The sequence below is a fragment of the Methylotuvimicrobium sp. KM2 genome (assembly GCF_038051925.1).
GTDB lineage: Bacteria > Pseudomonadota > Gammaproteobacteria > Methylococcales > Methylomonadaceae > Methylotuvimicrobium.
Genome location: NZ_CP150634.1, coordinates 115,343 through 173,013 on the forward strand (window position 1 = coordinate 115,343; position 57,671 = coordinate 173,013).

Annotated in this window: 48 protein-coding genes, 2 tRNA genes and 3 rRNA genes (2 of these 53 running past the window's edge); 35 read left to right on the plus strand and 18 right to left on the minus strand. The window is 47.4% G+C overall.

Going from position 1 to position 57,671, the window contains the following annotated elements; genetic code table 11:
- Positions 1–826, plus strand: partial view of a glutamine-hydrolyzing GMP synthase gene (gene guaA / locus WJM45_RS00515; RefSeq protein WP_341327059.1) — the 3' portion only. Its footprint begins 764 nt before the window's first position; 826 of the gene's 1,590 nt are visible here — the last part of the coding sequence; the start codon falls outside the window, past its left edge; its stop codon occupies positions 824–826.
- On the plus strand, positions 817–1,281 hold the full coding sequence (tadA, locus tag WJM45_RS00520; RefSeq protein ID WP_341327060.1) for a tRNA adenosine(34) deaminase TadA: 465 nt from the start codon (positions 817–819) through the stop codon (positions 1,279–1,281). The genes guaA and tadA overlap by 10 nt, the downstream gene beginning before the upstream one ends.
- An 11-nt stretch (positions 1,282–1,292) precedes the next feature.
- On the opposite strand, the gene pgi is transcribed toward tadA, so the two are convergent.
- Complete coding sequence (gene pgi, locus WJM45_RS00525) at positions 1,293–2,936, minus strand: glucose-6-phosphate isomerase (RefSeq protein WP_341327061.1); 1,644 nt, start codon at positions 2,934–2,936, stop codon at positions 1,293–1,295.
- Positions 2,937–3,466: 530 nt separating this feature from the next.
- Here pgi and WJM45_RS00530 point away from each other — a divergent pair.
- The 16 genes from WJM45_RS00530 to WJM45_RS00605 all read left to right on the plus strand — a co-directional run bounded on the left by WJM45_RS00530 (position 3,467) and on the right by WJM45_RS00605 (position 21,367).
- Entirely contained in the window at positions 3,467–4,060 is a 594-nt protein-coding gene (locus WJM45_RS00530) for a hypothetical protein (RefSeq protein ID WP_341327062.1), read from the plus strand.
- Positions 4,061–4,826: 766 nt separating this feature from the next.
- Positions 4,827–5,708 carry a copper oxidase gene (locus tag WJM45_RS00535; protein ID WP_341327063.1) on the plus strand — a complete coding sequence of 294 codons (882 nt, stop codon included), beginning with the start codon at positions 4,827–4,829 and terminating at the stop codon, positions 5,706–5,708.
- A 65-nt stretch (positions 5,709–5,773) separates the two neighbouring features.
- Entirely contained in the window at positions 5,774–6,205 is a 432-nt protein-coding gene (locus WJM45_RS00540; RefSeq protein WP_341327064.1) for a YqaA family protein, read from the plus strand.
- 47 nt (positions 6,206–6,252) lie between these two features.
- On the plus strand, positions 6,253–7,035 hold the full coding sequence (locus WJM45_RS00545) for a hypothetical protein (RefSeq protein WP_341327065.1): 783 nt from the start codon (positions 6,253–6,255) through the stop codon (positions 7,033–7,035).
- A 436-nt stretch (positions 7,036–7,471) separates the two neighbouring features.
- Entirely contained in the window at positions 7,472–8,044 is a 573-nt protein-coding gene (locus tag WJM45_RS00550; RefSeq protein WP_341327066.1) for a YceI family protein, read from the plus strand.
- 853 nt (positions 8,045–8,897) lie between these two features.
- Entirely contained in the window at positions 8,898–10,673 is a 1,776-nt protein-coding gene (gene msbA / locus WJM45_RS00555) for a lipid A export permease/ATP-binding protein MsbA (protein WP_341327067.1), read from the plus strand.
- 347 nt (positions 10,674–11,020) lie between these two features.
- Positions 11,021–12,555: ribosomal RNA gene (locus WJM45_RS00560) — 16S ribosomal RNA — on the plus strand.
- A 66-nt stretch (positions 12,556–12,621) separates the two neighbouring features.
- Positions 12,622–12,698, plus strand: a tRNA-Ile gene (locus tag WJM45_RS00565).
- Positions 12,699–12,772: 74 nt separating this feature from the next.
- Positions 12,773–12,848 (plus strand) — tRNA-Ala (locus tag WJM45_RS00570).
- 316 nt (positions 12,849–13,164) lie between these two features.
- Positions 13,165–16,344, plus strand: a 23S ribosomal RNA gene (locus tag WJM45_RS00575).
- Between the two features lie 292 nt (positions 16,345–16,636).
- Positions 16,637–16,752: ribosomal RNA gene (rrf, locus tag WJM45_RS00580) — 5S ribosomal RNA — on the plus strand.
- The 16S, 23S and 5S rRNA genes sit together here with 2 tRNA genes alongside, the layout of an rRNA operon.
- 222 nt (positions 16,753–16,974) lie before the next feature.
- A complete protein-coding gene (locus WJM45_RS00585; RefSeq protein WP_341327068.1) occupies positions 16,975–18,111 on the plus strand; it encodes an ABC transporter permease in 1,137 nt (378 codons plus the stop codon).
- On the plus strand, positions 18,108–18,890 hold the full coding sequence (locus WJM45_RS00590; RefSeq protein WP_341327069.1) for an ATP-binding cassette domain-containing protein: 783 nt from the start codon (positions 18,108–18,110) through the stop codon (positions 18,888–18,890). Before WJM45_RS00585 ends, WJM45_RS00590 begins: the two co-directional genes overlap by 4 nt.
- A 64-nt stretch (positions 18,891–18,954) precedes the next feature.
- The gene (locus tag WJM45_RS00595; protein ID WP_341327070.1) at positions 18,955–19,797 is read left to right on the plus strand and encodes an MlaD family protein; all 843 of its coding nucleotides are present in this window, start codon (positions 18,955–18,957) and stop codon (positions 19,795–19,797) included.
- A complete protein-coding gene (locus tag WJM45_RS00600; protein WP_341327071.1) occupies positions 19,794–20,342 on the plus strand; it encodes a hypothetical protein in 549 nt (182 codons plus the stop codon). Before WJM45_RS00595 ends, WJM45_RS00600 begins: the two co-directional genes overlap by 4 nt.
- 428 nt (positions 20,343–20,770) lie before the next feature.
- Positions 20,771–21,367 (plus strand): hypothetical protein, encoded by a 597-nt coding sequence (locus WJM45_RS00605; protein ID WP_341327072.1) that lies wholly within the window; start codon positions 20,771–20,773, stop codon positions 21,365–21,367.
- Between the two features lie 18 nt (positions 21,368–21,385).
- On the opposite strand, the gene WJM45_RS00610 is transcribed toward WJM45_RS00605, so the two are convergent.
- The 4 genes from WJM45_RS00610 to WJM45_RS00625 form a co-directional block, all read right to left on the minus strand.
- Positions 21,386–23,269 (minus strand): cytochrome c peroxidase, encoded by a 1,884-nt coding sequence (locus WJM45_RS00610; protein WP_341327073.1) that lies wholly within the window; start codon positions 23,267–23,269, stop codon positions 21,386–21,388.
- Between the two features lie 56 nt (positions 23,270–23,325).
- A complete protein-coding gene (locus WJM45_RS00615) occupies positions 23,326–24,717 on the minus strand; it encodes a selenium-binding protein SBP56-related protein (protein WP_341327074.1) in 1,392 nt (463 codons plus the stop codon).
- 99 nt (positions 24,718–24,816) lie between these two features.
- Complete coding sequence (locus WJM45_RS00620; RefSeq protein WP_341327075.1) at positions 24,817–25,092, minus strand: DUF4242 domain-containing protein; 276 nt, start codon at positions 25,090–25,092, stop codon at positions 24,817–24,819.
- 51 nt (positions 25,093–25,143) lie between these two features.
- Positions 25,144–25,740, minus strand: coding sequence for a TetR family transcriptional regulator C-terminal domain-containing protein (locus WJM45_RS00625; RefSeq protein ID WP_341327076.1), 597 nt, complete (start codon positions 25,738–25,740; stop codon positions 25,144–25,146).
- A 292-nt stretch (positions 25,741–26,032) separates the two neighbouring features.
- Here WJM45_RS00625 and WJM45_RS00630 point away from each other — a divergent pair, with 292 nt between their 5' ends.
- Positions 26,033–26,239: a hypothetical protein gene (locus WJM45_RS00630; protein WP_341327077.1), complete on the plus strand. Its 207-nt coding sequence runs from the start codon at positions 26,033–26,035 to the stop codon at positions 26,237–26,239.
- 18 nt (positions 26,240–26,257) lie between these two features.
- Here the strand turns inward: WJM45_RS00630 and WJM45_RS00635 are convergent, their stop codons facing one another.
- Positions 26,258–26,941: a YggS family pyridoxal phosphate-dependent enzyme gene (locus WJM45_RS00635; protein ID WP_341327078.1), complete on the minus strand. Its 684-nt coding sequence runs from the start codon at positions 26,939–26,941 to the stop codon at positions 26,258–26,260.
- Positions 26,942–27,054: 113 nt separating this feature from the next.
- Here WJM45_RS00635 and WJM45_RS00640 point away from each other — a divergent pair, with 113 nt between their 5' ends.
- Complete coding sequence (locus tag WJM45_RS00640; RefSeq protein WP_341327079.1) at positions 27,055–28,092, plus strand: type IV pilus twitching motility protein PilT; 1,038 nt, start codon at positions 27,055–27,057, stop codon at positions 28,090–28,092.
- A gap of 12 nt (positions 28,093–28,104) precedes the next feature.
- Positions 28,105–29,238, plus strand: a complete 1,134-nt coding sequence (locus WJM45_RS00645; protein WP_341327080.1) for a PilT/PilU family type 4a pilus ATPase — start codon at positions 28,105–28,107, stop codon at positions 29,236–29,238.
- Between the two features lie 5 nt (positions 29,239–29,243).
- Here the strand turns inward: WJM45_RS00645 and djlA are convergent, their stop codons facing one another.
- Positions 29,244–30,053 (minus strand): co-chaperone DjlA, encoded by an 810-nt coding sequence (djlA, locus tag WJM45_RS00650; RefSeq protein ID WP_341327081.1) that lies wholly within the window; start codon positions 30,051–30,053, stop codon positions 29,244–29,246.
- A 74-nt stretch (positions 30,054–30,127) separates the two neighbouring features.
- On the opposite strand from djlA, the gene WJM45_RS00655 reads away from it, so the two are divergent.
- Positions 30,128–31,027, plus strand: a complete 900-nt coding sequence (locus WJM45_RS00655) for a phosphoribosylaminoimidazolesuccinocarboxamide synthase (RefSeq protein ID WP_341327082.1) — start codon at positions 30,128–30,130, stop codon at positions 31,025–31,027.
- Positions 31,028–31,286: 259 nt separating this feature from the next.
- On the opposite strand, the gene radC is transcribed toward WJM45_RS00655, so the two are convergent.
- Together radC and WJM45_RS00665 are read right to left on the minus strand one after the other, a co-directional pair.
- Positions 31,287–31,961 carry a DNA repair protein RadC gene (gene radC, locus WJM45_RS00660; protein ID WP_341327083.1) on the minus strand — a complete coding sequence of 225 codons (675 nt, stop codon included), beginning with the start codon at positions 31,959–31,961 and terminating at the stop codon, positions 31,287–31,289.
- A 133-nt stretch (positions 31,962–32,094) separates the two neighbouring features.
- Complete coding sequence (locus WJM45_RS00665; protein WP_341327084.1) at positions 32,095–32,289, minus strand: hypothetical protein; 195 nt, start codon at positions 32,287–32,289, stop codon at positions 32,095–32,097.
- Here WJM45_RS00665 and WJM45_RS00670 point away from each other — a divergent pair.
- From WJM45_RS00670 to argB, 5 genes are read left to right on the plus strand one after another with little or no spacing between them, the layout of a single operon-like run.
- Positions 32,288–32,413 (plus strand): hypothetical protein, encoded by a 126-nt coding sequence (locus WJM45_RS00670; RefSeq protein ID WP_341327085.1) that lies wholly within the window; start codon positions 32,288–32,290, stop codon positions 32,411–32,413. The genes WJM45_RS00665 and WJM45_RS00670 overlap by 2 nt on opposite strands.
- Positions 32,400–33,617 (plus strand): bifunctional phosphopantothenoylcysteine decarboxylase/phosphopantothenate--cysteine ligase CoaBC, encoded by a 1,218-nt coding sequence (gene coaBC / locus WJM45_RS00675; protein ID WP_341327086.1) that lies wholly within the window; start codon positions 32,400–32,402, stop codon positions 33,615–33,617. Before WJM45_RS00670 ends, coaBC begins: the two co-directional genes overlap by 14 nt.
- Complete coding sequence (gene dut, locus WJM45_RS00680; RefSeq protein ID WP_341327087.1) at positions 33,586–34,041, plus strand: dUTP diphosphatase; 456 nt, start codon at positions 33,586–33,588, stop codon at positions 34,039–34,041. Before coaBC ends, dut begins: the two co-directional genes overlap by 32 nt.
- 18 nt (positions 34,042–34,059) lie before the next feature.
- Positions 34,060–36,600, plus strand: coding sequence for a phosphomannomutase/phosphoglucomutase (locus WJM45_RS00685; protein WP_341327088.1), 2,541 nt, complete (start codon positions 34,060–34,062; stop codon positions 36,598–36,600).
- 18 nt (positions 36,601–36,618) lie between these two features.
- Positions 36,619–37,515 (plus strand): acetylglutamate kinase, encoded by an 897-nt coding sequence (argB, locus tag WJM45_RS00690; RefSeq protein WP_341327089.1) that lies wholly within the window; start codon positions 36,619–36,621, stop codon positions 37,513–37,515.
- Here the strand turns inward: argB and WJM45_RS00695 are convergent.
- From WJM45_RS00695 to proC, 3 genes are all read right to left on the minus strand, one after another.
- A complete protein-coding gene (locus WJM45_RS00695; RefSeq protein ID WP_341327090.1) occupies positions 37,495–38,502 on the minus strand; it encodes a DUF4124 domain-containing protein in 1,008 nt (335 codons plus the stop codon). The genes argB and WJM45_RS00695 overlap by 21 nt on opposite strands.
- An 805-nt stretch (positions 38,503–39,307) precedes the next feature.
- A complete protein-coding gene (locus WJM45_RS00700) occupies positions 39,308–39,883 on the minus strand; it encodes a YggT family protein (RefSeq protein ID WP_341328897.1) in 576 nt (191 codons plus the stop codon).
- Complete coding sequence (gene proC / locus WJM45_RS00705) at positions 39,883–40,710, minus strand: pyrroline-5-carboxylate reductase (RefSeq protein WP_341327091.1); 828 nt, start codon at positions 40,708–40,710, stop codon at positions 39,883–39,885. Before proC ends, WJM45_RS00700 begins: the two co-directional genes overlap by 1 nt.
- Before the next feature lie 177 nt (positions 40,711–40,887).
- Here proC and WJM45_RS00710 point away from each other — a divergent pair, with 177 nt between their 5' ends.
- The 7 genes from WJM45_RS00710 to WJM45_RS00740 all read left to right on the plus strand — a co-directional run bounded on the left by WJM45_RS00710 (position 40,888) and on the right by WJM45_RS00740 (position 49,782).
- A complete protein-coding gene (locus tag WJM45_RS00710; RefSeq protein WP_341327092.1) occupies positions 40,888–41,880 on the plus strand; it encodes a spore photoproduct lyase family protein in 993 nt (330 codons plus the stop codon).
- Positions 41,868–42,584: an SDR family oxidoreductase gene (locus tag WJM45_RS00715; protein ID WP_341327093.1), complete on the plus strand. Its 717-nt coding sequence runs from the start codon at positions 41,868–41,870 to the stop codon at positions 42,582–42,584. Before WJM45_RS00710 ends, WJM45_RS00715 begins: the two co-directional genes overlap by 13 nt.
- 385 nt (positions 42,585–42,969) lie before the next feature.
- The gene (locus tag WJM45_RS00720) at positions 42,970–43,506 is read left to right on the plus strand and encodes a disulfide bond formation protein B (protein WP_341327094.1); all 537 of its coding nucleotides are present in this window, start codon (positions 42,970–42,972) and stop codon (positions 43,504–43,506) included.
- 277 nt (positions 43,507–43,783) lie between these two features.
- Positions 43,784–44,581 (plus strand): methyltransferase, encoded by a 798-nt coding sequence (locus WJM45_RS00725; protein WP_341327095.1) that lies wholly within the window; start codon positions 43,784–43,786, stop codon positions 44,579–44,581.
- A 352-nt stretch (positions 44,582–44,933) separates the two neighbouring features.
- The gene (locus WJM45_RS00730) at positions 44,934–47,138 is read left to right on the plus strand and encodes a primosomal protein N' (protein ID WP_341327096.1); all 2,205 of its coding nucleotides are present in this window, start codon (positions 44,934–44,936) and stop codon (positions 47,136–47,138) included.
- 291 nt (positions 47,139–47,429) lie between these two features.
- On the plus strand, positions 47,430–49,190 hold the full coding sequence (gene argS, locus WJM45_RS00735; protein WP_341327097.1) for an arginine--tRNA ligase: 1,761 nt from the start codon (positions 47,430–47,432) through the stop codon (positions 49,188–49,190).
- A 1-nt stretch (position 49,191) separates the two neighbouring features.
- Entirely contained in the window at positions 49,192–49,782 is a 591-nt protein-coding gene (locus tag WJM45_RS00740) for an SPOR domain-containing protein (RefSeq protein ID WP_341327098.1), read from the plus strand.
- A 536-nt stretch (positions 49,783–50,318) separates the two neighbouring features.
- On the opposite strand, the gene trpC is transcribed toward WJM45_RS00740, so the two are convergent.
- The 4 genes from trpC to trpE form a co-directional block, all read right to left on the minus strand.
- Positions 50,319–51,122, minus strand: coding sequence for an indole-3-glycerol phosphate synthase TrpC (gene trpC / locus WJM45_RS00745; protein ID WP_341327099.1), 804 nt, complete (start codon positions 51,120–51,122; stop codon positions 50,319–50,321).
- Positions 51,119–52,153 carry an anthranilate phosphoribosyltransferase gene (trpD, locus tag WJM45_RS00750; RefSeq protein WP_341327100.1) on the minus strand — a complete coding sequence of 345 codons (1,035 nt, stop codon included), beginning with the start codon at positions 52,151–52,153 and terminating at the stop codon, positions 51,119–51,121. The genes trpC and trpD overlap by 4 nt, the downstream gene beginning before the upstream one ends.
- 87 nt (positions 52,154–52,240) lie before the next feature.
- Positions 52,241–52,831, minus strand: a complete 591-nt coding sequence (locus WJM45_RS00755) for an aminodeoxychorismate/anthranilate synthase component II (protein WP_341327101.1) — start codon at positions 52,829–52,831, stop codon at positions 52,241–52,243.
- A complete protein-coding gene (gene trpE, locus WJM45_RS00760) occupies positions 52,828–54,315 on the minus strand; it encodes an anthranilate synthase component I (RefSeq protein WP_341327102.1) in 1,488 nt (495 codons plus the stop codon). The genes WJM45_RS00755 and trpE overlap by 4 nt, the downstream gene beginning before the upstream one ends.
- 426 nt (positions 54,316–54,741) lie before the next feature.
- On the opposite strand from trpE, the gene WJM45_RS00765 reads away from it, so the two are divergent.
- Positions 54,742–55,614 carry a fumarylacetoacetate hydrolase family protein gene (locus WJM45_RS00765; protein ID WP_341327103.1) on the plus strand — a complete coding sequence of 291 codons (873 nt, stop codon included), beginning with the start codon at positions 54,742–54,744 and terminating at the stop codon, positions 55,612–55,614.
- A 174-nt stretch (positions 55,615–55,788) separates the two neighbouring features.
- Here the strand turns inward: WJM45_RS00765 and WJM45_RS00770 are convergent, their stop codons facing one another.
- Together WJM45_RS00770 and WJM45_RS00775 are read right to left on the minus strand one after the other, a co-directional pair.
- On the minus strand, positions 55,789–57,243 hold the full coding sequence (locus tag WJM45_RS00770; RefSeq protein WP_341327104.1) for an ATP-binding protein: 1,455 nt from the start codon (positions 57,241–57,243) through the stop codon (positions 55,789–55,791).
- Positions 57,243–57,671 carry the 3' portion of a response regulator gene (locus WJM45_RS00775; RefSeq protein WP_341327105.1) on the minus strand. 231 nt of this gene lie beyond the right edge of the window, so only the last 429 of its 660 coding nucleotides appear in the window; its start codon lies beyond the right edge, outside the window; its stop codon occupies positions 57,243–57,245. Before WJM45_RS00775 ends, WJM45_RS00770 begins: the two co-directional genes overlap by 1 nt.

The following is a 57,671-nucleotide window of genomic DNA, read 5'->3' on the forward strand; positions in this document are numbered from 1 at the left end:
CGGCGATCAATTGACTTGTGTGTTCGTCGATACCGGTTTGTTGCGCTTGCACGAAGGCGATCAGGTCATGGCTACATTTGCCGAACACATGGGCGTCCGGGTAATCAGGGTCGATGCCGAGCAACGTTACCTTGAGGCTTTGCAAGGAGTGGCGGACCCGGAGCGGAAGCGAAAAATTATCGGTAACTTGTTCGTCGAGATCTTCGATGAGGAAGCAGCTAAACTGGCCGATGCGAAATGGTTGGCGCAAGGCACGATTTATCCGGATGTGATCGAGTCGGCCGGCGCGAAAAGTGGTAAGGCTCATTTAATCAAGTCTCACCATAACGTCGGTGGGTTGCCGGAAAATATGACGCTTAAGTTGCTGGAGCCCTTGCGTGAATTGTTCAAGGATGAGGTTAGAAAGCTTGGTTTGGAGCTTGGCTTGCCTTACGAAATGGTATTTCGTCATCCCTTTCCAGGGCCTGGCTTGGGTGTGCGGATTTTAGGTGAAGTCAAAAAAGACTATGCCGATTTGTTACGACAAGCCGATGCGATATTTATCGAAGAATTATATCGTCATCAATTATATGAGAAGGTCAGTCAGGCATTTGCGGTGTTCTTGCCGGTCAAATCGGTCGGCGTGATGGGCGACGGGCGGCGTTACGATTATGTGATTGCCTTGCGCGCGGTTGAAACCATCGATTTCATGACGGCGCGTTGGGCGCATTTACCTTATGATTTTTTGGATTTGGTTTCGCGTCGGATTATTAACGAAGTCTCGGGTATTTCTCGGGTGACTTACGATATTTCCGGCAAGCCGCCGGCTACGATTGAGTGGGAATAGCCGATAATCATAACGACGAAGCGTGGATGCGGCATGCCTTTAGATTGGCGCAACGTGCCGAGGGCATGGGTGAGGTGCCGGTTGGCGCGGTTATCGTCAAAGATGGCGTATGCATTGCCGAAGGGTGGAATCGACCAATTGCGAGTCACGACCCTTCTGCGCACGCGGAAATGCTTGCGATTCGTGAGGCCGGCAATATATTGAAAAACTATCGACTGACAGGTACGACGCTCTACGTTACGCTTGAGCCTTGTGTGATGTGTATGGGGGCGATCGTTCACGCCAGAATCGAACGCCTGGTGTTTGCTGCCGAAGATCCTAAGCGTGGCGCAGTATGCAGTGCAATCAATCTGTCCGAATCGCCAATTTTAAATCATCGAGTCGCATGGCGATGCGGTGTTTTAAAAGATGAGTGTTCCGAAATGCTTAAAGACTTCTTTCGGGCGCGTCGTTAGTTTGGTACTGATCAATTGTCTGTTTTACGTAATTTTTTATACGCATTAATTAGGCCATTCGTGGAGCAGTCATGACTGCTGATGGTTTCGTCATTTAGCAGTTCGGGTAAAATGACTTTAGCCAGTACTTTGCCCAGTTCAACGCCCATTTGGTCGAAAGAGTTGATATTCCAAATAGCGCCTTGCACGAAGATTTTATGCTCGTAGAACGCGATTAAAGAGCCTAATGTTTTAGGTGTAAGCTTATCGAAAAGAAAAGAATTAGACGGCTTGTTACCCACAAAGACTTTAGATGCGACTAATATGTCGTTATTTCTATCTTGTTCGGGTAGTTCAGCAATGACTTCTTCGGCACTTCTGCCATGCATCAAAGCTTCCGGTTGGGCAAGAAAGTTTGAAATTAAAATATCATGATGTTTCGGTAGGTGATAATGTGAGTTAGCCGGAGCCAGGAAATCACAGGGTATGAGTTTAGTGCCTTGATGGATCAATTGGTAAAACGCATGCTGTCCATTCGTTCCCGGCTGGCCCCAGATGATCGGTCCGGTACTATAGTCGACCGATTGGCCCTCTCTGTCGATGCTCTTACCGTTACTTTCCATGTCGCTTTGTTGTAGGAATTCGCAAAAATAGCGCAGTGATTGGTCGTAGGGCAATATCGCATGGGATTCTGCGCCATAAAAATTATTATACCAAATGCCTAGTAAACCCATGATGACTGGAATATTGCGTTCGAATGGCGTATGTCGAAAATGTAAATCGGCTTCGTGTGCGCCTTGCAGCAATTGTTCGAAATTATCCATACCTACCTGTAAAGCAATGGATAAGCCAATTGCTGACCATAATGAATAGCGTCCGCCAACCCAGTCCCAAAATTCGAACATATTTTCCGGATTAATGCCAAATTCGATGACATTTTCAGGGTGTGTGGAAATCGCGACAAAATGCTTTTCAATGGCTTTTTCGTCATTAATTTGCCCGAGCAACCAGTTTCTTGCGGAGTGCGCATTAGTCATGGTTTCCTGAGTATTGAACATTTTTGATGCAACGATAAACAGAGTCGTTTCGGCGTTGAGCGATTTGAGTTTTTCAACTAGATCTGTTTGATCGACGTTTGAAACAAAATGAACATTTAATTTATCGGAAGCATAAGGGGTTAGCGCAGTAGCAACCATCTTTGGGCCAAGGTTCGAGCCGCCTATGCCGATATTGACAATGTCCTTAACGGGTTTTCCAGTGTGTCCTAGCCATTGTTCTCTTCTTACCTTATCCGTAAAGACGCGCATTTTGGCCAAAACCTGATTGATGCTTGGCATTACATCGACGCCGTCAACCATGACCGGGTGGTTGCTTCTGTTGCGTAATGCGGTATGCAAAACAGCTCTTTGTTCGGTATGGTTGATTTTTTCGCCGGTAAACATGGCTTCGATTTTTGAACTAAGTGCCGAATCAGTTGCCAAATCGACCAACAATGAACGTGTGTCTTCTGTGATTAAGTTTTTCGAGTAGTCGAATAGAATGTCGTTGAAATGAAGTGAGAATTGTTCAAAACGACGAGGGTTTAGATCAAACGCTTCTCTAAGGTCGAAGTTTTGAAGGGCGGCGCAATGACTAACTAAGGATTTCCAGGTGGGGGTCCGGGTCAAAGATGGCATGTGATTAGTTTCCTGTATGAGTCGGTCAGGTTTGCAAAAGTCAACGAAAACACGGCTAATTGCTGATACAAATTAAAATAAGCATTATATTACTATGTGCCTTTTGGGGGCAATTTACCCCGCGTCTAAATCCAAAGGGTATTGTTTTGTGATGGATTGGGTGGTGTAGTAGCAAAGAAATCTTGTTGTAGCATTACAATATCTGAACGAAATAAAGACTAATAAGCAAAAAGCTGTGCTGTATATTCGGAGAGATGTCGACAGATGGTTAAAGCCGCCAAGCCATAGTGGATGGGTTTATAGCGCTTCTCGACGGACATGCTTCAACTTGAATCGGTTATTGACTTAGAGGGGAGTGGCTTTATTTGTATTGGGTGATATGTTAGAGTTCATAAGTGCATCAGTGATAATAAAAAATTAATGCAGTTTTTTGCTTATTCGAAACTTTGGTTTATCGCTGGTTTTAATCTTTTAAAAGAGCAACAAGCAATTATAAAAATTATAATTAACCGACAAAACTGGAAGGTATTATGAACAGAAAGAACATCGTAAGAAATAGTCTCCTAGCGCTTATGGGCTTGGTTTTTTCCGCTTCAGTTTGGGCTCATGGCGGTGCGGCTGGTACCGATACCGATCAATGTAAGTTTGAATTGGAGCCTGGGCACTGGGTTCATTATACGGCTTATCAACCATCAGCTTTCCCAGCCGAAGAGTTTTGTGCAAATATTCCTAACACTAACACTTTGACTCAATTGGTTTTCGATTATCAAGATCCACGATACAGAAAGATGTCTGTTGAGTTTGAAGTGACAAAAGAACCTGAAGGCACTCGTGTTTTTCATATGCCTGCGCAAAAACATAAATCCGGGACAGTCACTTTAACTTTGGATAAAGGGGTTCCCGAAGTTGGAAATTATCTGATTCATATCACACTGGTTCCGGACGAAGGCGAAAGGCTGGATGTACACATGGGTTTTGTCGCGGGTAAAGGACAAGAGACTAGTACAGGTTTGATGGCGCTATATGCCTTTTTTGTATTCGCGGGTCTTTATATCCTCTACCTATCGCATGCCGGATTTAAGAAAAAAGTCGACGAGTTGTTAGGAAAAATCAAAGAAGTCTGAGATTTATAGTATGGCGGCAGATACGATCGAAAGTCGCCAATTATATCTTCTCGCATACCAGGCTTAGTACATATGTGTAAATGGGCTATGCCTGGATATGCCAGAGGTGCAGTATTTCATAAGTTTTGTTTTCAAAAATTATTTCAATTAGCTATTTGCCCGGTTACGGAAATGATAGGAGCGTTTTACCGATCTAAAAAATGCTTGTGACTGCTGTATAGGCAGAGCAACGGTTCGGAAAAGGGCAGAAGAAAACCGCAGTTTTTGAATGAGTGGAATAACTCAAACGAATGACCTAAAGACTTGGTCGTAAATATATCCGTCGTAGATGAAAATTCGGCATAGGGGTGCTCAAGGACATCGTAAACCCAGCCCCAATATTATCCAAGACAATTAACCATGGCCAATGGGCTATGGAATTTAGGTGCTGGGTGAATCGTCCATGAAGGCTGTAGCCAGCCCCATGCTGGTCCCTCGTCTAGCGTTACGTGAGGAACCGAGCACACCCGGCGCATCCTTAGGCAATGCCGAAATTTGAAGTGCGAAAGGTAGTCTACTCTATTTTTAAAATAGGGTAGGTTGGTTCGGTTGTTTGATTGACGGGTGTCGGCGGCAGGTGCATTATCTTGTCAAGACAGTAACAGAGGCCGCTACAAAGCTCATGGTTCTAGGATGTTATTTGTCACTAAATCCTAAACGCTCAGCTCAATTAAGAATGTCGACGAAAGTTGTTAAAGAAGACGAATTTTAAAGTTAAGGTGAAAATATGAGGTTTGGATTTTTCTCAATTGTTGCTACAAGTTTTATGTTGGCATCAACGGTGCTTCAGGCAAAGGAGTATGAAGAGCACAACAATATGATGGATCACGGTGGCGGCCATCTGATGGACATGGGCGGCGGAATGGTAATGGGGCAAAATACGGATACCTTGCCTGGTGGTTGCGATAAGATTGCTGCAACTAAAGAAATTACAGTTCGCGCAGGGCATCAATATGCCGAAAAATTTCCGGGGCGAATGTTTGCATTCGATACCCAGGAGTTTCAGTTCGAACCCTGTACCAAATTGACGGTTAATTTCATTAACGATGACAATGTTCGACATCAATGGATGATGCATGGTCTACCTAAATATTTGTATCCGAAAGGCATGTTTCATTTGGAGGTAACCGGTCCAGGAAAAATATCGGGTACATTAATTTTACCGCCTGGAGATAAGACCTATTTAGTACACTGCGATATTGCCCAGCACATGGAGAAAGGGATGAAGGCGCAATTGAAGGTAGGTAAGGGCGCCGGCGATTTGCCGAGTATCCCGGGCGTGACCCCCTATGTGATTCAGGATAGTTACGAAGTTTCTCCAATTCTTGATAATCCGATTCAGTCCCAAGACGCTTCAGGGGCAACATCGAGCAACACCGCTTCGCAAGAGAGTAGCTCATGGTTTTCCGGGGTTATGGTAATCGGTTTGGCGATTGGTTTGTTGATCTCGCCTTTATTAGCAAAAAAATTCAAAGGGATGAGTTTTTCCGAAGGTGTCTCTTATGTATTTGAATTAATCGGAAATATATTAGGTTTTATATACAGACTTTTTTCCAAAGTGCTACAGTCCGTTTTTTCAGGAAAAAATAAAGTATTGCCTGAGAAATAAATGTAAAAAATGGGTCAAGCCCCTGTAACCTTTGGGTTTCAGGGGCTTTTTTGTGGGTTAAGTAAATGCCGGAAGATTTTCTAGGTTTGGCGGGTTTATTTTTTAGTGCCTTTATATCGTCGACGATTGCTCCAGGCGGTTCTGAAGCCGTGCTGGCTCTGATGGTGTCGGAACATCAGGACCAAGTGATACTATTAGTCGGAATTGCGACTATCGGCAATACTTTAGGTGCTTTGACTACTTGGTTTTTAGGATATATAGCGGCAAAGAAATATCCTCTCGATTCATTGTTAGACACTAAAAAACAAAAAGCGATAATGTGGGTTAGAAAATGGGGGCGATGGGCGCTTTTATTTTCCTGGTTACCGGTTATCGGAGATGGTTTTTGTTTTGCCGGAGGGTGGTTAAAATTATCTTTGTATTCATCTATAGTATTCATTTTTACTGGAAAATTAGTTCGATATGCGGCGATTTCCTGGGTATTCGCGGGGAATTAACGCGGATTGCTGCTTTTGTTTAAATATGTGTTCAAAGAGGAAGTTTGATGTTAAGACATTTTCCGGAGCCGGGTATTGCTTACGAGCATAGACCGCGCGACTATTTTATTGCAGGATTTACATTTTTTTGTGTGGCTGTTTGTTTGGTCGTAGATGCTAACGCTACCATAGAAAAACAAAATGCATTGGGCGTTTGCGGATGGGTTTTTCTCATAGGTTTGTTATTGGGCGAGTCTAGTGAAGTAAGGATGCAAGTTATTATTGCCGTAGCTTTTGCGACAGTCGGCGAGCATTTTGCGTCCCCTTATATGGGAGGATATACCTATCGTTTTGAAAATGTGCCTGCTTATGTTCCTCCGGGTCATGGTATGGTTTACTTGACCGCCGTTGCATTGGCGCGTTCCGGATTCTTTATGCGGTATGCACGAATGATTGCGCTATTCGTCGTCGTGGTTTGTGGGCTTTGGTCGGTTTGGGGTATCAGTGGTCTGGCTGTGCAGGGTGACTCGGTAGGTGCACTGTTATTTTGCGTATTTTTAGGTTATTTATTTAAAGGACGTTCACCGCTGGTGTATCTGGCGGCATTTTTTATTACAACCTGGTTGGAGTTAATTGGGACGGCTGCCGGAACTTGGACGTGGGCTTCCATTGATCCAGTATTGGGGCTTCCACAAGGAAATCCACCGAGCGGAGTGGCTGCTTGGTATTGTTTGGTCGATGCAGTTGCAATGGGTGGGGCTGCGCCGGTTATGAAAGGGTTAACAAATATATCCAGTTGGTTGCCTATAGGGCGAAGCCGAGTCGCCGCTTATCAAACGGTAGATGAATAGATAGAGTTTAGGTGAGCAAAAATTTTTATCGTGAATGTTGCTATACCTTTGATCAAACTTAAGCGCCAAAATTTGGTTGATAATGAGTAAACAAAAAGTGAGTATTCAGTCCCGCGGCCATTCCCGTTCCCATGCCCGGCGTGGGAATGCCTGAGTACCGCTCCAGCGGTATGAGACGCTTGAGCGTCTCGGGCTGCATCCCACGCTGGAGCGTGGGAACGATAGGGGGTGTGAATAATGACAACTAAAAGGTTTTTCATGTCACTAGGCCCAGTCTTAAAAAATTTGGTGCTTAGAGTTTAAGAAGTTGGGTCATAAGAGTTAAAAATCATGCCAATTTTTACTGAGCGTCTACAAATAAGTTTGGGTTGAATTATTGGCGTATAAGATAGTCGCGTGTTTTTTGCATTGTTTGGGTTTTAAATCGAGGTTGAAAATGAAAAAATTAGCATTAATTGTGTTGGTATTGTTTGCGCCAACGGCGTTTGCCGATTGGGTATTAAATCAAAAATTATCGTCATTAAGTTTTCTCACTACCAAAAATGCAAGTGTTACCGAGAAGCATACGTTCAATGAAATGTCTGGATCGTTAAGCGATGAAGGTGTGGCGAGACTTGTTATTCAGTTAAATAGTGTCGAAACCGGTGTGCAGATCAGAAATGAACGCATGAAGGAATTTTTATTTCAAATTGATCGTTTTCCGGAAGCTTTAGTTGAGCTGAAATTTGATAAGACTAAGTTGAATTCGTTAAAGGCCGGACAAATGATGGACCTGCCCGTAACCGCGAATCTTAAATTGCACGGTGTTGAGCGTTCAATGGATGCTAATTTAAGAATTATTAAGTTAACTAATGCTCAAGTCTCGGTGACAACTGTCGAGCCGATTATCATGAATACCGAATGGTTCGGTCTGCAGGCGGGTATTGAAAAGTTACGCGAAATCGTTAATTTGCAGAGCATCACCGGAGCGGTGCCCGTCACGTTGAGTCTTGTTTACAATTTACAATAAAAAATTTTTCAATAGATTTGTTTGCGCGGCCCTCTTCTGAGTTATTGGGTTATTGAGGTTTAAGTGTCTGATGTTTATCGGGATAGTGTTTATAGTTCCTTCATGCAAAATCTGCAATCACTTATCCATGGTATTTAAGTTGCCGCAAGTTCGTATGAATTCATCCAACACCTAAATTACCCATACTCATCGTAGATCAAAATTCGGCCCCGGGGCGCGCGTCAAAAGACGCACGCCATAAATATATCCATATAGGCTCTATGCCAGGCCCTCACCTAGCGTTAGGTGAGGGGCCGAGAAACCCGGTACTTCGTTAGGCGCTGCCGAAATTTGAAGTGCGAAAGGTAAAGGCACATCTCATACCTTTTATTCTTAGACGGTTTTACGATCAAAAGGGAGTAAGTTGGGAAGATGTCAATTTTTGGACTCTTCCGTACTTGCCGTGGTAACAGCGTGTCGACACCAAATAAGAAAAGAAGATTCTCACTTATGTGACTGATATTCAATGTAGCTTATTTGCTAACCCAGCCTTAACATTGCGCGTCAATAGGTTATTGAATAATATGCAATAATTAATTTTATGGCACTACAAAGTTAAATTTGGCATGATTTTTAATTATTATATTTCAATAGCATAGGTGGTAGGCACTGCACTTGTTAAAGCTGGGCTAAGAATTTGCTTTGTCGCTAATTTTCAAATTACCACGAGAAATCCGGAAGAGCCAACTTTGGAGCGAAATTGCGAAAAAACAAAACCTTGAGTCTGCTTTCAGATAAAAAAGTGAACTGTGATAAATATAAATCAATCAGTTAAGCGGTTGGTTCGTTTCGTTACGAATTAGGCTGTGGGATCATGAAAATTTTTAAGTCAAAAAAACAGAACAGAACAAAAACCGGTTATCTAGTTTATAAAAGATTACTGAGTTATGTTCGCCCCTATAAAAGCTGGTTTTTTTTCAGCATAATCGGTTTCTTGATATATGCGGCGACACAACCTTTATTTGCGGCAATCTTAAAACATATCATCGATTCGTTACAAAGCGGTTCGAGAGAAGATGTCGGTTTAATGCCCTTGCTCTTTATCGGCTTGATATTATTAAGAGGAACCGGATCTTATCTTGGTAATTATTTCATTGCCAAAGTGTCTACAAGTATCGTTCATGCATTGAGGTGTGAAATATTCAATCATTATACGGGTTTGCCTACAAATTATTTCGACTCAAACAACAGCGGACACATGATGTCTAGGATCACGCATAATGTTGGAGAGGTAACGCAGGCAACGACAGACTCGGTGCAAATTGTAATTAAGGAAGGATTGACTGCGCTTGGTCTGGTGCTGTACTTGTTTTATATGAACTGGTTGTTGACACTGGCATTTTTATCAGTCACACCATTTATTGTGTGGCTTGTTAAATATGTGAGTAAAAGATTACGCTCATTGAGTAAAGATATTCAAAATTCGATAGGTAATTTGACGCACATAACGTCTGAGTTGGTCAGTGGGCATCGAATTGTCAGGAGTTATGGGGGCGAAGAATATGAAAAAAATAGATTTAAAAATAGTAGTCAATTTCATCGTCGGCAATCATTAAAACTTGCGGCAACATCAGCGTTACATGGACCATTGCTGCAATTAATTATTTCTATTGCCTTGGCTGGTTTAATGTATTTGTCTTTGACTTTAATGCAAGAGGCGACTGCCGGTGAATTTGTTGCGTTTTTAACAGCTGCTTTTCTTTTGCCGCGACCCATTAGACAGCTGAGTGATGCTAATTCAAAAATACAAAAAGGAGTGGTGGCGGCCGAGTCCTTGTTTGCCATATTAGATGAGCCGGTCGAGAATGATTCTGGAGAATATGAGCCAAAGCATTGTAAGGGTAGAATTGAATTTAAAAATGTACGATTTAGATACCAAGGAGCAGAGAGCGAGGCATTAAAAGGAATTAGTTTTACGGTTGAGCCAGGGCAGACTGTAGCTTTAGTTGGCGCCTCGGGTGGAGGCAAGAGTACGCTGATTAATTTATTGCCGAGATTTTATGAATATTCGTCGGGTCAAATCCTTCTTGATGGTGTAGACATAACCGCTTATAAGTTGGAAAACTTAAGGCGACAAATTGCAGTAGTGACCCAACAAGTCACATTGTTTAACGATACGGTAGCGAATAATATTGCCTATGGAGCTTTGCAAGGGGTGTCTTTGGAAAGCGTGGAGCAAGCGGCAAAAGATGCCTATGCGATGAAATTCATCCAAAAAATGCCGCAGGGTTTGCAAACCGAAATCGGAGAAAATGGCGTTAAGTTGTCTGGAGGACAAAAACAGCGATTAGCATTAGCGAGAGCTTTATTGAAAAATGCCCCGGTTTTAATCCTAGATGAAGCCACTTCTGCTCTCGATACCGAATCAGAGCGGTATATTCAAAAGGCCTTGCAGAACATTCTTTCAAATAGGTCCACAATAGTAGTGGCCCACCGTTTGTCTACTATAGAGAATGCCGATGTAATTCTTGTAATGGATAATGGTCAAATAGCAGAACAGGGTTGCCACAAGGAATTGCTAGCAAAGAATGGGCTCTATGCTAGGCTATACGACATGCAGTTCAATGGCGAGACCAATATGGGCGTATAAAATAAATCGACAAAATGAAAAAGGGGAAGAAAAACTGTTGACATGTGGAAGTAGGACTGTATAATGCTCGTCTTTCCCGCCGCGAAACAGCGGAACGACGGGAAGAGAGATTGAAAATAAAGTTTGACATCGAGTTTCAGCTCTGTATAATGGGCGGGCTCAACAGGGGTAAAGCTCCTGGCTCTTTAACAAGTTGATCAAAATAATTTGTGTGGGTGCTTGTGGCGACTAGCTTAGCGGTAAAAGTTAATCGACGCAAGAACAACACGTTAATTCAAGTAATTGTCGTTTAATTCTGCAGTCGAGACAAGATTGGTGACTGATCTAATTTAGTCACAAACTGTATTGAACTGAAGAGTTTGATCATGGCTCAGATTGAACGCTGGCGGTATGCTTAACACATGCAAGTCGAACGGTAACGGTCCTTCGGGAGCCGACGAGTGGCGGACGGGTGAGTAACGCGTAGGAATCTGCCTGGTAGTGGGGGACAACTTGGGGAAACTCAAGCTAATACCGCATACGCCCTGAGGGGGAAAGCGGGGGATCTTCGGACCTCGCGCTATCAGATGAGCCTGCGTTGGATTAGCTAGTTGGTAGGGTAAAGGCCTACCAAGGCGACGATCCATAGCTGGTCTGAGAGGACGATCAGCCACACTGGGACTGAGACACGGCCCAGACTCCTACGGGAGGCAGCAGTGGGGAATATTGGACAATGGGGGCAACCCTGATCCAGCAATACCGCGTGTGTGAAGAAGGCCTGAGGGTTGTAAAGCACTTTCAATAGGGAGGAAAAAGCATTGGATAATACCCGATGCCTTGACATTACCTATAGAAGAAGCACCGGCTAACTCCGTGCCAGCAGCCGCGGTAATACGGAGGGTGCGAGCGTTAATCGGAATTACTGGGCGTAAAGCGTGCGTAGGCGGTTATTTAAGTCAGATGTGAAAGCCCCGGGCTTAACCTGGGAACTGCATTTGATACTGGGTAACTAGAGTTGAGTAGAGGAGAGTGGAATTTCCGGTGTAGCGGTGAAATGCGTAGAGATCGGAAGGAACACCAGTGGCGAAGGCGGCTCTCTGGACTCAAACTGACGCTGAGGTACGAAAGCGTGGGTAGCAAACAGGATTAGATACCCTGGTAGTCCACGCCGTAAACGATGTCAACTAGCCGTTGGGTTTATTAATGAACTTAGTGGTGCAGCTAACGCATTAAGTTGACCGCCTGGGGAGTACGGCCGCAAGGTTAAAACTCAAATGAATTGACGGGGGCCCGCACAAGCGGTGGAGCATGTGGTTTAATTCGATGCAACGCGAAGAACCTTACCTACCCTTGACATCCAGAGAATCTGTGAGAGATCGTAGAGTGCCTTCGGGAGCTCTGAGACAGGTGCTGCATGGCTGTCGTCAGCTCGTGTCGTGAGATGTTGGGTTAAGTCCCGTAACGAGCGCAACCCTTATCCTTAGTTGCCAACAGGTCAAGCTGGGAACTCTAGGGAGACTGCCGGTGATAAACCGGAGGAAGGTGGGGACGACGTCAAGTCATCATGGCCCTTATGGGTAGGGCTACACACGTGCTACAATGGCCGGTACAGAGGGCAGCGAACTTGCGAGAGTAAGCAAATCCCAGAAAGCCGGTCCTAGTCCGGATTGCAGTCTGCAACTCGACTGCATGAAGTCGGAATCGCTAGTAATCGCGAATCAGAATGTCGCGGTGAATACGTTCCCGGGCCTTGTACACACCGCCCGTCACACCATGGGAGTGGGTTGCAAAAGAAGTAGGTAGTTTAACCTTCGGGAGGGCGCTTACCACTTTGTGATTCATGACTGGGGTGAAGTCGTAACAAGGTAGCCCTAGGGGAACCTGGGGCTGGATCACCTCCTTACAAAGACGCAAGCGGTCGTCATGAGTGTCCACAACAAATTATTTTGATCGAAGACGTCACGAGCCTGGGCCTGTAGCTCAGTTGGTTAGAGCGCACCCCTGATAAGGGTGAGGTCGGAGGTTCAAATCCTCCCAGGCCCACCAACGCGGCGAAAGCCTGGAAGCTGGAAGGACCGGCCGTCAAGCCGCCGAGCAAGCGGAATGCACGAACCCCCCAAGGGGCCATAGCTCAGCTGGGAGAGCGCCTGCCTTGCACGCAGGAGGTCGGGAGTTCGATCCTCCCTGGCTCCACCAATGCTATACAGTTTTAACGGCGAACACCCGAAAAGACTGTATAGCATTGGTGACGAAACAACAACGTCAGTAATAGCTCTTTAACAATTTGGAAATCTGTACACTGTAAATTCAGCGTTTAAAGCAATTTAAACTAAGAAGATACAAATAACAAGTTCATGTGCACAGACGGAGAAGTCGAGTTTAGAAGCGCCCGCGTCGAAAGGCAAGGGGAGCGATTAAAATTGGCGGAACCGAAAGTGAACTGAATGAGTTCTCAAGCAGAAAGCGAAAATGTCAGCTGATCTGTATAACGTTAGACTTATTGGGGTTATATGGTCAAGTGAATAAGCGCATACGGTGGATGCCTAGGCGATAAGAGGCGACGAAGGACGTAGTAGCATGCGATAAGCCGCGGGGAGTTTGCAAACTAACTTTGATCCGCGGATTTCCGAATGGGGCAACCCGGCCAGGATAACCTGGTCATCCTGCATTGAATACATAGGTGTAGGAAGCGAACCCGGGGAACTGAAACATCTAAGTACCCGGAGGAAAAGAAATCAACCGAGATTCCCTTAGTAGCGGCGAGCGAACGGGGAGCAGCCCTTAAGCATTGAGCAAATTAGTAGAACAGTCTGGAAAGTCTGGCGATACAGCGTGATAGCCGCGTATACGAAAATTTGCTGGGTGTGAAAACGAGTAGGACGGGGCACGTGAAACCTTGTCTGAATATGGGGGGACCATCCTCCAAGGCTAAATACTCCTTATCGACCGATAGTGAACCAGTACCGTGAGGGAAAGGCGAAAAGAACCGAGGAGATCGGAGTGAAATAGAACCTGAAACCGTATGCGTACAAGCAGTAGGAGCCTGTCTTCGGATGGGTGACTGCGTACCTTTTGTATAATGGGTCAGCGACTTAATCTCAGTGGCAAGCTTAACCGGATAGGGGAGGCGTAGCGAAAGCGAGTCTGAATAGGGCGTCATAGTCGCTGGGATTAGACCCGAAACCGGGCGATCTATCCATGACCAGGTTGAAGGTTGGGTAATACCAACTGGAGGACCGAACCGGGATCCGTTGAAAAGGATTCGGATGAGTTGTGGATCGGAGTGAAAGGCTAATCAAGCCCGGAGATAGCTGGTTCTCCTCGAAAGCTATTTAGGTAGCGCCTCGTGTATCACTGTTGGGGGTAGAGCACTGTTTCGGCTAGGGGGTCATCTCGACTTACCAACCCGATGCAAACTCCGAATACCAACAAGTGCGAGCACGGGAGACACACGGCGGGTGATAAGGTCCGTCGTGAAAAGGGAAACAGCCCAGACCGTCAGCTAAGGTCCCCAAATCTATGCTCAGTGGGAAACGATGTGAGAAGGCCCAGACAGCCAGGAGGTTGGCTTAGAAGCAGCCATCCTTTAAAGAAAGCGTAATAGCTCACTGGTCGAGTCGGCTTGCGCGGAAGATTCACCGGGGCTAAGCATAGTACCGAAGCTACGGATCTTACGTAAGTAAGGTGGTAGAGGAGCGTTCTGTACGCCTGCGAAGGTCGATTGAGAAGTCGGCTGGAGGTATCAGAAGTGCGAATGCTGACATGAGTAACGATAATGGGGGTGAAAAACCCCCACGCCGAAAACCCAAGGTTTCCTGCGCAACGCTAATCGACGCAGGGTTAGTCGGCACCTAAGGCGAGGCCGAAAGGCGTAGTCGATGGAAAACAGGTTAATATTCCTGTACCGGAGGTAACTGCGATGGGGTGACGGAGAAGGCTAGGTCAGCTGTCGGTTGGAAGTGACAGTTTAAGCGCGTAGGGAGATCCTTTAGGCAAATCCGGAGGATCAATCCTGAGACGTAACGACGAGTTTCCCTATAGGGAGACGAAGTGATTGATGCCCTGCTTCCAAGAAAAACCTCTAAGCATCAGGTTATCTGCGGCCGTACCCTAAACCGACACAGGTGGGTGGGATGAGAATTCTAAGGCGCTTGAGAGAACTCGGGTGAAGGAACTAGGCAAAATGGTACCGTAACTTCGGGAGAAGGTACGCCCTTGTTAGGTGAAGTCCCTTGCGGATGGAGCTGAAGAGGGTAGCATTAAACTGGTGGCTGCGACTGTTTAGCAAAAACATAGCACTCTGCAAACTCGAAAGAGGACGTATAGGGTGTGACGCCTGCCCGGTGCCGGAAGGTTAATTGATGGGGTTACCCCTCACCTAGATTATTTAGAACCATGTATTACGTTTATGTACTGTACAGTCGGACGGAAGATGAATTTTATCTGGGTTCGACAGAAGATTTAAAAATGCGTCTGTGGCAACATCAGCAAGGCGAAAACAAATCGACTAAAAAAGCACAAGACTGGATAGTTTCTTATTATGAAGCCTACTTGACAGAGCAGGCGGCGAAGAGGCGAGAAGGTCGACTAAAGCGTAGTGGTAAAGCGTATCATAGCTTAAAAGAGCGGATACGAGACAGCATAGATAATCTAGGTGAGGGGGAAGCTCTTGATCGAAGCCCCGGTAAACGGCGGCCGTAACTATAACGGTCCTAAGGTAGCGAAATTCCTTGTCGGGTAAGTTCCGACCTGCACGAATGGCGTAACGATGGCCACACTGTCTCCACCCGAGACTCAGTGAAATTGAAATCGCTGTGAAGATGCAGTGTACCCGCGGCTAGACGGAAAGACCCCGTGAACCTTTACTATAGCTTGACACTGGACTTTGAACCTATTTGTGTAGGATAGGTGGGAGGCTGTGAAGCATCAACGCCAGTTGGTGTGGAGCCGACCTTGAAATACCACCCTGGTATGTTTGAAGTTCTAACCTAGGTCCGTAATCCGGATTGGGGACAGTGTCTGGTGGGTAGTTTGACTGGGGCGGTCTCCTCCCAAAGAGTAACGGAGGAGCACGAAGGTGTGCTCAGCATGGTCGGAAATCATGCGATGAGTGTAAAGGCAAAAGCACGCTTGACTGCGAGACGGACAAGTCGAGCAGGTACGAAAGTAGGTCTTAGTGATCCGGTGGTTCTGAATGGAAGGGCCATCGCTCAACGGATAAAAGGTACTCCGGGGATAACAGGCTGATACCGCCCAAGAGTTCATATCGACGGCGGTGTTTGGCACCTCGATGTCGGCTCATCACATCCTAGGGCTGAAGCAGGTCCTAAGGGTATGGCTGTTCGCCATTTAAAGTGGTACGCGAGCTGGGTTCAGAACGTCGTGAGACAGTTCGGTCCCTATCTGCCGTGGGCGTTTGAGATTTGAGGGAAGCTGCTCCTAGTACGAGAGGACCGGAGTGGACGATCCTCTGGTGTTCCGGTTGTCACGCCAGTGGCATTGCCGGGTAGCTATGATCGGACGGGATAACCGCTGAAAGCATCTAAGCGGGAAGCCTCTCCCAAGATGAGATCTCACTGGGACCGTGAGTCCCCTGAAGGGCCCTGAGAGACGATCAGGTTGATAGGTCAGGTGTGGAAGTGCAGTAATGTATGAAGCTAACTGATACTAATTGCCCGTGAGGCTTGACCATATAACACCCAATCGGTTTGCACCGACGGTGTTATCCAACAGCCGACAATCGCTAAAGCGAGAGAACGAAAAGCGTGTACAGATTTCCAAAAAAACAGGTGAACGATAAAAGGTTCAAGGTTAAAGGAGCAAAGCTAAGGCTAAGCAGCCCAGACCGAAAACCCCGATAAAATCGAAAACACCTGAAGTAAAGAGTTTTGAGTAGGCTCGATAGCTAAGCCGGATTAGGGTTAAAGAAAATAAATAGCCTTTAACCTGGCCGCTGAAACCTTGAACCTGCTGTAACCGGTTTGCCTGGTGACCATAGCGAGCGTGTCCCACCCGATCCCATCCCGAACTCGGAAGTGAAACCGCTTAGCGCCGATGATAGTGTGGCACTTTGCCATGTGAAAGTAGGGAATTGCCAGGCGCTTATCCCAAAAGCCCGTGTTGATCATTCAACACGGGCTTTTTTTTGTCTTAAGGTTTTGCAAAAGGATGGCATCCATTAGGTACGCGTAGCGTACCCTCACAGTTAGGTTTGTAATTGGATGGGCTAGTCAATAAAGCTAATAGATTCATGGGCGAAAACCAAATTGCTATAGAATGGTCAAATAGTTGTATTTACTTATAACAATGGAAAAATACATTGATGGCCTCATTAAAAAATAAGCTTTTTGCTAAACCGGTGTTGCAAATAGATCAAGAAAATAATTTATCCTCAATTAATCTCAAAGGTTCATGGAACTTATTGGCAATCAACGAAAGTCCTGCTATTACTCGAGAGCTTAAAGGACTGCAAATCAATTCGGATTGTATATGGCGCCTTGATGAGGTCGATGCGCTCGATAGTGCGGGAGCTTGGCTGATATGGCAGGTTTGGGGGGAGGAGTTTCCAATTCAAGTGCAAATGAGGCCGGAACATAAGCGCTTATTCGATCGTTGGAAAACCTTTAGCTATGAACGCCCAGAGGAAGCACAGAAAAATTTGGCACAAATTTTTAAGGACGGAAATAAAGTCATTTTGGCATTTTATAGGCATGTTTTTAATAGCATTATTTTGCTTGGGCAATTATTGCTCGATACAGCATATCTATTAAGATCACCAAACAAAATACCTTGGCCGGAAATTTCAATGACGATATATAGTTCCGGTGTTAAGGCTCTTGGCATCACCGCGTTAGTTGGCTTTTTGATTGGTATTGTTCTCAGTTATTTGTCGGCACTTCAGTTACAAGCTTTCGGTGCGGAGATCTACATTATCAATATTTTGGGTATGAGTATTATTCGAGAGTTAGGGCCTTTGTTAGCGGCTATTTTAGTGGCAGGGCGATCAGGGTCTGCATTAACCGCCCAAATAGGAATCATGCGTGTTGCAGAAGAGTTAGATGCGTTGTCCTCGATGGGAATTTCGCATTCTCTACGAATCGTTTTTCCGATAGTAGTTGCTTTAACAGTAACGTTACCGTTATTGACGGTATGGACCAATGCGGCCGCTCTTTTAGGTGGCATTGTGTCGGCTTGGCACACGCTCGATATAAGTATGCAACAGTTTGTGCAGAGACTACCTGACTCCGTACCTTTGGTTAATGTATTTATTGGCGTGGGTAAGGCTGCGTTATTCGGTATGTTAATAGGAATGATAGCTTGTCACTATGGATTCCATATTAAACCAAACTCGGAAAGTTTAGGGAATGAAACAACTAACTCCGTTGTCGCTTCAATTACAGTGGTAATCATGGTGGATGCGATATTTGCTATTCTATTTATGGGGACGGGAATGCCATGAATGACATTAATGCAATTCATATGGAAAACATTTGGACCCAATTTGGTGACAACGTAATTCACGAGAATATCAGTTTCAGTTTATCAAAAGCGGAAATTCTCGGTTTGGTCGGGGCATCTGGAAGTGGAAAAACCACATTGATGCGTGAAATGATCGGACTGCAGGCTCCGACCGAAGGACGTGTTATGGTAATGGGGCAAATCTTAGATTATGAATCCGGGCATATTTCAGGGCAGATGTTAAGTCAGTTTGGTGTATTGTTTCAAAAAGGTGCTTTATTTAGTTCGTTAAATGTTTTCGATAATATTGCATTTCCGTTGCGGGAAATTGGTGTCAAGGATTCCGAATGGATATCTCATTTGGTTGGTTTAAAATTAGCGATGGTTGGCTTATCTGCAAAAGATGAATTACTCATGCCGGCTCAACTATCCGGGGGCATGATTAAAAGAGTGGCTCTTGCCAGGGCCTTGATTTTAGAGCCGGCGTTATTATTTCTTGATGAGCCGACATCCGGTCTTGACCCGATTGCCAGTCAAGGATTTGTAGACCTATTGCGCGAGCTTCATCATGACTTGGGTTTCACGGTTGTTATGGTCACCCATGATTTAAACGTTTTGAATGATTTGTGTACCAAAGTTGCTGTGCTGGCAGAAAAAAAATTAATTGCATACGGTCCGTTAGAAGTCGCGCTAAAGTGTAGTCATACTTTTGCGAGACAATTTTTTCATAATAAGCACGCTGAGAAAGTTTTTATGAATAGAGAGCATTGTTTTGGGTAGAGATACGCACGCTTTAGCTACCGGTCTTTTTTTACTAACACTGATAATAGGACTAGTCGGCATAGTGTATTGGATCGGTAGCTTTGAAAAGGCGCGTGATCTTTATGTTATCTCGACTAGAGACTCAGTAACCGGTTTAAATCCCGAATCTACCGTGTATTACCGGGGTATTGCGGTCGGTAAGGTTTTGACGGTAAATTTCGATCCGAGCGATCCACTGACGATTTTGGTCGAAATTGAGGTGGATAGCAATATACGATTTACAAGAGGGGTTTTTGCGACATTACGTCTAAAAGGGGTGACAGGGTTAACGCAAATCGATTTACAAGATACGGGAGACAGCGATGAATGGTTGTTACCTGGTGATAGGCCGGAGCAAAGAATTCCGTTGCTGCCATCGTTGACGGATCGTCTATTGAGTTCAGGCGAAGAAATATTAATGAAAGCCGAACAATTGATGATACGTCTAGACCGAGTGTTGAGCGATGAAAATGAAGAGCATGGACGTGAAATTTTGCGTAATCTAAATGTCGTCACCGCGAAAATGCCAAAACTTGAGGATCAGCTGGGTAAGGTATTGGAAAGAATGCCGAATTTGATAGATACTACGGAGACTACGCTCGGTCAAATCGGTGATTTGACGGTTGATTTAAAAGCGGCGGCGAATAGCGTAAAAGTGCTTGGTGACCGAGGGGATGCATTGATCGCATCGGGAGCGAATGTCGGGGATGTGCTGACAGGGACAACATTACCAAAAGTGCATCAAACAATGAATGAATTACAGTCCACAATGGATCAACTAAAACGAGTTGCCAATATGCTCGAAGCTAATCCTCAAGCATTAATATTGGGCCCGGTTAAAACCGAGCCTGCTCCTGGCGAACCGGGATATGAGGAGCCGCAATGAAAGTATCGCTGATTAATTTGTGTCTAATCATGCTGATGCTGATAAGTGGCTGTAGCTATAAAACTAGACCCGATGGAGCGGCTTTGCACGACCTTGGGCTTATTGTTCAGCGAAATGCTGAGCAGGCCTCATTACATGTCGAAGTAACAGCTCCGGAGTGGTTAAGGGATACGAGAATTCACTACAGACAGCTTTATTTAACCCCTACCATTGTAAAATTTTATAACCTAGACCGATGGATCGCGCAACCGGCCGCTTTGTTGGCCAAGCACTTCGCAGCAATTCCAGTAAGCGAGCCGTTAACTGTAAAAGTGCGTTTATTGGATTTCGAACAACGTTTCGACACTCCTCAGCAAGCGCGTTCGGTCGTTGCTTTTGAAGTTGAAGTGTATAAGACGAACGCAAATGCGCCAATAGCTCGAAAAGCGTTTCAATTTGAACAGATCAATATATCGGCCAATGCATTGGGTGCGGTCAATAGCTTTGCCGACTTGACTGAGAAAGCCGTGAGTGAAATGAGCGCTTGGTTTAATTCTTTGCGTTAATCCATCCTTGATGCCAAACCTTCCGGCATCCGCACAGGCAAAGTCGAAATAGGAAGTGCATTAGTCGATGTCAAAGCGTTTCTTTGTGGATAATCAGACATTTCACCTAATCTTAGTCAAATAACACAGTTATTTAATGCATGAATGCGTGTCAATTAGTTGCTGAACGCGACTGATCACGCGATTTCATTTATGTTCAGAGGGCTTTTCTGAAACCCAAACTAATTATACGTTGCAAAATAGAGGCCAAGGTTAGCGGCCAATTGTCGCGCGGCAAAATGCCACATTTTCTTGGTCGCCGTTAGTGGATACACTTTACTTCGACTCTTGTATGCACTCTTCACGAGACTAGAGTTGAATCCTTCCTCTTTAATGCGGTCTCCCGGCCGCATCTTTTTTTCGACATCCCGGTTTTAAAAAGGTAAGTTATGTCAATTTTCAAAGATCCAGATTTTTTCGATCTCAAGCCGTTAGACCTTGAACACAAAGTGTTTTTGCCGACGCGGGAGCTTTACAGTAGTCTGAGCCTGCAATTAAACGAGCTGTATCGACAAATTAAAACGGTTTTGCTCGATTGGCACGCTGATTTGGCTTTTGCCGCGAAGCAATTTTATGCGCATCCGGTCGAGACTGGCTCGCAGTGGTATGCTCAAGCTGTTGATTATGGGACGCAGATGTATGCCCAGGTTTACGAGGTTTATTTTCCGAAAATCGAGTCTATCTATGAGCAAACAATAGTCGAAGCGACGCAATTGGGTCGGCAAGCCGGCGAACATTGGCAAGCGTTTTTCGATCATCCTCAAGCAACGGTTGCGGCAATGGTCGAACCGGTGACGAATTATACGAATCAAGCAATTGACGTCGCGGAAGTCTATTTTGTGAGCGTTTATTCAGCGATTCTGGACTTGTTCGAGTTAATGCTTGAACAACCGACTGAAACCTTGGAAGCCGTATATCAAAATGCGTTAGCCGGATTGTTGGATATTTATTTTCAATTGATTTCATCGTTATTGGCGATGCTGTAAAAAGGATTACTCATCTGATCAGTTTTCTTGATGATCGCCGACCGGAGCCGCGAAAGCGTCGGCAACCAACTCATCGATATTGTCACCGGTCAAAGACTCCAGAAAAGCAGTCAAATCGTCTATTTCAGCCGCGTTTAAATTTAAAGGATTGATCAGCGGATCTAAGTTTTCATTGGTAATGCCGCCCTGGTTATAGAACTCGACGACTTCCTTTAGCGTCGAAATCGAACCGTTGTGCATGTATGGTGCGGTCAGCGAAACATTACGCAATGATGGGGTTCTATAATGCCAACGGTCGTTTGGGTCTTGCGTGACTTCATAGCGACCTAAATCGTTGCTCTTGGTTTCCGAGACCGATGCGATCAATTTATTATCGACGTCGACGAAGACGCCGGGGGCGACCTGGACACGTTGGGTTTTAGCCGTACTTTGCATTGCTTCTCGATAACCGATGCCGGTATTATGAAACGTATTGTCGGTGAACAGCGCATGTTTCTTACTGATGCTGTGACAAGACGAACATTGCGCTTTTCCGGAAAATAGCTTGAAACCGCGTTGTGCGGAAGTGTTCAAGGCTTGTTTGTCGTTGCTGTAATACCAACGGTCGAATGCCGAGTTGCCCGAGTTAAGGGTGCGCTCGTAACTTGCGATCGCCATGCCGATTGTTTCGATTGTCGGCCCTTTGCCGAAAGCCTTGTTGAAAAGAGCGTTGTATTCCCTATCGTTATGCAATTTCTCGATGACGCTACCGATCGACGGGTTGGCCATTTCATTGTGCGCCAATAGCGGTCCCCAAACCTGATGTTCGAGACTATTCTCGCGTCCATCGTGAAATAATTTGGTGTAATAAGCGACATTGTAAAGTGTCGGGCTGTTGCGCTTGACGGTCCGTCCTTCGACGCCGACCGCGGTTTTCATCTCGTTACTGGTAAAGCCTTGTTCGGGAATATGGCACATCGCGCATGAAAAGGTATTGTTCAGCGACAAGCGGCGGTCGTAAAACAGTTTTCGACCCAATTGTACTTTCTCCGGCGTCACAGGGTTGTTCGCCGGAATCGGCACGGGAGGTAGTCCTTTCGGTGGATGGTAGACCGTTTTCATCAAGTCGGCCGTTTGACCGGTTCGGTCGGCCAGAGCGATACTGCGAGTCGCATAGTCGCCGCTCTCGTAATTCGATTTATCATCGCCGGTCCGAAAACGTTCAGCGACTTGATTTGGCTTTTTGCCATCGGCGACGACTACCGGTTGCAGTAAAGTCTTCACATCATTGATCAAAGTGTCTGTATGCAAGAACGAAACGCTGTAGATGTTGCGGATTTTTTTGTTTCGGTCGATCAAATAGACGCGCAAAATATGCGAAAAAGTGCCGGTGAAACGTCCGTTTTCGTCGTAGACTTTCTGGATGCTTTGTCGATAATTATCGAGAATCGGTCGCAGCTCGGTTTCCGAAGCGGTCGTTAGAAAGCGCCACTCGATATTTTCATCCTGCAGGTGTTCGCCATACTGTTTCATTTTGTCTGGCGTGTCTTGTTCGGGGTTGAAGCTTAATGTCAACAAACGCAGTTGTCGGCTCAATTCGGGGTCCTTTTTAAGCCGGTTTTTGATTTTATGAAATACCCCGGTTGCAAGAGGGCAGCCGTTGACGTCGCTGCACGTCGAATAAATAAAACTGAGTAGCACGATCTTATCGCCCATCAGCTGATGCAAATTAACAGCCTGGCCTTGTTCGTCAAGAATTTTACCGTCTGCGGCCTTTCCGAGCGCCGGTAACAGATAGCTGCCGACGGTCGGAAGTTCGTATTGCAGTGCACCGTAACCTGGCGCAAGCGTTTCGTTGTCGGCCTTGACCGAAAAGACCGCTACGCTCGACAGCAAAATGACGATGGTAAACAAATGTCTCATGGCGTCGCTCCGGCGAGTCGATGGGAACAGAGAGCGGCCGAAGCCGCTCGTTGAGGTTATTGATATTTCGCGAGCAGATCGGGCTGCTGGCTGTTCTGGCTGTTGCTGGTGTAAAGCGAGTAGGCGCCGAATCGCATTTGATGCGCGCGGCCTAACTTTTCTTTGATGAAATCGATAGCGAACTGTTCTTTAAGTTGTTTTCCATCCCAGTGATAAAGTTTGAAGAACTGCTCGTTATCGTCTCCTTTTTTATCCCAGTTGGCCAATAGAGAAGACGTATAATAGAGCCGTTTACCGTCCCAACTTGACGACACCATATTGACTTGGGCGCCGATTTTTTGTTCGTAGACTTGTTTCGGGTTGAACGGATCGCTGATGTCGAAACCGCGAGTATTCCCGTCCATAAAGGTATTGACCCATAATATTTTGTCGTCGCTCGAAATAGAGATATCGACCGGCAGAGGTATTTTAGATGGATCGCCAATATCCGCTACGGCTTTCGCTTGCCATTCGCCGGCTTTGTCTTCATAAATCAGCCAGATTTTTGATGTTAGTGCCGTACTGGTAAAGCAGTAATTGTTATTGGCTCCCCATGCGCAGCGAAGTTCTAACGGTGCGCCGGGAACGTCGAAGACTTTCTTCGGTTTGCGCGCATGCAGATCCCATTGCACGACGGTATTGCCGAAGCGTTTCATCGCCTCGGGATCGTTCAGCATTTTGCCGAAATCCATCATGTAATTGGACCAGCCGGTGAACGACGAGGTGAACATCGCATTGCGCCTAGGTAAAACGCGCACGTCGTAACCGTATCCATCGGCATAATTGCCAGTCTTGACCGCGCCGCGCAGGTCGCTGTCGGTTGGGTGCCAGTGTGTGGCGATATATTTCCCTTCGTTGGTGTATTCGACTAGAGCGGTTCTGCCGCCATGATCTTTGTTATTAGAAAGTCCGGTGATCAGCATGCGACCGGGCAAGGCGTAGGTCGTATGCGGGCCGACTACGCCACCGCTTTTCGCGACGAAATCGCTGATGACCTTCGTCAATTTGGGTTTAGCCGGGTCGCTGTGAACGTCGAAAATAAAAACCTTATTGGTATCGAGGCCGCCAGCCCACAAGTATTGCCGATCATCAGTAAAGCCGGAATGATGCGCCTCATTCCGCCCGCCAACCGACAGCGAGTTGACGACTTTGCCATAGTTCTTGGACTTAGGGTTGACATCGACTGTGACGAGCTTATCCTGCTCATCTCCGACACCTTCCATGCCGAGCGTCCAGATATAAACGAAGTCCTCCTGTCCGACAATCTTGGCCATATAGGGGGACATGCAGGTTTCATCGGCTTGTGCAGGGTGTATGCTAAGACTGCTGATCATGATTGTAGAAGCGGCAAACAAGGCGGATTGAGTTAGTTTGCCAAGAAGGTTACGGTTCTTGCTTTGTGATTTCATGGTATGCACTCTCTTGTAATTATCTGAGTAATAGTGAGTTTTCGTGAAATTGACTGATTACCTCCTTTGGCTGATAATGTTTCTGGGGTAATAAAGTGCTTATGCTTCGGCAGTGGTCGGATCGATAATCGTCTTGATTCGGCTGATACGATTAGCAGGGAATGATCCTTGTTGAGCGTGTTCTCGAATAGCCGTTTCGTCCGGTGCGATATAAACACAATAGACTTTATCATCGGTTACATAGCTCTCAATCCATTGAATTTTCGGTCCCATATTCTGAAGAATGGAACATGACTTTTGAGCGATACCATGAAGGTCTTTGCTTGTCAACGATCCGGCATTGGGGATTTCTCGTTCGATAATGAATTTAGGCATGTTTTTCTCCAATTAAAAAATGACTGGTCGTCTTTATAGGGATTGAAAAAATTAGGCTTTGAAATAGCCCTCCAACAAACTCCGGCAACATTGTTTTAAGGGTTCCGAGGATTGTTCGATTTTCATTCGAAGTAACGCGCCTTGCCAAGTGTTTAGTAATAAATCGGCCATTTCCTCTGCCGTCAGATCGGATCGAACGGTTCCTTGTTGCTGCGCTTGGGCAAGTGCAGAGCGCATAATGTTGCGATAACGAGTTACCGCGGATTGCAATGCCTTTTGGCATATTTCGCTGGTGTCGCCGATTTCACCCATGAGGTTGCCAAGTAGGCAACCGCCTTTGAAGCTTTGTTTTTCGGCTTCGGCAATCAAATCGTGGTAGTAGCGCTTTAACGCAGATAGGGCATCGCCGTTCGAATGTTCCAAATAGGTGTCAAGCTGTTTAATAAATGGTTCAATGTAGTGCTGAATGACCTCCGCGCCGAAATTTTCTTTACTGCCGAAATAGTTGTAAAAAGAACCTTTTGGTATTTTAACGGCATCCAAAATTTCTTTAAGTCCGGTACCATGATACCCCTGCTCCATCAATAGCTTGACGCCTTGATTGAGTAGATTATCTCGGTTGATTTGTTTTTGCGATATTTCGATCATGTGAAAATAATACGACCGGTTGTCTTAATAGTCAATAATAAAAATATTTTTTTTATTTTGGGATTTTTAGGGGACTTGCTAATATTTTGCCGAGTACAGGCGAAGGACTGAAAATACACCTTTCGCGCAGCCCAGTTTTCGTTTGTCGGAAGAGAGTGCATGATGGCGAAATTTGAAGCGCGAAAGGCATGCTTCGTCATGAATATTTCAATTCAAAACAATAGGAAAATTGTAAATGAGCGAACAGGAGTCAAATGGAGGGTCTGACAACATAGAGCAGGACGGAAAGAGTATGCATCCATTAATCAAGTTGGGCATACTCTCGGTCGGCTCTAAGGTTGGTGCGGAAATTATTCTCAAGCTCGCGAAGCACCCTGTGTTGTTGATGGCGATGGGTATCGGTAGCGGGCTATATATTAACAAGCACCGCAAAGATATTCTCGAAGCCGCACAGCAGCTAAAAGATCAAGGTTTGGCTATCGTTAAGAAAAAAGACTGAAGTCTCTGTGGTATCGAATTAAGAGTATTGACGGGTTCCGAACAAGTACGTGCCGACTCTGACCATTGTGGATCCTTCGGCAATCGCCGCAGTTAAGTCGTTACTCATGCCGAATGAAAACGTATCGAGATTAGGATGCTTGAGTTCGGAAACCGCTTCATAGAGCAATCGGTAGGGCTCTCGTTGCAAAGAAAAGTCACTTTGCGGTGCAGGTACCGCCATAACCCCTCTTAGACGGAGATTCGGAAGGACTTTAACTGCGTCGACTAATTCCGGAAGATCATTCAGAGCAATGCCTGATTTGCTGCTTTCATGGCTGATGTTGACTTGCAAACAAATATTCAATGCCGGTAAATTGGCGGGGCGTTGTTCACTGAGTCGCTGGGCAATTTTGAACCGGTCTACGCTATGAACCCAGGCAAAATGGCGGGCGATGAGTTTGGTCTTATTGGATTGAATAGGTCCGATGAAATGCCAGGTGATGTTGTAAGCCCCGAGTTCTTGTTGCTTGGATCGCGCTTCTTGAGCATAGCTTTCCGCGAAATGGCGTTGGCCGGAAAGATAGGCGAGGATGATGTCCGAAGTAGGTTTAGTCTTGCTGACGGCAAGTAAGCGAACGCTTCCCGGTAAGCGTTCGAAGTCGATCTCGGCTTGTCTGATTTGGGTTCGAACGGATGCGATTTGTTGAGCAATTGCGAACATAAGCACAATTTAGATGATGAAAAACCGCTATTAAACAGCAGCCCTTTCAAAAAGCAAAGACTTAGGCTATGGTTATTTAGTGTTTCTATTTTTATTAGCCGCTTGAGAATTGTATGGATATTGCTGAATTATTGACTTTTTCCGTTAAAAACAATGCATCGGATTTGCATTTATCGGCTGGTTTGCCGCCGATGATTCGAGTGGACGGCGATATCCGGCGTATCAATATTCCTGCCTTAGAGCATAAAGAAGTTCATGCCTTGATTTACGACATCATGAACGATAAACAGCGCCGCGATTATGAAGAATTTCTTGAAACTGATTTTTCTTTTGCATTGCCGGGTGTTGCAAGGTTTCGTGTCAATGCATTCAATCAGGATCGAGGTGCGGGGGCGGTTTTTAGAACGATTCCTTCGAAGGTGTTGAGTTTAGAGGATCTAAATGCGCCAAAGTTTTTTGAAGAAGTTACGCGCAAACCGAGAGGTTTAATACTGGTAACAGGACCTACCGGATCGGGTAAATCGACGACGCTCGCGGCGATGATTAACCATATCAACACCAATGATTATGCACATATTTTAACCGTTGAGGACCCGATCGAGTTCGTCCATGAAAGCCAAAAATGCTTGATCAACCAACGAGAAGTCCATCGTGATACATTAGGTTTCAACGAGGCCTTGCGATCCGCGTTGCGGGAAGACCCCGACGTTATTTTAGTGGGCGAAATGCGCGACTTGGAAACGATAAGATTGGCACTGACTGCGGCAGAAACCGGTCACTTGGTTTTCGGCACGTTGCACACCACGTCGGCCGCGAAAACGATCGACCGCATTATCGATGTGTTTCCGGCGGCTGAAAAAGACATGATCCGCTCGATGTTGTCGGAATCGTTGCAAGCGGTTATTTCGCAAACCTTACTGAAAAAAGTCGGTGGAGGACGTATCGCGGCGCATGAAATCATGGTTGGGACTGCAGCCATTAGAAACTTGATTCGCGAAGCAAAAGTCGCGCAAATGTATTCGGCGATTCAAACCGGGCGCAAGGAAGGCATGCAGACCTTGGATCAAAATTTGAAAGAATTGGTTGAAAAAGGCTTAGTGGCTTCAAAAGTCGCCATGTTGAAAGCGGTTAACAAAGATATGTTCAGGTAGAGAGGGGGCGATATGGATGAATTTAAGCGACTACTTGAGTTAATGGTTCAGCAAAAGGCCTCCGATTTATTCATCACTGCGGGGCGTCCGCCCACGATAAAAGTCGACGGTAAGTTGATCGAAGTATCCAAAACGACGCTAAACAACGATCAATCTCGAGCCATTGTCATGAGTGTGATGACACAACGGCAAAAAGACGAATTCGATAATACCAAAGAGTGTCAGTTTGCGATTGCCTTTCCTAAGCTTGGCCGATTTCGGGTGAGTGCGTTTACCCAGAGAGATGCTGCGGGAATGGTGTTGAGACGCATCGAGACCCATATTCCCGATGCCGAAGACCTGCATTTGCCGCCGGTTTTAAAAGATTTGGTCATGAACAAGCGCGGACTGGTGTTGTTCGTCGGCGGGACGGGAACCGGTAAGTCGACTTCATTGGCGGCATTGATAAAATACCGAAACCAAAACAGCAGCGGTCATATAATTACCATTGAAGACCCGCTCGAGTTTTTGCATCCGCATTTGGGTTGCATCGTTACGCAGCGCGAAGTCGGCATGGATACCGAATCCTATGAAGTCGCGCTTAAGAATACCTTGCGCCAAGCGCCTGATGTTATCCTGATCGGTGAGGTTAGAACCCGTGAAACGATGCAAAATGCGATTACGTTCGCCGAAACCGGGCATTTGTGTATAACGACCTTGCATGCGAACAATGCCAATCAGGCATTGGATCGGATTTTGCATTTTTTCCCGGACGAAATGCATAATCAATTATTTATGGATTTGTCGCTGAATTTGCGAGGCATTGTCGCGCAGCAGTTGATTGCCCGTGCCGATGGCAAAGGACGCTATCCCGCAGTTGAAATTTTGTTGAACACACCCTTGGTTTCCGATTTGATTCGTAAAGGCGAAGTTCACAAACTTAAGGAATTAATGAAGAATTCGCGGGAACATGGCATGCAGACCTTCGATCAAGCGCTTTACGATCTCTATACCGCCGGAAAAATTAGTTATGAAGATGCCTTAAACTCTGCGGACTCAAGAAACGAAGTGCGCTTGATGATTAAACTGGGTGCCGAAGACTTAGGGACTTTAGTCAATGAAAATATGCATCTAAAAGAAGACGAAGACGAGCATGTTCGTTTCTAATTCAATCATCTTTTGCGTGCTTCACTAATCGTTTCATAAGCCTTGGTGATTTGTTGCGTTTTTTCCTTGGCCAAGATCATCATTTCTTCGGGCAGGCCTTTCGCAACAAGTTTATCCGGATGATGTCGGCTGATGAGGCGGCGATAAGCTTTTTTAATATCGCTATCGCTAGCATTGGAGCGGACGCCGAGGACCTCATAGGCGGTAGCTAAGTTATCCTCTTTTTTAGTCGTTTGATATTGTTGTCGATGTTGACTGCCATAGAGCCGGTATTGCGCCAGAATTTGTAATTTGATCCGCTCGTAATCAAACCGCGATAGACCGAGTATTCCGCAGATCTTGATCAACAGTTTATCCTTGACCTCGTTCAGATGGCCGTCGGCCATTGCGGCTTGAAGTTGGATTTCTAAAAACATGCGAATCAAATCGCCTCGCCGTCGGCACTCGTGACGAAATTGACGAAGCGCGTCATCAAGAGGAAAGTCTTTGTTTTTGCCTTGTTGAAAGAGTTTAATCGCCGTTGAGCGTAAGTCGGCCGATAAGCCCATGTCGTCCATTATACGTTTAGCCAGATCGATTTCCGCTTGAGAAACGCGTCCGTCCGCTTTGGCGATGTGGCCCATTACCGAAAATGTCGCGGTAAAAAAAGCGGTCTGTACGCGGTGCTTATCGCCGGGGCTCAAACGCTCGTCGAAATCGAATGTCTCCAAGCCGGAATCGAAATGATGGCCGACCGATGCCCCTAGTATAGCCCCAAGCGGACCGCCTAAAAGAAATCCGAAGGCGCCGCCCAAGAATTTTCCCAACCAACTCATTGCCAGTCATCCCGTTATTCAAAAATAAATGCTATTGTATGCGATTTGATATTAACTTTTTATAACGAGGTATTATGAACGCTCCGGCTGTTCTTTACGAATCATCTTTGTCGCAATTGACGTTGCGAGCTCGCGGAAAAGTCCGTGATATTTACGACATAGACGATGAACATATGTTGATCGTCACGACCGATCGCCTATCGGCTTTCGATGTGATATTACCGGATCCGATTCCGCAAAAAGGGCGTGTTTTGACATCTGTTTCGAATTTTTGGTTTAGTAAATTGAAACACATTTTGCCGAATCATTTAGCCGGCGTTTCTTTGTCCGAAGTGCTTACCGATCCGCAAGAACTCAAGCAGCTAGAAGGAAGGGCGGTCGTGGTCAGAAAATTGAAACCGCTACCGGTCGAAGCGATTGTACGCGGATATATCATTGGTTCGGGTTGGAAAGATTATCAGCAAACCGGTCATATTTGCGGCATTCGTCTTCCCGAAGGTTTACAGCAGGCACAGCAATTGCCCAAGCCGATTTATACACCGTCCAGCAAAGCCGCTGTCGGCGATCATGATGAAAATATAACGTTTGCGAAAACGGTTGATTTGATGGGCCAAGAACTCGCCGAAAAGGTGCGTGAGGCCAGTTTGGCCCTCTATCAAGAAGCCGCGAATTATGCCAAGGAAAGAGGCATAATAATTGCCGATACCAAATTCGAATTCGGCACCGACGACGCCGGCGTCTTATATTTGATCGATGAAGCGCTAACGCCCGATTCGTCTCGCTTTTGGCCCGCCGATCAATACCAAGTCGGCATGAGCCCACCCAGTTTCGATAAGCAGTATGTGCGCGATTATTTAGAAACTTTGGATTGGAACAAAAAGCCGCCGGCCCCCTCATTGCCCGAGGAAGTGATTCGTAAGACTACCGAAAAATACCTGGAGGCGGAGGCTAAATTAATCGGTTCAAGAAATTAGTACGCTGCCTTCGCTCAATTCTGCGAGAATCATTGCAGTAACGCTCATGAAGGCTTGGCATAACCCCGGCAAATGAAAGTTCTCTGGTGGCGGAGGGTGCGGTCACTCGCCCGACAGGACGCCGTGAATACGTCCATGTAGGCTCGACGGCGGCCTTCCCTGCCGCCGACGCCTGTCGACCGAGCAACCGCACCCTCTCCGGAACCGGCATTGTGTTGCATATCGAAAAATTAGATAAAGAACCTAAATCTACGAACTTTCACAGTAAACCATGCTCGGCAAACGAGTAAGGTAAGCCGTCGCCGATGATAAAATGGTCGAGAACCCGAATGTCGAATAAAGCCAAGGCTTGCTTGAGTTTGTCGGTTATGTGGCGGTCGGCTTGACTGGGTTCGCTGATTCCGGAGGGATGATTGTGCGCGAAGATAACGGCGGCGGCGTTGTGCTGTAAAGCGGCTTTGGCTACTTCTCTAGGATATACCGAGGCGCTATCTATCGTGCCTCGGAACAATTCTTCGAGCTTTAAAACACGATGTTGGTTGTCGAGAAACAAGCAAGCGAATACCTCATAACTGTATCCTCTTAATTGCGCGCTGAGATAAGCTCGGGTAATGTCGGGGCTGGTCAAGGCATCGCCGCGTTGTAGAATTTCACAAAAATGCCTTCTAGCCATTTCTAAAACGGCTTGCATCTGCGCGTATTTGGCGGGGCCTAAACCGACACTTTGACAAAAGCGTTGCAGGTCGGCATCGAGCAGCGCTTTTAAAGAACCGAAGTCGTTCAGTAATTCTCTCGCTAAATCGACAGCCGATTTTCCAGGCGTTCCGGTGCGCAAGAATATTGCGAGCAATTCCGCGTCGGTAAGCGCGTTTGAGCCTTTTTGTAATAATTTTTCCCGGGGTCGTTCATCCGCCGGCCAATCTTTGATTGCCATTGATTACCCAAGTGAGGTCAAAAATATCAAGCGTAGAAGAAATTTACTATACTTGCCATAATTATACTTCGCGCGATCACATTTGCGTTTTTCTGACGCGCTCTTTTGTCCGGTAGCTGCGTTGCGAAAACAGTTACATAGGCTTGCTATGCGCCTGTTTTCGCGCCTTGCTACCGAACAAAATAGCATTGCCATAAAAGCCGCAAACATGACCGCGGAAGTATATCCAATTTAATTTTCTAACCGTACAACTATTAATAATTAAGAACATGCGCAAAATAACTTCTACAAGCATTAAGCTTGGTGCCGGTTCTTCGGAGGCTTGCATGACAGGAAGCCGTGAATACGTCTGTCTAGGCTTGACGGCTGTTATTCCTGTCGCCGACACCTGGCAATCGAGCCGTCAGCCCCCCTTCCAACCGTTGTCGAAGTTATTTCATGCTCGTTCCTAAGCGAATATTACTGGCGGTTTGCGGCGGAATCGCGGCCTATAAATCTGCAGAACTCATCCGGCTTTTGAGAAAACACGGGTGTGAAGTCCGAGTGGTGATGACTCGATCGGCGGTGGCCTTTATTACGCCGTTGACTTTGCAAGCCCTATCCGGAAATCCTGTGCATATTGATTTGCTGAACTGTGATCAAGAGCACGCGATGGGACACATCAGCTTGGCGCGCTGGGCCGATTGCATCGTGATTGCTCCGGCGACCGCAAATATGATCGCTAAATTGAGTCATGGTTTGGCCGACGATTTAGTCTCTACGTTGGTGTTGGCCGCCGAATGTCCTCTTCATTTGGCGCCGGCAATGAATCGTGCCATGTGGCATAAAGCCGTTACTCAGGAAAATATAGAGCGCTTAGTCAGCCAGGGAGCGCAAATCATCGGTCCGGAAGTCGGCAGTCAAGCTTGCGGCGAAACGGGTCTCGGACGTATGTCCGAGCCGGAAGCGATCATGCAGTGTTTAATGATAAATACTGCGCAAGGGGTTTTACAAAGTAAAAAGATTTTTATTACAGCTGGCCCTACACGGGAACCTCTCGACCCGGTTCGCTATATTACCAATCGCAGTTCCGGAAAAATGGCTTATGCGCTTGCCCAAGCGGCCTTGTCAATGGGGGCTGAAGTCACTCTGGTGAGTGGGCCAGTCGCATTGTCAGCACCCGAAGGTGCTCGCCTGATACGGGTTGAAACTGCCTCGCAAATGCATGAAGCGGTCATGGCGAGTGTTCAATCGGCCGATATTTTTATCGCGGCGGCGGCAGTCGCCGATTATAGTCCGGTTAGTGTTAATGATAAGAAAATAAAAAAACAAAATGACGAGGTCGTCATTTTGTTACGTAAAACCCGAGATATTTTAGCCGACGTTTCGAAACTGACGCATAACAGGCCTTATACGGTAGGTTTTGCCGCCGAAACGCACGATTTGGAGCGATATGCTCAAGACAAGTTAGTTCGAAAGAATTTGGATATGGTTGCGGCCAACTGGGTTGGTAAAGATAAGGGCGGGTTCGAAAGCGATCTGAATGCCCTGTCGGTCTTCTGGCACGGTGGCGGCATAGATTTGGCCATGACCGATAAAAATCAACTCGCCCGGCAGTTAATGAGCTTAATCGCAGAGAAAATTAATGAAAAAAATACAGTTAAAAATTCTGGATGAACGATTGGGTAAGGATATTCCTCTGCCTGAATACGCCACCACCGGTTCGGCCGGTTTGGATTTGAGAGCATGTTTAAGCGAATCGGTCGAATTGAAGCCCGGCGACAGTATCTTGATCCCCACCGGCATTGCGATTCATATTGCCGATAATACTATGGCGGCAGTCATCCTGCCTCGCTCGGGATTAGGACATAAACATGGAATCGTTTTGGGTAATCTCGTGGGATTGATAGATTCGGATTATCAGGGACAGATTTTCGTATCCTGTTGGAATCGCGGGCAGACCGCATTTACCGTTAATGTCGGCGAAAGAATCGCGCAAATGATTTTCGTGCCTGTCGTACAGGCCCAATTCGAGTTGGTCGACGCGTTTGATGAAAGTGCTCGAGGCGAAGGCGGTTTCGGACATACCGGACGACATTAAATTGATAGGGGACGTTTGATGGAGCGTATATTCTTACCGCTGTCGATTATTGCGGTATTTTTGGTGCTATTGACTGGCGCGGGCATTTATTGGGCTAATGACTCCAGCATCAAGGAAGCTAAGCATGATTCAGCGATGGCCCTTGCCGCAGGTACAGCTTTAGGTATTTCAAAACAAATCGAGCAATTGGCCGGCTCAATTGACAAAATGGCTCGAGATCCGACTGTAATAGAGGCAGTGGAAAACAGAGACAGGGACCGGACTCGAGCGTTAGAAGCGCAATTGGAAAAATATTTGCCGGGTGCATTAAAGATCAGATTATTGCTGCCAGGCATAAACGATTTGGATACCGAACATGTTCCGCACATGGGCTTTGCCGATTTGGACATGGTTAAGGAAACCTTTAGCGGGAACCCTCAGCCGTTGATTCAAGGGGAGGGCGCTAACCGGCATCTTGCGATAACGGCCAGAGTTGAAGAAGGCGGCCGTGTGGCGGGTGTTATATTGGCCAGTTTGAGTTATGACTTTATTAATAAAAGTATTAAACCGAGCTCTATCGGCAATCAATTGATTCAACTGAAGCAGGGTGACTTCGAGTTGGCAGCGGTTGGAAACCGAGCGCTTATCGGCGATGCTGCTAGCGTGCAAATGCCGATTGCTCACACGACATGGCAAGTTCAGGTTTGGTATCAGAGAGGGGGGAGCTCTTCGGATGTAGGGTTGATTGCAGCAATTTTGTCAATAGCTGTTCTGTTGGTTTGTCTTGCGTTTTTTGTCGGCTATCGAAAAAGTGCCAATATTTTAAGCCACGACCAAAGTATTGTTTTAAAAGCCGTCAAAGATCTAATGACCGGAAATGCGTATGGTAATTATCCAGTCAATTTGAGTGAGATGAGTGTCATTATTTCCACATTGGTGCAATTCAAACGAGTATTGGATCATCAAGGGGACGATGTCGTCGCGCTTAATAATGAAAGCGAAGCTGATTTTGACGGGTTTTTTGAAGAATCCGATTTTGCGATTGAAGAAATTGTTGAAAACGCTAAAGCAAACGAAGCCGAAACCAGTCCGGTCTCAATGCCGGATGTCGATTGGGATATGCCGTTACCAGAAGCGAAACCAACCCCGGCTCCCGAGCAAGCAAAACCCTCTCCTATATCAAATGAAATGGCGCCGTTGCATGGAGGGAGCGGAGAAGTATTTAGAGCCTATGATATCCGAGGCGTGGTCGGCAAAACACTGACAACCGAACTGGCTTATGATATTGGCCGCGCATTTGGTACGGAAGCGAGAAAGGCCGATTGTAATATTGTCGTGGTCGGACGAGATGGGCGCCATTCGAGTCCTGAATTGTCGGACGCAGTGATCAATGGCATTGTGTCGACCGGGCGGGATATACTCGATTTGGGCATGGTGCCGACACCTATCCTGTATTTCGTTACGCAACATACCGAAGGGCGGACCGGATTGATGATTACCGGGAGTCATAATCCGGCGGAATATAACGGCATGAAAATGGTGATTAAGGGTGAAACCTTGGCAGGACAGCGAGTCGCGAAGCTTAAAAACATCATCGATAAACAGGACTATGCCGTTGAGGTCGGCGGGACAGTCGATCAGAACAGCATGTTTGTAAATGAATACATCGGTATTGTCGCCGAAGATGTACATTTGGTCAGGCCGATGAAAATCGTATTGGATTGCGGGAACGGCGTGGCCGGAGATATTGCACCGATACTGTTTAAGACGCTGGGTTGCGAAGTCGTCGAATTGTTTTGCGATGTCGATGGCAGTTTTCCCAATCACCATCCGGATCCAAGCGTTCCGGAAAATTTGGAAGACTTAATTGCTGCGGTACAACATTATGAAGCGGACATCGGCATCGCTTTCGACGGTGATGGCGACCGTCTTGGGGTGGTCGATTCAAACGGCAAAATTATATGGCCGGATCGGCTGATGATGCTGTTTGCCAAGGATGTCTTGGCAAGAAAGCCCGGTGCGCAGATTGTTTACGATGTCAAATGTTCTAGGCATTTGGCCGAGCAGATCGCCAAATATGGCGGCCGCGCCTTAATGTGGAAAACCGGTCACTCTTATATGAAGGCAAAAGTCAAAGAAAGCGGTGCTAAATTAGCAGGAGAGATGAGCGGGCATATTTTTTTTAATGACCGATGGTACGGGTTTGATGATGCGTTGTATTCAGCGGCGCGTCTAATTGAGATTTTGTCATCGGATGCCAGAACCAGTGCCGAAATTTTTGCCGAGTTTCCGGAAAGCCTCAATACACCGGAATTGCTCGTTTCAATGAAAGAGGGCGAAAATTTTGATTTTATTGAAAAATTATTTGCGAAGGCCGATTTCAAAAATGGGAAAATCACCAACATCGATGGATTACGGGTCGATTTTTCCGATGGTTGGGGGCTAGTTAGAGCCTCGAATACCACACCGTCATTAGTGGTCCGTTTCGAAGCCGATAGCGAGCAAGCGATGCGCCGAATTCAAGAGGATTTCAGGAGATTGATGACGAATATCGAGCCAAAGCTAGTTTTACCTTTTTAATCTACGGATAAAGAATATATGAAAAACAAAGCCGCGCATCAGATTGCGCATGTACTGATCGAAGCCTTACCCTATATTCGCCGTTTTAAAGATAAAACGGTCGTCGTCAAATACGGCGGCAATGCCATGATCGATGAATCGCTAAAAAATAGTTTTGCTCAAGATATTGTCATGATGAAGCTGGTCGGCTTAAACCCCATCGTCGTGCATGGCGGCGGTCCTCAAATAGGAAACCTACTGAAGCGGCTCGGAAAAACCACAGAGTTTATTGACGGCATGCGAGTAACCGACAGCGAAACGATGGATGTTGTTGAAATGGTATTGGGCGGTTTAGTGAATAAAGAGATCGTTAATCTGATAAATCGGCATGGCGGCAAAGCGGTCGGCTTGACCGGTAAGGACGGCGACTTTATTCGCGCCAATAAAATCAAAATGAAAAAAAATGCGATCGAAGTGCAAGAGCCTGAAATCATCGATTTAGGTCATGTCGGAGAGGTCAGCAGTATCGATCCGGCAGTACTGTCGATGTTGAATCACAGTGATTTTATTCCGGTGATTGCTCCGATCGGCGTTGGCGACGATGGACATTCCTATAACATCAATGCCGATTTGGTCGCGGGTAAGGTTGCGGAAGTCTTGAAAGCCGAAAAATTGATTTTGTTGACCAATACCGCAGGCATTCTCGATAAACAACAAAATTTGTTGACCGGCCTATCGCTAAAGGATGTTGACGACTTGATTGCGGACGGTACGATTTCCGGCGGTATGATACCGAAAACCCGCTGCGCAACCGATGCGCTGAAAGGGGGGGTGTCGAGCGTCCATATCATCGACGGACGCGTCGAGCATGCAGTATTGTTGGAGCTGTTTACCGACCAAGGCGTAGGGACCCTATTATTCAGCCGACCGAGATAAGGCGTCGTTAATATAAGGTCTAAACGCGGACCGGATATCGCTGACCCGCTGACTCGCGCATAATTCGCGGCCTAGTGAAGAATCTCGGCAACGAATATCGAGAAAAAGTTGATAATCGACATCGCTAATCGCGATTTTCGATAACGATAAGCTCAAGTCGGAATCCTTAGACGGCGAGCGGGTCATGATCAACTTGTCGGTGTCGATATCCGGGCCGGTCGTTGAATGAAAAGTGACGAAAGTTCGAGCAATTTCCCACGCTTGGTTACATTGATGATCGTTCTCGCAATAAAACAGGCCTAGTTCGTTGGCTTCCTTTATGCTAGGAATCTTATGTTGTTTCGGTTGAGTATCGGTTCTTGATTGAGTCAAAAATAAATAGCGCTCGACGTCGGCATCGTCTTCCTTTTTTACTTGGTTCAACGTTTCCATTTGTCGACTGATCGCTATTTCGGTTTGCTGAATTTGCTCTTGCGTCGATCGGATATCTTTCAATAACGACTCGGGGACGCGTTGAGCGTTTCTTTCGAATGCGGCAGCCTTTCTTTGCTGCCCGGACAACTGACTCTTGAGCCGATTTAAGTTGCCTTCCGTTGCTTTGATTTGAGCTTCCATGGTGCGAGTCTTATTTTTGATCGACAACAATAAATCGTCTATGTTGCGGAAAGTGCTAAGTAAGACCTTATCGTAGTTTTGTTGTTTTTGAATGATTTTTTCCTGTGCCTCGCGAAGCTCGTTCAGTCTTTGTTCTAGTTCTAGTTCTTCTTTGGTTTTGGCTTTTTCAATGACATCGATTACTCGGCCGCGCTGGTTTAAGGCTTCGCGGCGGTGTTTGGCATGTTCCGGAGGGACTTGATCGGAAAAATAAGTATTGCCTTGGTCGTCAACCCAGCGATACATTTTTTTTGCATGGATCTCGGGTGCATGACAAAGAAGCAGCGTAACTGCGGAAATGCTAAGGTATTTTCGTAGTAAGGCAATCGGCATAGGCGGCTACAGCAACAGCTGATCAAAAAGAAAATAAGACGATTTTTATTATAAATATGCCTGGATGGCGTATTTTTTCCCTATACGAGGCGCAAACAAGAGCGTTAAGCTAGGCAAAAAGATCAGGCATACGGTAAATTTTTCGCCGGAAATCGACTAAGTATATAACGTAAGCGAATCGGATGCAGCGATGAGTCGATGTTAATCAGCAATTCCCAGTTTGAGCAGTTTCGCCGATTTTAGGGTGTGGGGTATGCCTGTCGAGGAACGCCGTAAACCCATCCCTGGGGGCTTGGCGGCAGCTCCCTGCTGCCGACATCCTCGCCAAGCATACCCCACACCCTTTTTGATCCCCAAATTGGGAATTGCTGCGATGTTAATGATTCTTGGCGTCTCTTTCGGAAGGCTTTCCGATGAGCTCTAACGTTTTCGACAGTGCCTTAGTAGGCACCGGGGTGCTTGGCAAAGGCTTTGCCAGCATGGAGCTGGCATAGAGCCTACATGGACGTATTCACGGCGTCCTTTGACGGGCACCCCGGTGCCGAATTTTGATCTCCGATAGGTATAACTATAATGGCCTATGGAGATTAGGTGCTGGGTGAATACGTCGTGTAGGCTTGACGGCGGCTCTGCCTACCGCCGGCATCAGCCAATCGAGTTACCGACCCCTCCGTAAAATAGGGAAGTTATTTACGACCAAATCCACAGCCGTTTGTATTACGATTTATTAATGCCGAAATCTTTGGCCGGAAATTTTCGATTAAAAGGGAGCAGGGGCGCCTGTCATGTTGCCGACAAAGCCAGCTTAACCAATCAAGCCGGCTAATTGATGCAAAGGCGGTAAAATAACCATTTTAGCCAACTGCAATAACACCAGCGCGGCCAGCGGCGATAAATCGACGCCGCCGATATCGGGGATGAATTTACGGCAAGTATCGAGCAGCGGCTCGGTCAAACTATGTAATATCGACGAGGCGGCATCGAAAGCGCCGGGGTTGACCCAACTCAGAATCGCCCGGGCGAATATCGCAAAAATGAAGATATTGAACAGCAACGAAACCAGTTGCGTAAACGATAAAACAATCAATGCGCCAACGCTGATCATGATACCTTTCAAAATCAAGATCGAAAAATCGGCCAGCATCTGTAAAGCCATGACCAAAACCAACGATGACGTATCGATTTGACCGATCGGCGGAATGAAGCGGCGCATGACTCGAAGCGGCGGATGCGTGATCTTGATCAAAAACTGCGAGATTGGATTATAGTATTCGGCATCGCACCACTGCAGCAGGAAGCGCAACATGACGGCAAGGATGTATAACGAAAATACCGTATCGATCAAAAAAATGACCGGATTGGACATATAGTTCGGATCCATCATTGTTCTCCCAATTGTTTGGACATCTCGATCGAGCGGTCATGCGCGGCTTGAATGGCCTTGGCTACCAACTCTCGGAATCCTCCTTGTTCGAAAGCTTTGATTGCTTGTTCGGTGGTGCCGCCTGGCGAAGAGACCCGTTTGCGCAATTGTTCGGGGGACTCGTTCGATTCGAGCGCGATTTTAGCGGCGCCAAGCGCGGTTTGTTGAATCAGCAAGCGGGCGGTATGCTCCTGCATGCCCATTGACAATGCAGCCTGTTCCATAGCTTCCATCAGTAAAAAGTAATAGGCCGGGCCGCTGCCGGATACCGCAGTAACCGCATCGAGTTCCGATTCTTTATCGACCCATAGCGCAACGCCTACCGAGCGTAGAATATTTTCAGCCAAGTCGCGCTGTTCGTCGTCGACATTCGCATTGGCGTGTAAACCGGTTGCGCCGGTTAACACCAAGGACGGGGTATTTGGCATGCAGCGCACGACAGCGACTTCGGTGCCCAGCCAGCGGCTCAGACTTTCTTGAGTGACGCCGGCGGCGATCGAAACGACTAACGGGCGCTTTTTCCGTATGATAGCCGCGCAGTTTTCCGCGACTTCACGTAGCACCTGAGGCTTAATTGCGAGCACGACGACTTCGACTTCTTCGATGACGGCTTCATTGGCAACGGAAATATTAATATTTAAATTGTTTGCTAGGGTTTTAAGTGCGTCTTGATTGATATCCGAGACCCATATTTGAGACGGCGAGTGACCGCTGGCAATCAAACCCGTGATAAGACTGGAGGCCATATTGCCGCCTCCGATAAATCCAATTTTTTTCGTTTTCATAATGTTGAGATATGGTTTAAAAGGTTACTTCATATTAATCCGATATGGGGATTGTGTCAGAAATCGCAAGGCCTGGGTAGAGTTTGTTCATATCTTAAGGAGTTGGGTATTTTCATAGAAAAAGGGGTATGCATCGAAGCGCTGACATGACTTTATGGTTTGCGTTAAACTTTAGCAATGATACAAACCCTCTATATCGAAGAAGCGATTCGTAATCACCCGCGTGTCGAACAAATATGCGACCGGTTTCCAAAGGCGCAAATAATCGGCTGCGGACGATTCGGCGAAGTATTTAATCCGAAGGCGCAAAACTTCCGCTTACAAAAACAGCAACCGGCACTAATTTTGGCTGAAAAGTATCAACGGTTTGTATTGGAAGCTCCTGCCGGCTACGGCATAGGTGTCGGAAAAAATTATTATTTTTCGCACATGCTCAACTGCCTGTACGATTGCCGCTATTGTTTTTTACAGGGTATGTATCAGTCGGCTCACTATGTCTTGTTTGTCAATTATGAGGATTTCCAGAGTGAAATTAAGCAAATTTGCGACGAAAATTCGGATGAACCACTCTATTTTTTTTCGGGTTACGATTGCGACAGCCTGGCGTTGGAACCGGTCACCGGTTTTGTCGAAGAATTTCTACCGGTCTTTGCCGGACTGGACAATGCCTGGTTAGAGTTGAGAACAAAAAGTACACAGGTTAGGAGTCTATTAGACCGAGAACCTTTAGCGCGTTGTATCGTCGCCTTCAGTTTATCGCCGGAAGCGATTGCGGCCAAGGTTGAGGCAGGCGCTCCGTCCGTGGCAAAACGGGTCGATGCGATGGACAAACTACAAGCAAAAGGTTGGCCGTTGGGCTTACGTTTCGATCCGTTGATCTATACCGACGATTTCCGGCGACATTACCGGCAATTGTTCGAACAGGTTTTCAAGCGTATCAATCCGGAGAGCTTGCATTCGGTTAGCTTGGGCGTCTTTCGATTGCCGGAGAGCAATTACAAAAAAATGCATAAACTGTATCCGGAAGAAAAACTTTTTGCGGGACCCTTGGTTAATCAGCAGGGCATGGTGTCTTATCGTCAGGATTTAGAACAGGAAATGATGGACTTTTGTAGCGAGCAGTTATTGAACTACATACCCGAGGATAAATTTTTTCCATGCCGTTTGTAAAAAGAACGGTTCTGGTGACCGGCGCCAGTTCCGGAATCGGACGAGCGGTGGCTAGAAAATTATTGAACGAAGGTCATCATGTGCTTGGCGTATCGCGCGATGCTGATCGTTTTCAAACGTCGATGCCGAATTTTACGGCGGTGCAAATGGATTTGAGTCACTTGACGGGCTTGGCAGATCAAGCGACCCAGTTGAGCAAGGAAAATCCTGAAATCGATGCCGCGGTTTTTTGTGCCGGGGCGGGTCGCTTCGGTTCATTGGAAGAGTTTTCGTTTGCCGCGATCGAAGCATTGATGACGGTCAATTTTACCGGCCAGGCGTTTTTGACGCGCGCACTATTGCCGGGATTGAAAAAACAAGCGCGGGGCGATTTGATTTTCATCGGCTCGGAAGCGGCGCTCAAGGGGAGCCGCAAAGGCGCGGTATACTGCGCGAGTAAATTCGCGGTGCGCGGATTTACTCAGGCACTGCGCGAGGAATGTTCGAAAAGTCGTGTTAGGATTGCGCTGATTAATCCAGGCATGGTCAATACGCCGTTTTTCGAGACCTTGTCCTTCGAGCCCGGCGGCGAGGCCGGACAAGCTATCGAGCCCGAAGATGTTGCCGATGCGGTGCTGTATATTCTGCGTTCGAATGCTAACATCGTCGTCGATGAAATTAACTTAAGCCCGCTGAATAAAGTGGTTAAATTCAAAAAATCGTGAATGATTCGTTATTCAAATAAGAAGCATTTTGACCACGAAGCACACGAAAATTTAGTAACGTTCATGAAGGTCTAGCCATCACCCCGGCCAATGAAAGTTCTCTGGTGGCGGAGGGTGCGGTCACTCGCCCGACAGGACGCCGTGAACCCAGCACCTAAATTCCATAGGTCTTTGGCAATGATTCAAAATCATGGCTTATTTAGATGCTGGGTGAAGACGTCCCTGTAGGCTCGACGGCGGCTGTCCTTGCCTCCGCCGCCTGTCGGTCGAGCAACCGCACCCTCTCCGGAACCGGAATTGCCAGAACGAAGATTGGTAAATCGAAAAATTAGATAAAGAGTTTAAATCTACGAACTTTCACAGTAATAAATAAGGCATCAAAACTATGATTCATAATCTATTCTTGCAAGCCGCATCGCGACCGCGCATTTGGTTTTTTCTCGGCGCCACCGGCAGTGCGTTTTTATTGGCGATGGGTGCGTATTTTCAGTTCGTCGATGGCCTCGAGCCTTGTCCGCTGTGTATTTCTCAACGCATCGCGATTGCGGCGACCGGCATTGTTTTCTTGATTGCGGCGATACAGAATCCGACCGGAGTCGGCAGAAGAGTTTATGCAGTCATCGGTGCTATTGTAGCATTGGCGGGCGCATCGATTTCGATGCGTCATGTCTGGATACAGAATTTGCCGCCCGACCAAGTGCCTGAATGCGGACCTGGCTTGGAGTATGTCTTCGAAAATTTTCCATTGACTGATACGATCAAACTGATGCTTAGCGGAACCGGAGAATGTGCCGAAATCGATTGGAGCTTATTCGGCATTAGCATGCCCGGCTGGACGTTGGTTGCCTTTTTGATGCTGGCGGCTTGGAGTCTCATGCAGTTTTGGGATTGGCGGATAATTTCAGTGAGCAGTGAGCAGTGAGCAGTGAGCGGAAAATGGTAAACGAATGGGCTTCGATTATGTGATTTTGCAGGCCGGTAAGCCTGAGGCGTTGATTTATACCTTTCGCACTTCAAATTTCGGCAGTGCCAGAGGAGGCGCCTGGGTGTCCGGTCGATTTTCGCTCCTGCAAAATCGACATTCACGCCATCCATGGCGTTCATAAAGGCTTTGCCAGCATGGACGTATTCACGGCGTCCTTTACGGGCACCCAGGCGCCGAATTTTGATCTACGACGGGTATAGATGGGGATAGTGTAATGAATAAAATGATTGTATTACTCAGCTTGGTTTTTTGCGTCGCTTCGGCGACAGCCGAAACGCCCGCGATGAGGCAAGCGATCGACGGGACGCATCGTTCGGCCGAAAACAAAGCCCGTGATGCTTACCGTCATCCCGAACAGACCTTGTCGTTTTTTGATGTCGACGAATCGATGACGGTTGTCGAAATCTGGCCGGGCGCAGGTTGGTATACCGAAATTTTGGCGCCTTATCTAAAAAATAAAGGCAAGCTCTATGCTGCGCATTTTTCAAAAGACGCAAAAGTTCCCTATTTTCAAAAGACCTTACAGGCTTTTGTCGATAAAATGCGGCAACAGCCCGAGGTTTACGGCAAGGTAGAATTGACCGTTTTACAACCGCCCGAAGCTGTCGAGATAGCGCCTGAAGGTTCGGTCGATCGCGTGCTGACCTTCCGGAACGTGCATAACTGGATCAAGGCCGGTCAAGCCGACGCGGTATTCGCTGCGATGTACAAAGCGCTGAAACCGGGGGGAGTTCTCGGTGTCGTGGAACATAGGAGCCTGCCGGGCGCCGCGATCGAAACACAAGTGCAATCGGGCTATGTCGACGAGAGCCATGTTATCGAATTGGCCGAAAAAGCCGGATTCAAACTGCTGGACCGCTCCGAAATCAATGCCAATCCAAAAGACGCTAAGGATCATCCGGCCGGCGTCTGGACTTTGCCGCCTACACTACGTTTGAACGAGAAGGACAGAGCCAAGTATTTAACAATCGGCGAAAGCGACCGTATGACGTTGAAGTTTGTCAAGCCGTGAAATTAAAGGTTTTCAATGTTTATACACAATCCCGAAAATTAATCAACCGAGCTCTAGGCGGTATTGCGAATGCCATGCTTTATTAGCAAGCCATTGATATTTTAAGAATTAACAAGCCGATTAATGATTGGTCAAATCTAAAAAATCGAATAAAAACCGTTATTCAGGACAATTATTAACGGGATATGCACAGAGATATCCACAGATTATGTGGATATCTTTAATAAATTCTTAAATCATATTTGTTCTCATCCCCCTATCATTCCCAGGCTCTGCGTGGGAACGATAATTGCCGAAAGACTGAATAGTTACCTTAAATCACATGGCAATAACAAACGAAATGGTTCGGTGAGTGCGAAACTATTTGTACATCCTCAAGGTTGCGATTCCGGTACCGGTTTATCGTTTGTTCGATTATTTGCCGCCGCTGGATCTCGATCCGAAAACCCTAAAACCGGGTATTAGACTAACAGTACCGTTCGGCAGAGGCCAAAAAACCGCTTTCTTGATTGGACTCGATTCAAACAGCGAAGTCCTTAGCGCTAAGCTCAAGCGGATTGAGGCCGTCTTGGATGAACGGCCTTTGTTGTCGGATCGTGACTTGAGCCTGTTGCATTGGGCCGCGCGTTATTATCATCATCCGTTGGGCGAGGTATTTAGTGCCGCTTTTCCCGTTGCTCTCAGGCAAGGTAAGCCGGCTACGATTAAAGCAGAAAAATTTTATGTATTAACCGAAAAAGGCCGCTTATTAAATCCTGAGCAACTCAGGCGCGCACCGAAACAACAACAGTTGTTATACCAATTGCAAACGGAGCGAGACGCGGTACCGGCATCGCGCTTGAATGCGATTCTCGAAAATTGGCGATCGGCAGCCAAAGCGCTACAAGACAAGCAGTTAATTAGGTTAGAAGGGGCTGCCGCCAACGCCAAGACTCATTTAACATTGAATCCGCAGCTACGCCCGAATCCATTGCAGCGGGAAGCCATCGAACAAGTCGTTTGTGCTTTGAGCCGCTTCGAAGTCTTTTTGTTGGAAGGCGTGACCGGCAGCGGCAAGACCGAAGTCTATATGCAGGTGATCCGCTCGGTACTCGAACGTGGGCTGCAAGTGTTGGTTTTGTTGCCCGAAATTACGCTGACTCCGCAGTTAGAGCAGCGCTTCCGGCAGCGTTTTTCCGTGCCGATTACGATTTCGCACTCCAAGTTGACCGATACACAGCGTCAACAAGCCTGGCTCGGTATGCAGCGCGGCGATTATGCGATCATGCTCGGTACGCGCTCGGCATTATTCACGCCTCTGGCAAGACCGGGGTTGATCATTCTCGATGAGGAACATGATGCGTCATTCAAACAACAGGAGGGATTCCGGTTTTCGGCGCGCGATGTCGCAGTCGTGCGCGGCAAACTGCTTAATGTTCCTGTCTTGTTAGGTACGGCAACGCCGTCGTTGGAAAGCGTTTATAATGTCGAGCAAGGCCGCTATCGGTTATTGCATTTGACCGAAAGGGCAGGGAATGCAGCTCCGCCTAAAATGTTGCTTTTGGATATTCGCAATAAACGCATGCAGGAAGGTTTATCAGAGCCGTTGATCGCCGAAATGCACAAGACGCTGGCTAAAAATGAGCAGGTATTATTGTTCCTTAATCGGCGAGGATTCGCCCCAACTTTGATTTGTCACAGTTGCGGTTGGGTGGCGCGTTGCCGGCGCTGCGAGGCGAATATGGTCGTGCATTACGACGAAGCTCTGTTGCGCTGCCACCATTGCGGTAGCGAACACCGCTTGTTGCCGCAATGTCCCGAGTGTAAAACCGGTCAATTGACACCGCTTGGCCTCGGTACCGAGCGGGTCGAAAAAGCCCTAGCACAATTGTTTCCGGGACGAAGCGTCATTCGCCTGGATCGTGATACCACGCAACGTAAAGGCGTGTTGGAAGACGCTCTCGATCGTATTAACCGGGGAGAGGTCGATATCGTTCTCGGTACACAGATGCTGGCGAAAGGTCATCATTTTCCGAATGTAACTCTGGTCGTGATGCTCGATGTCGACAGCGGTCTGTTCAGTATCGATTTTCATGCCTCGGAAAAACTGGCGCAAATGATTGTCCAGGTATCGGGTCGCGCCGGACGCGCGGAAAAACCCGGGCGGGTGATATTGCAGACCCGAAAACCCGACCATCCGTTGTTGACCGCATTGATCAAGGAAGGTTATGGCCGCTTCGCCCGTTCCGCACTAGCCGAGCGCCAATTAGCCGAGTTGCCGCCCTACAGCTTTCAAGCGTTGTTGCGTGTCGAAGCCACAGATTCCGCTGTGCCGCTGCAATTTTTTGAGCAACTGATGCAAGCCGTCGAACCGAATCGAACGGTACGGATGTTGGGTCCGGTGCCGGCGCCAATGTCCCGACGCGCCGGCCGGTATCGCTATCAGTTGCTTCTACAAAGCCCGACTAGGCCCGAATTGCATCGATTCCTGGATAAACTGATGCCGCTTATAGCGGGACTCAAATTAACCCGAAAAGTGCGTTGGTCGCTCGATGTCGATCCGGTGGATTTGTATTAACATCGTGGGCATGTCCAAATACGGTGAAAACGACTAAACCGGGAATTGCTGCAACATAAATCTGCATTGTATAAGCGGTTAACTTTCATGGATAATATACTTCGCGCGGTCACATTTGCGGTTTTTTAACGCGCTCTTTTATCCGATAGCGGCGTTGCGAAAACAGTTACATAGCTTGCTATGCGCCTGTTTTCGCGCCTTGCTCTCGAATAAAATAGCATTGTCATAAAAGCCGCAAACATAACCCCGCGAAGTATATCCAGTTGTTTTTCACCTAAATTCGCGGAAGTCATGAAACAAAAATTAGAGGCCCTAATCCTGCAAGCCATTGATGTCTTAAAAAAAGACGGAATCCTGGATGGGGGCGTAAGCCCTAAATTTACGATAGAACATGCCCGTGATGCACAGCATGGCGATTTTGCGACCAACATTGCAATGATGCTGGCAAAGCCCGCCAAGTCTAACCCCAGAGCATTGGCCGAAAAAATCGTCGCGGCATTACCGGTCGATAGCGCCGTCGCTCGGGTTGAAATTGCCGGCCCCGGTTTCATTAATTTTTTCATTGACCCGAATGCGCAATATCAAATCATCCAAAAAATTCATGATGATGGCTCGCAATTCGGCTTAAGCCGCGCCGGTGCCGGACAAAGGGTTCAAGTCGAATTCGTTTCGGCCAATCCGACCGGGCCCTTGCATGTCGGTCACGGACGCGGGGCGGCCTATGGTTCGGTGGTTGCCGATCTATTGGAAGCGGCCGGTTTTGAAGTACACCGCGAATATTATGTCAACGATGCCGGCCGTCAGATGGATATTTTAGCGACCAGTATCTGGTTACGTTATCTCGAAGAATGCGGCGAAATTATACCGTTTCCGGTCAATGGTTACCGCGGCGAATATATTCGCGAAATCGCGGCCGAGATTCATAAAGCCTCAGGCAACGAATATAGAAGACCGGCCGAATTGCTGATCGAGAATATTCCGGTCGACGAACCGCAAGGCGGAGACAAAGAAACGCATATCGATGCGTTGATCGAAAGAGCCAAGACCCTGTTGGGTTCAGGACTTTATCAGGACATCTTTCAAGTCGGCTTGAAAACGATCTTGCAGGATATTAAGGACGACCTCTCCGAGTTCGGCGTGAATTATCAAGAATGGTTTTCCGAGCGCATGCTGATGGAGAGCGGTGCGGTCGACGAAGCGTTGAGCCGTTTACAACAAGCCGGTTACCTTTACGAAAAAGACGGGGCAACCTGGTTTGCATCAAGCCGCTTAGGCGATGAAAAAGACCGTGTCGTCGTGCGTGAAAACGGTCAAGGCACCTATTTTGCCTCCGATATCGCCTATCATATGAACAAATTGCACCGGGGTTACGACCGCATTATCAACATTTGGGGGGCCGATCATCACGGTTACATCCCGCGGGTCAAAGCCGCGATGCAGGCGCTTGGCGCCGACGAATCGAAATTGACGGTATTGTTGGTGCAATTCGCGGTGCTGTATCGTGGTGAAGAAAAAGTGCAAATGTCGACTCGTTCCGGCGAATTTGTGACCTTACGACAGTTGCGTAACGAAGTCGGTAAGGATGCCGCGCGTTTTTTCTATGTCATGCGCCGTTCGGAGCAACACATGGATTTCGACTTAAAGCTTGCGACATCGCGAACCAACGAAAACCCGGTCTATTATGTGCAATACGCCTATGCTCGGATATGCAGTGTGTTTCGCCAGCTTGACGAAAAAAACTGGGCGCGCGACTTGCTAGACGGCATGAAGCATTTGGCGCTGCTGAAAGAGGAGCACGAGCTAAATTTAATCGGCACCTTGGCGCGTTATCCCGAAGTACTTGAGCGCGCTGCCTTAAACTACGAGCCGCACCAGTTGATTCATTATCTGCGCGACTTGGCGACCGATTTTCATACTTATTACAATGCCCATCAGTTTCTGGTCGAGGACTCGGCATTGAGGAATGCGCGGCTAAACTTGATCTCCGCCGCAAAACAAGTCATGGCCAATGGCTTGGAGTTGTTGAAGATCAATACGCCTGAAGTGATGTGATATGGCAAGAGACTATAAACACAGGGGGCAACACCGGACCCAGCCGAAACCGAAAACCGGTGTACCAGCGGCCTGGTGGAATTGGTTGGTGCTCGTCCTCGTGATCGTGGTATTTCCGGTGTTATTGCTAAAATGGTGCGGGTCTACGCAGGAAAGCAAGAGCCCGACAAAACAAACGCCTCCTAAACAAGTCGCCGATCAAGTCAAAACACCAACAAAGACGAAATCGCCAGAGCCGGAAGCGATCGACGAGCCTCGCTTCGATTTTTATACGATATTACCGGAAAAAGAAGTCGTCGTGCCCGATTACGAGATCAAAACCCGGGTGCGCGAAGAGCGCGTCGGCAAGGCTAAGTCGACTCAATATCTGCTGCAGGCCGGCTCGTTCAGGGAGTTCGCCGATGCCGACCGCCTTCGAGCTAAGTTGGCGCTAATGGGTATCGAATCCCGCGTCGAGAAAGCCCAAGTCGGCGATGTGATTTGGAACCGCGTAAAAATGGGGCCGTACGAGCAGATGTCGAGCGTCACGACCATTAAGAGCCGGCTTAAGGACAACGGCATCGATGTGATGGTGACCGAAATCAGTCATTGATTTGTGTGGGAGTAAATCGGGGATGGGCGACAGGTTTTCGCTTCCTAGCGATTGCCAAGGATGGCATGAATCCAGCACTTAAATTATACCTTTCGCACTTCAAATTTCGGCAGTGCCTTAGGAGGCTCGCCGGGGTGCTCGGCTAAGGCTTTGCCAGCATGGAGCTGAAATAGAGCCTACATAGATGTATTCACCCAGCACCTACTCCCTTTTGATTGAAAAATCGTCTTAGAATAAAAGGTATGGGATGTGTCTATCGAGGACCGCCGTAAACCCATCCATGGGGGCTTGACGGCAGCGTTCCCTGCTGCCGACATCCTCGCTAGCCACACCCCATACCTTCATAAAGTTAACTAATTTTTGAGTATAAAGGGAGTAAATAAGCCATGATTTTGAATCATTGCCAAAGACCTATAGAATTTAGGTGCTGGGTTCACGGCGTCCTTTGACGGGCACCCCGGTGCCGAATTTTGATCTGCGATGGGTATAACAAAGCTATACGATGTCTCAGTAAAAAGAGAGATAAAGCAGCAAATCTACGGCAATTCAAACAATTCGCGCATTTTTTGGCCCGGGCTTGGCGCGCGCATGAAGGCTTCGCCGACCAGGAAGGCATAGATAGCGTTGTCGGTCATCAGCTTGACGTCTTCAGGCGTGTGAATGCCGCTTTCGGTAATGATGATGCGGTCTTGCGGAATTCGATCTTTCAAGTCCAGCGTCGTTTGCAGCGAGGTTTCGAAGGTCCTCAAGTTACGGTTGTTGACGCCGATCAGCGGCGTGTCCAGCGTTAGCGCGCGTTGCAGTTCGTCCGCATCATGTACTTCGACTAGAACGTCCATGCCCAATTTCTTGGCGGTGTTAGCGAGTTCATGCATTTGCTCGTTTTCGAGCGCGGCGACGATCAGCAAAATGCAATCGGCGCCTAAGGCGCGCGCTTCGAAGACCTGGTAAGGGTCGATCATGAAATCCTTGCGCAAGACCGGCAGCGGACAGCGTTCCCTAACCATTTGCAGATAGACTTCGCTGCCTTGGAAATATTCCTTATCGGTCAGGACCGACAGGCAGGCGGCTCCGTTCATCGCATAATCCTGGCCGATCGCGACCGGGTCGAAGTTTTCGCGAATCACGCCCTTGCTCGGCGAGGCTTTTTTGACTTCGGCGATGATCGCAGGTTTTTTTCCGGCAACCTTGCTCTGTAGAGCGGCGGCGAATCCGCGCGGGCCTTCGACCCCTTCTGCGATTTCACGCAGCATGTCGACCGTCGTGTTCAGCTTGCGGCGTGCGATTTCGTCGGCTTTGGTATCTAGGATTTTTTTTAGAATATCGGGAGTATCGGTCATGATGATTCGCTTGAAGTTAGCGCGTTGGAAAATTCGATGAATGTATTCAATTTCGCTTTTGCCATGCCGCTTTCAATGGCTATTTGAGCTTTGTGCACGCCGGAATGTAAGTTGTCGGTCAGGCCGGCCGCATAAATTGCCGCACCGGCGTTGAGCGCGACGATGTCTCGGGCAGGTCCCGGTTGATTGTCGAGTGCCGAGTAAATCATTGCTAGGCTGTCTGCGGCGCTATCGACCGCGAGTTCTTCCAGACTGCCACGTTTGAGACCGAATTGAACCGGCGTGATCGTGTAGCAATTGATGTTGCCGTTTTTCAATTCCGCTACCGAGGTCGATGAGGCAATGCTGATTTCATCGAGTCCGTCTTCCGCGCTAACCACGATGACATGGTGGCTGCCGAGTTTTTTCAGCACTTCGGTCATCGGCCGAACCCATTCTTTTGCATAGACGCCGATCAATTGATTCGGTGTCTTAGCCGGATTGGATAATGGACCCAATAAGTTGAACAGTGTCCGAACGCCCATTTCTTGGCGAGGACCGACCGAATATTTCATCGCGCCATGATGTTTCGGTGCGAACAAAAAACCGACGCCGACTTCATTGACGCAGCGGATGACTTGTTCGTGGCTTAAGTCCAGGTTGACACCGGCCGTTTCCAGCACGTCAGCACTGCCGGTGCGGCTGGAAACCGAACGATTGCCGTGTTTGGCGACTTTGCCTCCGGCTGCCGCAACGACGAAAGCGCTGGCCGTCGAAATATTGAATGTGTTTGCACCGTCGCCTCCCGTTCCGCAGGTGTCCACGACATGCTCGCCGCTGATTTCAATGGTGTCGGCTAATTCGCGCATCACTTCGACAGCAGCGACGATTTCCTCGATGGTTTCTCCTTTGCAGCGTAACGCAATCAAAAATGCGGCGATTTGTGCATCGGTCGCACCGCCGGTCATGATAATGCGCATCACATCGCGCATTTGCTCGTGATTGAGATTATGCTTGGTTAGGAGAGCTTGTAGAGCTTGTTTGAGATCCATAGTGTTTGGCTGATATTCTCGTCGGTAGTTGGAAATCGGATCAATGAATCGCGTATTTTACGAATTTTACCGTAGGATGGGCTTCATTTATCTGTCCAAAAAGTTTCGCAGCAGATCGTGGCCGTGTTCAGTCAAGATCGATTCCGGATGAAACTGTACGCCTTCAATATCAAATATTTTATGGCGGACGCCCATGATTTCTTCGGTATTGCCGGTTTCGTCCTGAGTCCAGGCCGTAATTTCAAGGCACTCCGGCAGCGAGGCTTGATCGATGACCAGAGAATGATAACGTGTTGCGGTAAACGGATTGTTCAGTCCTTTGAATACCCCAATATCGTTGTGATAAACCGGTGATGTTTTACCATGCATAATGCTTTTGGCATGGATGATGTTGCCTCCGAAAGCATGTCCAATACTTTGATGGCCGAGACACACGCCTAGAATCGGAAAACGGCCCGCGAATTTCAATATCGCTTCGACCGAAATTCCGGCCTCGTTAGGTGTGCAAGGCCCCGGTGAAATGACGACTTTATCGGGCGCCAGGCGTTCGATGTCTGTCACGGTGACTTCGTCGTTGCGTACGACCGTGACATCGGCGCCGAGTTCGCCGAAATATTGCACTAGGTTATATGTGAACGAATCGTAATTATCGATCATAACCAGTTTGACGGCGCTCATGATTGTTCTCCTTCCAAGCCTGCCTCGGCCATGCTGACGGCTCGGAATACGGCTCGGCCTTTGTTCATCGTCTCTTCCCATTCGTTAATCGGCACCGAATCGTAAACGATGCCGGCGCCTGCTTGAATGTGCAGGGTTTTATCCTTGATCACAGCGGTGCGGATCGCGATCGCGGTATCGAGATTACCCGACCACGCGATATAACCGACCGCGCCAGAATAGACGCCACGCTTGACCGGTTCCAGTTCATCGATGATTTCCATCGCGCGGATTTTCGGCGCGCCGCTAACCGTGCCGGCCGGAAATGTCGCAGCCAAGACATCGAAGGCGTTTTTGCCTTCTTGCAATTCTCCGGTGACGTTAGAGACGATATGCATGACATGCGAATAACGTTCGACGATCATTTTATCGGTAAGTTGAACGGTGCCGGTACGCGAGACGCGACCGGCGTCGTTGCGGCCGAGATCGATCAACATCAAATGTTCGGCTAGTTCTTTCGGGTCGGCAAGCAGCTCCTGTTCCAGGTCAAGATCTTGCTCGTGCGTCGCGCCGCGCGGGCGGGTTCCGGCGATCGGACGAACCGTGACCGTGCCGTCTTCGAGGCGTGCCAGGATCTCGGGCGACGAACCAACGATATGAAAATTCTCGAGATTCAGAAAATACATATACGGCGAAGGGTTCAGGCAACGTAACGCGCGGTATAAATTAAGCGGCGAGGCGCTATATGGGATCGACAGGCGTTGCGACAGTACGACTTGCATGATATCGCCGTCGACGATGTATTCTTTCGCTTTCAACACGGCTTGTTCGAAACCTTGTTGCGTGAAGCCGGAAACGAAATGCGATTCCTCGACTTGTTTCGGCGTTTTGTGAGTTTCGGAACGCGCTTTTTGTTCTCGCAGCCGGACTGCCAAATCCTCCAGGCGATTTACGGCGTCTTGGTAAGCATTGTCTTGCTCGGGGTCGGCATGAGTCAAGAGCAGCAGTTTTCCGGATAAGTTATCGAAGACCAGTATTTCTTCGGAAACCATCAGCAATATGTCGGGCGTGCCAAGCGGGTCCGGTTTGTTCGTCGATTTGAGTCGAGGTTCGATATAGCCAATGGTTTCATAGCCGAAATAACCGACTAGTCCGCCGTTGAAGCGTGGCGATCCTTCGATATCGGGGACTTTGTAACGATCTTTGAATGCTTCGATCCAGGCCAGTGGGTTTTCATGAATCAATATTTCAATGGCTTCGCCGTCTCGTTCAACCCGGATTTCATTGCCGATGACTTTAACGACAGTTCGACAAGGCAAGCCGATAATCGAATAGCGGCCCCACTGCTCGCCGCCGTGTACGGATTCGAATAGATACGAATAGGGGCCGTCGGCCAGTTTAAGATAAGCGCTGAGCGGCGTGTCCAAATCTGCGAGAATTTCCCGGCTGATCGGGATTCGGTTGTAGCCTTGCCGGGCATGCTGTTTAAATTGTTCGGGTGTCATTGTGGTTGTCAGCAAAAGTTGATGACGCACGGACGGGTCTTAAAACGAAACCGTCCTTTCGCCGGTCGCAACATTATATATAAGAATAGGCGGCGCTTCTAAGGTAAAAGTGACGGTTTAGAAAATGCCGGGTTGAATAATGGCATCCGGCTCATTCGTGGTTTATTGAAACTAGAAAAAGCATTTCACCATGAAGATCATGAAGAATAAGAAGTTAATTCAATAACTTGTCATGCGTTTGTATAGAGCTTTCGTTCACCAAAGAGGTTGGCGGGCGTGTTGAGTTAATCTCTTGAAATACTTCATGATCTTCATGGTTAAACTGCCAAATTTAGGTTGAATAGCCTAAAATCAATGAGACGTGTTTTCCTTATACCGGATCATTTAAAATTAATGTCTCATTACAATGGCAGGACGAAGCAAACGATGAAATTAATTACTTTTACGCATAATCGGCAAACACGAATTGGCGCTGTCGTTGACGATGAAGTCGTCGATGGTTTCGGGGGCAGTGCGCTTCCGGCCTCGATGATCGAATTTCTGAGTGCTGGAACGTCGGCATTGGAGGCGTTGCAAAAACTCATTGATTCAGGTTCGCATCGCCTGCCGGTTGCAGAGGTAAAAGTGCACGCACCGGTGCCGAGACCAGGTAAATATTTGGCGATTAGTCTCAATTATGCCGAACACATTGAGGAAACCGGTAAGGAAAAACCCGAATACCCGACATTTTTCAATAAGCAAACAACTTGTGTAATCGGTAGCGGTGAAGCGATTCATCGGCCTAAGGTATCGGAAAAACTGGATTATGAGGGCGAGTTGGCATTTGTAATCGGCAAGCGTTGCCGTCATGTGCCCCAGGAACAAGCGCATCAAGTCATCGCAGGCTTTACCATTGCTAACGATGTGTCGGTTAGGGATTGGCAGGCCCGTTCGCCGACGATGACGCTGGGTAAATCATTCGATACACATGGCCCGCTCGGGCCATGGCTAGTCACGCCGGATGAAATCATCGATCCGCATGATTTGACGATCAAAACCTGGGTTAATGATGAATTACGTCAAAACTCCAATACTCGGCACATGATTTTTAATTGCTACCAAATGATTACTTATTTGAGTCAAGTAATGACGCTCGAGCCGGGCGATATCATTGCAACAGGCACGCCATCGGGCGTCGGCGTTAAAATGAAACCGCGCGGATATCTGAAGCCCGGGCAAAGGGTCCGCATTGAAATCGAAGGTATTGGCGAGTTATGCAATACGGTTGTCGAAGAGCCTAATGCTATCGAATGTCGATAAGCGATGTATACCCTTTGCTAGTCAAATTTCGGCGTCGGGGTGCCCGTCAAAGGACGCCGTAAATACGTCCATGTAGGCTCTATGATAGCATCCATGCTATCAAAGCCTTTGCCGAACACCCCGGCACCTCCATAGGCTAATGCCGAAATTTGAAGTGCGAAAGGTATAAGTATATTATTTTTTTAATTGGTGCCAAGCATATGGCGGTTTTTTGAAAATATCCGAATTGATATTTGTGGCCGCCGGGTAATCGGTTTGTGGGGCAGGAAAGAGTAGCGCGATGCTCAAGCCGCCAAAGCGGGATTTATTCATCTGTAATTCGGCATGATGCAAAGCCGCGATTCTTTTTACCATCGATAAGCCGAGACCGCTGCCCTGGGTATGGTTGGCGGTTTCGACGCAACGGTAAAAACGTTGATACGCATTTTCGAGCTGTTCGACCGGAATGCCCGGCCCCGAGTCTTCGACACATAAACAAGGGCTGTTTGCTTGTGTGGTTAGGCTGATCAATATTTTGCCGCCTCTTGGGGTGTATTTGATTGCGTTATCCACAATATTTCTTATTAAGATCGTGATGAGTAACGAATTAACCATGACCAAACCGTCTGTGTCGTTATCAAAGCCCATGGTAATTTGTTTTTTATGAGCCTCCGGCTCCATTTCAGCAATGATTTGAATAATTTCATTGCTCAATTTGATCGGTTGTTTGGCTAAATAACTGGGATCCGATTCGATTCGCGAAAAAGTCAATAACTGTTGAACAAGACCGGTCATGCGTTTCACTGCTTGTTCAATACGGCTTAATGCTTGTTGTCGGACGCCGTCATCGGTTGTTTTTATCGCGACTTGGGCTTGAGTTAGCAAGCCTGCGAGAGGGGTTTTAAGTTCATGCGAAGCATCCGCAGTAAAGCGCCGTTCGTTTTCGAAGGCTTTCTCAAGCTGGATGAATAAAGTGTTCAAGGCCTCGACTACCGGTATGATTTCAGTTGGAAGCCAGCGCGTCGATAATGGCTTCAAGTAATTAGCCTCACGCTTCGCTAGTTGCCGAGCCAGGCGATTGACCGGTTTGAGCGAGCGACCGACAATGATCCAAATGACCAGTCCAAATAAAGGCAAGCTGATCAATAGCGGTTTGATCAAATGATTGGCGATTTCGTCTTTCAATTCCTGACGGATATCGTCACGTTGACCGACATGAACGATATATTCGTCTTCATCATTGGAAACGCTGAAAACATGCCAGGTATGTCCCGCGACCTCGGTTTTGGTGTAGCCGTTTGTCGAATGCGACATCGGCTGCTTGGGTGCGGTTTTCGACCTTAAAATCAAGCCCTCGGTTTTATCGATCAATTGAAACGATATTTTTTTACGTAATTGCGTGATTTGCTGATCGGGTAGCGGCGTTTTTTCAGGGCTGTCTAAGTCCCACAATTCATTCAGAGAGCCTTTATAGAGCAATTGTCCGACGAACGAATATAAAGCTTGAGCCGATTGTTCGAGTTCCGCATTGAATAGTTTGACGACTTCATCGCGTGTGACTTTATAACTAATATAAGCCGTAACGGCCCAGATGACTATCGTTGCCGAAAGCAATGCAAACAGCAACACGCCTTTAAGTGAGTAACGCATTAATTCTCATCAAGGATGTAGCCGACACCTCTGACCGTGCGGATGTAATCCGAGCCTAGCTTTTTGCGCAAATGGTGGATATGCACTTCGACCGTATTGCTTTCTATTTCAGAACCCCAGGAATATAAGGCTTCCTCGATACGCGCCTTGGAAACGACCTTGCCGATATTATTCATTAAAAAATTTAAAATGCCGAATTCCTTTTGCGATAAATTAACCGGTGTGTTATGAACAGTCACGGTATGCGCTGCGGGATCCAGCACGATGCCTTTGTGTTCGATTTGAGAGACGCTTCGCCCCGCCTGTCTTCTGGCTAGTGCTCGTAGGCGGGCGCAGACTTCCGATAAATCGAACGGTTTAACGACAAAGTCGTCGGCGCCGCTGTCGAGTAAGGTAACTCGATCGTCGATGCCGTCCCGCGCCGTTAA

Excerpts from the sequence above, each read along its gene's own strand:
- WJM45_RS00770 (WP_341327104.1), bottom strand. The coding sequence starts at position 57,243 with ATGCGTTACTCACTTAAAGGCGTGTTGCTGTTTGCATTGCTTTCGGCA.
- argB (WP_341327089.1), top strand. The coding sequence starts at position 36,619 with ATGAAAAACAAAGCCGCGCATCAGATTGCGCATGTACTGATCGAAGCC.
- WJM45_RS00665 (WP_341327084.1), bottom strand. The coding sequence starts at position 32,289 with ATGCAAGCCTCCGAAGAACCGGCACCAAGCTTAATGCTTGTAGAAGTT.
- WJM45_RS00635 (WP_341327078.1), bottom strand. The coding sequence starts at position 26,941 with ATGTTCGCAATTGCTCAACAAATCGCATCCGTTCGAACCCAAATCAGA.
- WJM45_RS00715 (WP_341327093.1), top strand. The coding sequence starts at position 41,868 with ATGCCGTTTGTAAAAAGAACGGTTCTGGTGACCGGCGCCAGTTCCGGA.
- WJM45_RS00740 (WP_341327098.1), top strand. The coding sequence starts at position 49,192 with ATGGCAAGAGACTATAAACACAGGGGGCAACACCGGACCCAGCCGAAA.
- WJM45_RS00710 (WP_341327092.1), top strand. The coding sequence starts at position 40,888 with ATGATACAAACCCTCTATATCGAAGAAGCGATTCGTAATCACCCGCGT.
- WJM45_RS00535 (WP_341327063.1), top strand. The coding sequence starts at position 4,827 with ATGAGGTTTGGATTTTTCTCAATTGTTGCTACAAGTTTTATGTTGGCA.
- trpE (WP_341327102.1), bottom strand. The coding sequence starts at position 54,315 with ATGACACCCGAACAATTTAAACAGCATGCCCGGCAAGGCTACAACCGA.
- msbA (WP_341327067.1), top strand. The coding sequence starts at position 8,898 with ATGAAAATTTTTAAGTCAAAAAAACAGAACAGAACAAAAACCGGTTAT.
- WJM45_RS00590 (WP_341327069.1), top strand. The coding sequence starts at position 18,108 with ATGAATGACATTAATGCAATTCATATGGAAAACATTTGGACCCAATTT.
- WJM45_RS00625 (WP_341327076.1), bottom strand. The coding sequence starts at position 25,740 with ATGATCGAAATATCGCAAAAACAAATCAACCGAGATAATCTACTCAAT.
- WJM45_RS00540 (WP_341327064.1), top strand. The coding sequence starts at position 5,774 with ATGCCGGAAGATTTTCTAGGTTTGGCGGGTTTATTTTTTAGTGCCTTT.
- WJM45_RS00655 (WP_341327082.1), top strand. The coding sequence starts at position 30,128 with ATGAACGCTCCGGCTGTTCTTTACGAATCATCTTTGTCGCAATTGACG.
- WJM45_RS00725 (WP_341327095.1), top strand. The coding sequence starts at position 43,784 with ATGAATAAAATGATTGTATTACTCAGCTTGGTTTTTTGCGTCGCTTCG.
- WJM45_RS00685 (WP_341327088.1), top strand. The coding sequence starts at position 34,060 with ATGGAGCGTATATTCTTACCGCTGTCGATTATTGCGGTATTTTTGGTG.
- pgi (WP_341327061.1), bottom strand. The coding sequence starts at position 2,936 with ATGCCATCTTTGACCCGGACCCCCACCTGGAAATCCTTAGTTAGTCAT.
- WJM45_RS00695 (WP_341327090.1), bottom strand. The coding sequence starts at position 38,502 with ATGCCGATTGCCTTACTACGAAAATACCTTAGCATTTCCGCAGTTACG.
- radC (WP_341327083.1), bottom strand. The coding sequence starts at position 31,961 with ATGGCAATCAAAGATTGGCCGGCGGATGAACGACCCCGGGAAAAATTA.
- WJM45_RS00640 (WP_341327079.1), top strand. The coding sequence starts at position 27,055 with ATGGATATTGCTGAATTATTGACTTTTTCCGTTAAAAACAATGCATCG.
- coaBC (WP_341327086.1), top strand. The coding sequence starts at position 32,400 with ATGCTCGTTCCTAAGCGAATATTACTGGCGGTTTGCGGCGGAATCGCG.
- WJM45_RS00620 (WP_341327075.1), bottom strand. The coding sequence starts at position 25,092 with ATGCCTAAATTCATTATCGAACGAGAAATCCCCAATGCCGGATCGTTG.
- WJM45_RS00700 (WP_341328897.1), bottom strand. The coding sequence starts at position 39,883 with ATGGATCCGAACTATATGTCCAATCCGGTCATTTTTTTGATCGATACG.
- WJM45_RS00630 (WP_341327077.1), top strand. The coding sequence starts at position 26,033 with ATGCATCCATTAATCAAGTTGGGCATACTCTCGGTCGGCTCTAAGGTT.
- WJM45_RS00585 (WP_341327068.1), top strand. The coding sequence starts at position 16,975 with ATGGCCTCATTAAAAAATAAGCTTTTTGCTAAACCGGTGTTGCAAATA.
- WJM45_RS00670 (WP_341327085.1), top strand. The coding sequence starts at position 32,288 with ATGACAGGAAGCCGTGAATACGTCTGTCTAGGCTTGACGGCTGTTATT.
- WJM45_RS00550 (WP_341327066.1), top strand. The coding sequence starts at position 7,472 with ATGAAAAAATTAGCATTAATTGTGTTGGTATTGTTTGCGCCAACGGCG.
- WJM45_RS00755 (WP_341327101.1), bottom strand. The coding sequence starts at position 52,831 with ATGAGCGCCGTCAAACTGGTTATGATCGATAATTACGATTCGTTCACA.
- argS (WP_341327097.1), top strand. The coding sequence starts at position 47,430 with ATGAAACAAAAATTAGAGGCCCTAATCCTGCAAGCCATTGATGTCTTA.
- dut (WP_341327087.1), top strand. The coding sequence starts at position 33,586 with ATGAAAAAAATACAGTTAAAAATTCTGGATGAACGATTGGGTAAGGAT.
- WJM45_RS00610 (WP_341327073.1), bottom strand. The coding sequence starts at position 23,269 with ATGAGACATTTGTTTACCATCGTCATTTTGCTGTCGAGCGTAGCGGTC.
- WJM45_RS00545 (WP_341327065.1), top strand. The coding sequence starts at position 6,253 with ATGTTAAGACATTTTCCGGAGCCGGGTATTGCTTACGAGCATAGACCG.
- WJM45_RS00720 (WP_341327094.1), top strand. The coding sequence starts at position 42,970 with ATGATTCATAATCTATTCTTGCAAGCCGCATCGCGACCGCGCATTTGG.
- WJM45_RS00765 (WP_341327103.1), top strand. The coding sequence starts at position 54,742 with ATGAAATTAATTACTTTTACGCATAATCGGCAAACACGAATTGGCGCT.
- WJM45_RS00600 (WP_341327071.1), top strand. The coding sequence starts at position 19,794 with ATGAAAGTATCGCTGATTAATTTGTGTCTAATCATGCTGATGCTGATA.
- djlA (WP_341327081.1), bottom strand. The coding sequence starts at position 30,053 with ATGAGTTGGTTGGGAAAATTCTTGGGCGGCGCCTTCGGATTTCTTTTA.
- WJM45_RS00615 (WP_341327074.1), bottom strand. The coding sequence starts at position 24,717 with ATGAAATCACAAAGCAAGAACCGTAACCTTCTTGGCAAACTAACTCAA.
- trpC (WP_341327099.1), bottom strand. The coding sequence starts at position 51,122 with ATGACCGATACTCCCGATATTCTAAAAAAAATCCTAGATACCAAAGCC.
- trpD (WP_341327100.1), bottom strand. The coding sequence starts at position 52,153 with ATGGATCTCAAACAAGCTCTACAAGCTCTCCTAACCAAGCATAATCTC.
- proC (WP_341327091.1), bottom strand. The coding sequence starts at position 40,710 with ATGAAAACGAAAAAAATTGGATTTATCGGAGGCGGCAATATGGCCTCC.
- WJM45_RS00530 (WP_341327062.1), top strand. The coding sequence starts at position 3,467 with ATGAACAGAAAGAACATCGTAAGAAATAGTCTCCTAGCGCTTATGGGC.
- WJM45_RS00645 (WP_341327080.1), top strand. The coding sequence starts at position 28,105 with ATGGATGAATTTAAGCGACTACTTGAGTTAATGGTTCAGCAAAAGGCC.
- WJM45_RS00605 (WP_341327072.1), top strand. The coding sequence starts at position 20,771 with ATGTCAATTTTCAAAGATCCAGATTTTTTCGATCTCAAGCCGTTAGAC.